At 70.2% G+C, this 57671-nt stretch carries 45 protein-coding genes (2 of these 45 only partly in view); 22 read left to right on the forward strand and 23 right to left on the reverse strand.

Features of this window, described 5'->3' with window-relative positions:
* Positions 1 to 54, reverse strand: partial view of a sialate O-acetylesterase gene (locus RG19_RS17915; RefSeq protein WP_425599732.1) — the beginning only. It extends 1956 nt beyond the left edge of the window; the window shows 54 of its 2010 coding nt (coding positions 1-54); its start codon is at positions 52 to 54; its stop codon lies off the left edge, out of view.
* A 38-nt stretch (positions 55 to 92) separates the two neighbouring features.
* Positions 93 to 2264: an alpha-glucuronidase family glycosyl hydrolase gene (locus RG19_RS17920; RefSeq protein ID WP_058835921.1), complete on the reverse strand. Its 2172-nt coding sequence runs from the start codon at positions 2262 to 2264 to the stop codon at positions 93 to 95.
* A 348-nt stretch (positions 2265 to 2612) separates the two neighbouring features.
* On the opposite strand from RG19_RS17920, the gene RG19_RS14675 reads away from it, so the two are divergent.
* The gene (locus RG19_RS14675) at positions 2613 to 3713 is read left to right on the forward strand and encodes a LacI family DNA-binding transcriptional regulator (RefSeq protein WP_058835922.1); all 1101 of its coding nucleotides are present in this window, start codon (positions 2613 to 2615) and stop codon (positions 3711 to 3713) included.
* A 150-nt stretch (positions 3714 to 3863) separates the two neighbouring features.
* Here the strand turns inward: RG19_RS14675 and xylA are convergent, their stop codons facing one another.
* The 3 genes from xylA to RG19_RS14690 all read right to left on the reverse strand — a co-directional run bounded on the left by xylA (position 3864) and on the right by RG19_RS14690 (position 8594).
* The gene (gene xylA / locus RG19_RS14680; protein WP_058835923.1) at positions 3864 to 5201 is read right to left on the reverse strand and encodes a xylose isomerase; all 1338 of its coding nucleotides are present in this window, start codon (positions 5199 to 5201) and stop codon (positions 3864 to 3866) included.
* A 47-nt stretch (positions 5202 to 5248) separates the two neighbouring features.
* Entirely contained in the window at positions 5249 to 6742 is a 1494-nt protein-coding gene (gene xylB / locus RG19_RS14685) for a xylulokinase (protein WP_058835924.1), read from the reverse strand.
* 265 nt (positions 6743 to 7007) lie between these two features.
* On the reverse strand, positions 7008 to 8594 hold the full coding sequence (locus RG19_RS14690) for an ATP-binding cassette domain-containing protein (RefSeq protein ID WP_058835925.1): 1587 nt from the start codon (positions 8592 to 8594) through the stop codon (positions 7008 to 7010).
* A gap of 227 nt (positions 8595 to 8821) precedes the next feature.
* On the opposite strand from RG19_RS14690, the gene ttcA reads away from it, so the two are divergent.
* From ttcA to RG19_RS14705, 3 genes are all read left to right on the forward strand, one after another.
* Positions 8822 to 9754, forward strand: coding sequence for a tRNA 2-thiocytidine(32) synthetase TtcA (gene ttcA / locus RG19_RS14695; protein WP_058835926.1), 933 nt, complete (start codon positions 8822 to 8824; stop codon positions 9752 to 9754).
* Positions 9755 to 9895: 141 nt separating this feature from the next.
* Complete coding sequence (locus tag RG19_RS14700) at positions 9896 to 10801, forward strand: recombination-associated protein RdgC (protein ID WP_058835927.1); 906 nt, start codon at positions 9896 to 9898, stop codon at positions 10799 to 10801.
* A 43-nt stretch (positions 10802 to 10844) separates the two neighbouring features.
* The gene (locus RG19_RS14705; protein ID WP_058835928.1) at positions 10845 to 11639 is read left to right on the forward strand and encodes a M48 family metallopeptidase; all 795 of its coding nucleotides are present in this window, start codon (positions 10845 to 10847) and stop codon (positions 11637 to 11639) included.
* A 39-nt stretch (positions 11640 to 11678) separates the two neighbouring features.
* Here the strand turns inward: RG19_RS14705 and RG19_RS14710 are convergent, their stop codons facing one another.
* Both RG19_RS14710 and hemH read right to left on the reverse strand, forming a co-directional pair.
* Positions 11679 to 12521: an alpha/beta fold hydrolase gene (locus tag RG19_RS14710; RefSeq protein WP_058835929.1), complete on the reverse strand. Its 843-nt coding sequence runs from the start codon at positions 12519 to 12521 to the stop codon at positions 11679 to 11681.
* Complete coding sequence (gene hemH, locus RG19_RS14715; protein WP_058835930.1) at positions 12521 to 13531, reverse strand: ferrochelatase; 1011 nt, start codon at positions 13529 to 13531, stop codon at positions 12521 to 12523. The genes RG19_RS14710 and hemH overlap by 1 nt, the downstream gene beginning before the upstream one ends.
* A 265-nt stretch (positions 13532 to 13796) precedes the next feature.
* Between hemH and RG19_RS14720 the strand changes: the two genes are divergently transcribed.
* From RG19_RS14720 to tatC, 4 genes are all read left to right on the forward strand, one after another.
* Positions 13797 to 14708, forward strand: coding sequence for a lipid-binding SYLF domain-containing protein (locus RG19_RS14720; RefSeq protein ID WP_058835931.1), 912 nt, complete (start codon positions 13797 to 13799; stop codon positions 14706 to 14708).
* 123 nt (positions 14709 to 14831) lie between these two features.
* Positions 14832 to 15065 carry a Sec-independent protein translocase subunit TatA gene (gene tatA / locus RG19_RS14725; protein WP_058835932.1) on the forward strand — a complete coding sequence of 78 codons (234 nt, stop codon included), beginning with the start codon at positions 14832 to 14834 and terminating at the stop codon, positions 15063 to 15065.
* Positions 15066 to 15083: 18 nt separating this feature from the next.
* On the forward strand, positions 15084 to 15635 hold the full coding sequence (gene tatB / locus RG19_RS18440; RefSeq protein ID WP_058835933.1) for a Sec-independent protein translocase protein TatB: 552 nt from the start codon (positions 15084 to 15086) through the stop codon (positions 15633 to 15635).
* Positions 15619 to 16377: a twin-arginine translocase subunit TatC gene (tatC, locus tag RG19_RS14735; protein ID WP_058835934.1), complete on the forward strand. Its 759-nt coding sequence runs from the start codon at positions 15619 to 15621 to the stop codon at positions 16375 to 16377. The genes tatB and tatC overlap by 17 nt, the downstream gene beginning before the upstream one ends.
* A 48-nt stretch (positions 16378 to 16425) precedes the next feature.
* Here tatC and RG19_RS14740 read toward each other — a convergent pair whose 3' ends face one another.
* The 3 genes from RG19_RS14740 to RG19_RS14750 all read right to left on the reverse strand — a co-directional run bounded on the left by RG19_RS14740 (position 16426) and on the right by RG19_RS14750 (position 19036).
* On the reverse strand, positions 16426 to 17289 hold the full coding sequence (locus tag RG19_RS14740; protein ID WP_058835935.1) for a BPSS1780 family membrane protein: 864 nt from the start codon (positions 17287 to 17289) through the stop codon (positions 16426 to 16428).
* Positions 17286 to 18050, reverse strand: a complete 765-nt coding sequence (locus RG19_RS14745) for a glutamine amidotransferase (RefSeq protein WP_058835936.1) — start codon at positions 18048 to 18050, stop codon at positions 17286 to 17288. Before RG19_RS14745 ends, RG19_RS14740 begins: the two co-directional genes overlap by 4 nt.
* 71 nt (positions 18051 to 18121) lie before the next feature.
* A complete protein-coding gene (locus RG19_RS14750) occupies positions 18122 to 19036 on the reverse strand; it encodes an alpha/beta hydrolase (protein WP_202905348.1) in 915 nt (304 codons plus the stop codon).
* 177 nt (positions 19037 to 19213) lie between these two features.
* Here RG19_RS14750 and RG19_RS14755 point away from each other — a divergent pair, with 177 nt between their 5' ends.
* A complete protein-coding gene (locus tag RG19_RS14755) occupies positions 19214 to 19624 on the forward strand; it encodes a MarR family winged helix-turn-helix transcriptional regulator (protein WP_058836650.1) in 411 nt (136 codons plus the stop codon).
* A 165-nt stretch (positions 19625 to 19789) separates the two neighbouring features.
* Here RG19_RS14755 and RG19_RS14760 read toward each other — a convergent pair whose 3' ends face one another.
* Together RG19_RS14760 and RG19_RS14765 are read right to left on the reverse strand one after the other, a co-directional pair.
* Positions 19790 to 20923 carry a PhzF family phenazine biosynthesis protein gene (locus RG19_RS14760; RefSeq protein ID WP_202905349.1) on the reverse strand — a complete coding sequence of 378 codons (1134 nt, stop codon included), beginning with the start codon at positions 20921 to 20923 and terminating at the stop codon, positions 19790 to 19792.
* Positions 20924 to 21291: 368 nt separating this feature from the next.
* Positions 21292 to 23094: a GspE/PulE family protein gene (locus RG19_RS14765; RefSeq protein ID WP_058835937.1), complete on the reverse strand. Its 1803-nt coding sequence runs from the start codon at positions 23092 to 23094 to the stop codon at positions 21292 to 21294.
* A 79-nt stretch (positions 23095 to 23173) separates the two neighbouring features.
* Between RG19_RS14765 and glyQ the strand changes: the two genes are divergently transcribed.
* The 4 genes from glyQ to RG19_RS14785 all read left to right on the forward strand — a co-directional run bounded on the left by glyQ (position 23174) and on the right by RG19_RS14785 (position 32244).
* Positions 23174 to 24082 carry a glycine--tRNA ligase subunit alpha gene (glyQ, locus tag RG19_RS14770; protein WP_058835938.1) on the forward strand — a complete coding sequence of 303 codons (909 nt, stop codon included), beginning with the start codon at positions 23174 to 23176 and terminating at the stop codon, positions 24080 to 24082.
* Between the two features lie 165 nt (positions 24083 to 24247).
* Positions 24248 to 26410: a glycine--tRNA ligase subunit beta gene (gene glyS, locus RG19_RS14775; protein WP_058835939.1), complete on the forward strand. Its 2163-nt coding sequence runs from the start codon at positions 24248 to 24250 to the stop codon at positions 26408 to 26410.
* Between the two features lie 81 nt (positions 26411 to 26491).
* On the forward strand, positions 26492 to 28285 hold the full coding sequence (locus tag RG19_RS14780) for an autotransporter assembly complex protein TamA (protein WP_058836652.1): 1794 nt from the start codon (positions 26492 to 26494) through the stop codon (positions 28283 to 28285).
* Positions 28285 to 32244, forward strand: a complete 3960-nt coding sequence (locus RG19_RS14785; protein ID WP_058835940.1) for a translocation/assembly module TamB domain-containing protein — start codon at positions 28285 to 28287, stop codon at positions 32242 to 32244. Before RG19_RS14780 ends, RG19_RS14785 begins: the two co-directional genes overlap by 1 nt.
* Positions 32245 to 32631: 387 nt before the next feature.
* Here the strand turns inward: RG19_RS14785 and RG19_RS14790 are convergent, their stop codons facing one another.
* The 4 genes from RG19_RS14790 to polA form a co-directional block, all read right to left on the reverse strand.
* Positions 32632 to 33771, reverse strand: a complete 1140-nt coding sequence (locus tag RG19_RS14790; RefSeq protein ID WP_058835941.1) for a serine hydrolase — start codon at positions 33769 to 33771, stop codon at positions 32632 to 32634.
* Positions 33768 to 34868 (reverse strand): serine hydrolase, encoded by a 1101-nt coding sequence (locus RG19_RS14795; protein WP_058836653.1) that lies wholly within the window; start codon positions 34866 to 34868, stop codon positions 33768 to 33770. Before RG19_RS14795 ends, RG19_RS14790 begins: the two co-directional genes overlap by 4 nt.
* 18 nt (positions 34869 to 34886) lie before the next feature.
* Positions 34887 to 36068, reverse strand: a complete 1182-nt coding sequence (locus RG19_RS14800) for an acyltransferase family protein (RefSeq protein WP_082672703.1) — start codon at positions 36066 to 36068, stop codon at positions 34887 to 34889.
* 1354 nt (positions 36069 to 37422) lie between these two features.
* Positions 37423 to 40197 (reverse strand): DNA polymerase I, encoded by a 2775-nt coding sequence (polA, locus tag RG19_RS14805; protein ID WP_058835942.1) that lies wholly within the window; start codon positions 40195 to 40197, stop codon positions 37423 to 37425.
* 164 nt (positions 40198 to 40361) lie between these two features.
* Between polA and RG19_RS14810 the strand changes: the two genes are divergently transcribed.
* The gene (locus RG19_RS14810) at positions 40362 to 40676 is read left to right on the forward strand and encodes a DUF2782 domain-containing protein (protein WP_058835943.1); all 315 of its coding nucleotides are present in this window, start codon (positions 40362 to 40364) and stop codon (positions 40674 to 40676) included.
* Between the two features lie 118 nt (positions 40677 to 40794).
* Positions 40795 to 41850 (forward strand): oxidoreductase, encoded by a 1056-nt coding sequence (locus RG19_RS14815; protein ID WP_058835944.1) that lies wholly within the window; start codon positions 40795 to 40797, stop codon positions 41848 to 41850.
* A gap of 1 nt (position 41851) precedes the next feature.
* On the opposite strand, the gene RG19_RS14820 is transcribed toward RG19_RS14815, so the two are convergent.
* The 3 genes from RG19_RS14820 to RG19_RS14825 all read right to left on the reverse strand — a co-directional run bounded on the left by RG19_RS14820 (position 41852) and on the right by RG19_RS14825 (position 44892).
* Complete coding sequence (locus RG19_RS14820; RefSeq protein ID WP_058835945.1) at positions 41852 to 43033, reverse strand: M29 family metallopeptidase; 1182 nt, start codon at positions 43031 to 43033, stop codon at positions 41852 to 41854.
* An 89-nt stretch (positions 43034 to 43122) separates the two neighbouring features.
* The gene (locus tag RG19_RS17710) at positions 43123 to 43284 is read right to left on the reverse strand and encodes a hypothetical protein (protein WP_157515285.1); all 162 of its coding nucleotides are present in this window, start codon (positions 43282 to 43284) and stop codon (positions 43123 to 43125) included.
* Positions 43285 to 43566: 282 nt separating this feature from the next.
* A complete protein-coding gene (locus tag RG19_RS14825; protein WP_058835946.1) occupies positions 43567 to 44892 on the reverse strand; it encodes a sialidase family protein in 1326 nt (441 codons plus the stop codon).
* 45 nt (positions 44893 to 44937) lie between these two features.
* Here RG19_RS14825 and RG19_RS14830 point away from each other — a divergent pair, with 45 nt between their 5' ends.
* The 5 genes from RG19_RS14830 (at position 44938) to RG19_RS14850 (ending at position 49907) form a co-directional block, all read left to right on the forward strand.
* Positions 44938 to 45372: a putative signal transducing protein gene (locus tag RG19_RS14830; RefSeq protein WP_157515286.1), complete on the forward strand. Its 435-nt coding sequence runs from the start codon at positions 44938 to 44940 to the stop codon at positions 45370 to 45372.
* A 118-nt stretch (positions 45373 to 45490) separates the two neighbouring features.
* On the forward strand, positions 45491 to 47851 hold the full coding sequence (locus RG19_RS14835; RefSeq protein ID WP_058835948.1) for a Tex family protein: 2361 nt from the start codon (positions 45491 to 45493) through the stop codon (positions 47849 to 47851).
* Between the two features lie 127 nt (positions 47852 to 47978).
* Entirely contained in the window at positions 47979 to 48380 is a 402-nt protein-coding gene (locus RG19_RS14840; RefSeq protein ID WP_058836655.1) for a hypothetical protein, read from the forward strand.
* Positions 48381 to 48488: 108 nt separating this feature from the next.
* Positions 48489 to 49331, forward strand: coding sequence for a hypothetical protein (locus RG19_RS14845; protein WP_058835949.1), 843 nt, complete (start codon positions 48489 to 48491; stop codon positions 49329 to 49331).
* Between the two features lie 69 nt (positions 49332 to 49400).
* Positions 49401 to 49907 carry a hypothetical protein gene (locus tag RG19_RS14850; RefSeq protein ID WP_157515287.1) on the forward strand — a complete coding sequence of 169 codons (507 nt, stop codon included), beginning with the start codon at positions 49401 to 49403 and terminating at the stop codon, positions 49905 to 49907.
* A 73-nt stretch (positions 49908 to 49980) separates the two neighbouring features.
* Here RG19_RS14850 and RG19_RS14855 read toward each other — a convergent pair whose 3' ends face one another.
* On the reverse strand, positions 49981 to 50859 hold the full coding sequence (locus RG19_RS14855) for a LytTR family DNA-binding domain-containing protein (RefSeq protein WP_058835951.1): 879 nt from the start codon (positions 50857 to 50859) through the stop codon (positions 49981 to 49983).
* 147 nt (positions 50860 to 51006) lie between these two features.
* Here RG19_RS14855 and RG19_RS14860 point away from each other — a divergent pair, with 147 nt between their 5' ends.
* Positions 51007 to 52245, forward strand: coding sequence for an acyltransferase family protein (locus tag RG19_RS14860; RefSeq protein ID WP_058835952.1), 1239 nt, complete (start codon positions 51007 to 51009; stop codon positions 52243 to 52245).
* A 106-nt stretch (positions 52246 to 52351) separates the two neighbouring features.
* Here the strand turns inward: RG19_RS14860 and RG19_RS14865 are convergent, their stop codons facing one another.
* Positions 52352 to 53314: a cation diffusion facilitator family transporter gene (locus tag RG19_RS14865; RefSeq protein ID WP_058835953.1), complete on the reverse strand. Its 963-nt coding sequence runs from the start codon at positions 53312 to 53314 to the stop codon at positions 52352 to 52354.
* Between the two features lie 479 nt (positions 53315 to 53793).
* Between RG19_RS14865 and RG19_RS14870 the strand changes: the two genes are divergently transcribed.
* Positions 53794 to 55101 carry an MFS transporter gene (locus RG19_RS14870; protein ID WP_058835954.1) on the forward strand — a complete coding sequence of 436 codons (1308 nt, stop codon included), beginning with the start codon at positions 53794 to 53796 and terminating at the stop codon, positions 55099 to 55101.
* Between the two features lie 63 nt (positions 55102 to 55164).
* On the opposite strand, the gene mnmG is transcribed toward RG19_RS14870, so the two are convergent.
* Both mnmG and RG19_RS14880 read right to left on the reverse strand, forming a co-directional pair.
* The gene (gene mnmG / locus RG19_RS14875) at positions 55165 to 57084 is read right to left on the reverse strand and encodes a tRNA uridine-5-carboxymethylaminomethyl(34) synthesis enzyme MnmG (protein ID WP_058835955.1); all 1920 of its coding nucleotides are present in this window, start codon (positions 57082 to 57084) and stop codon (positions 55165 to 55167) included.
* A 489-nt stretch (positions 57085 to 57573) separates the two neighbouring features.
* Positions 57574 to 57671, reverse strand: the final stretch of a protein-coding gene (locus RG19_RS14880; protein WP_058835956.1) for a hypothetical protein. 541 nt of this gene lie beyond the right edge of the window; 98 of the gene's 639 nt are visible here — the last part of the coding sequence; its start codon lies beyond the right edge, outside the window; the stop codon is at positions 57574 to 57576.

The following is a 57671-nucleotide window of genomic DNA, read 5'->3' on the forward strand; positions in this document are numbered from 1 at the left end:
CAGCAGCAGGGCGAAGACCAGAGCCACCGTACGCCCGGTCCTGCGCCCCGGCACCGATGCCTGCACGCGCGACGGTGCGACGCGCGTCGCGCTCACTGGGTGTCCCCCGGTGCGTAGGGAAACGCCAGCGAGCGGTAGTACGACAGCGGCTGCGGTGGGGGTTCGACGCCCGCAGCCAGCGGCCGCTGCGAGATCGACTGGAAGTAGGCGATACTGGCATCGCGCCACCACTGCGCTTCCTGCTCCTGGATCGCGAGGAAGGCGGCCACCTGGGCATGACGCGCCGGATCGACGCGCTCCGCCAGGCCCTCCCACGTCGCGCGCATGCCGCGCACCGTGGCGACGCCGCGGTCGTACCGATGCACCAGCTCGTCCCACACCGTGCGCCCGGATGCGGTCGGGCGATCCCAGGAGACGTGGTGGAACCACAGCAGGAACGCTTCGGGCGTGCGTTCGACATCGTCGAACAGGTCCGCCACCGGCGGCGCGTATTGCGAGACCGCGTCGCTGCCGCCGCGGGTCCGGTCGAATCCGATGCCTTCGGCGGTGGCCCGATGGAAATACACCGAGGTCCAGTCCGCACGCGGGCCGCCGTCCACCCAGGGGCCAGGACCGTAGTGGTGGCCACGCCCCATCAGGTGATGCAGTCCCAGCGCGCCGGTGTAATCCACCACCGCCTCGCGCGAGACCATCATCATGTCGACCACCGGCGTCACCAGCCCGGCGTCGTTGCCGAAGGTCATCCGTGTCCACTCCTCGGCGATGTCGCGCGAGGACAGGTCGGGATTCCACGCCAGCCGGCCATAGGCGTACCAGTTCGCCTGGTCGAAGTGCGAGCCGCTCCAGTTGCGGTCGGTGCCGATGTTGGCGACGCCGGCGATACCGGTGAGCCGGCGTCCGCCGGATTCGTCGTCGTACAACGAGCCGTCGAGCACCCGCGCGACGGTCGAGCCCTCGCCCCGGACCTGCGTATCGGCGCGCAGCACCTCCTCGTACAGCGGTCCCTTGAAAGCCAGATGGGTGGCGAAGCCCAGATATTCCTTGGTGATCTGGAATTCCATCATCAGCGGCGTGCCCGGCATCGCACCGAACAGCGGATGGAACGGCTCGCGCGGCTGGAAGTCGATGGCGCCGTTCTTCACCTGCACCAGCACGTTGTCGCGGAACTGTCCGTCGTGCGGTACGAACTCGTTGTAGGCCTGCTTGGCGCGGTCGACCGGCTCCTCGTCGGAGTACACGAACGCACGCCACATCACGATGCCGTCGTGCGGGGCCAGCGCGTCGGCGAGCATGTTGGCGCCGTCGGCATGCGAGCGACCGTAGTCCTGGGGTCCGGGCTGACCTTCGGAATTGGCCTTGACCAGGAACCCGCCGAAATCCGGAATGCGCGCGTAGATCTCGTCCGCCTTGCCGCGCCACCACGCCTGTACGGCGGCGTCGAGCGGATCGGCCGTCGGCAGGCCGCCGATCTCCATTGGTGCACTGAAGCGCGCGCTCAGATAGACGCGGATGCCCCAGGGACGGAAGGTGTCGGCCAGCACCCGCACCTTGTCCAGGTACATGGGCGTGAGGATCTGCGCGTTGGCATTGACGTTGTTGAGTACGGTGCCGTTGATGCCGATCGAGGCATTGGCGCGCGCGTAGTCGGTGTAGCGTGGATCCACCCAGCCCGGCAACCGGTGCCAGTCCCAGATCGACTGGCCGGCGTAGCCGCGCTCCACGTGACGGTCGAGATCGTCCCAGTGATTGAGCACGCGGCGCTGCAGCCGCGGCGCCTCGCGCAGGTTCAGCGCATCGAGCGGCTGCCCGGTCCGCAGCAGACGCAGGAAGGCGAAGGTGCCGTAGAGCGTGCCCACGTCGTGCGCGGCGGCGATCACCGTGACCGGTCGGCCTGCGACGGTGACGCTGCGGATCAGATAACCCTCGTCGCCGAGACCGTCGAGATCGAGCCCGAGTGCGGCGATGTCCGGCGACGAGGCCGGCGTGCCGACCAGCAGCGCGCCATCGCCAGCGTCCGGCACGGCGGATGGCGCATCCGGCCCAGACGCGCCGACGAGGCCGCGGATCAACTCGTCGCGTGCGGCGCGCTGGGTCGGCGTGGCGACCGGTGCCGACACCCTGCCGGCGCGTACGGCGGCGATGTCCGGTGCTGGCGTATCGCCCTGGCGCAGCCAGAGGTCGTAGCCGTCGTCGGCGCGCGCCGGTGCGCCGGACAGCATCGCGACGACCACGAGCGAGGACGCCACCCAGGCCAGCCACCGCATCGGAACATCCCTCAAGGACCGGTGTCCGCGCATCCGCGCGGACGGTTCGCATGCTCCCGTCACGCTCTCCCTCCCCAGGTATCGATCTCGTGTTGTCGAGCACCGAACGTATGTCGGCGCCGTGGTACGCACCTGTTGCCGGCGCTTGTGGTAACGGTAACATCGCGGATCCGAGGCCGTCCACACGCCTTGGAAGCCACGATGCATGACCCCATTGCAACCCGATACGGCAAAGACCCGGCACGGCACGGATCCGGGATGCGATATCGACACGATCCAGCCACCACGACGCGCTTCAAAGGGCGGCGCGCGTTCTAATATGGTCCGTCGCCGGCCCGGTGCCGGTCGATGTCAGGCAACCACAGGACGAACGTGTTGAACGACAAGAAATCGGTCAGGCGCAGGGGACGTGCCGCCACCATCCACGAGGTGGCGCGACACGCGGGTGTGTCGCCGATGACGGTATCCCGTGTGGTCAACGGCAACAGCAACGTGCGCCCGGCCACCCGCGAACTGGTGATGCAGGCCGTGCGCGAGCTGGACTACACCCCCAACCCCGCCGCGCGCCAGCTCGCCGCCGCGCCCGGCATGCGCATCGCCTTGATCTTCACCAACCCCAGCAGCGCCTATCTGAGCGAGCTGGTCGTCGGCGCGCTGCGCGGCGCGTCCAAATCCGCGGTGCAGCTGGTGATCGAGGCCTGGGATCCAGCGGATGTCGAGGCCGAACGTGTGGCGGCACGGGCGCTCGCCCGCAGCGTATCCGGCGTCATCCTTCCGCCCCCGCTGTGCGAGTCCGAAGCGGTGGTCTCGGAGCTGACCGAAGCCGGTACGCCCACCGTGGCGATCGCCTCCGGACGGTCCCACGAGGACGTCTCCTGCGTGCGCATCGACGATCACCAGGCCAGCCGCGAAATGACCGCTCACCTGATCGCGCTCGGTCACCGGCAGATCGGCTACATCCAGGGCGCGCCGAACCAGACCGCCAGCGAGCGCCGCTACGAGGGTTTCCGTGCGGCGCTGGAGGAAGCCGGCATCGCGCTGGATGCCAAGCTGGTCGAACCCGGACGCTTCACCTATCGCTCCGGCCTGGACGCGGCGGAACGCCTGCTCGCGCGCAAGCAACGACCGACCGCGATCTTCGCCAGCAACGACGACATGGCCGCGGCGGTCGTTTCCGTGGCCCATCGGCGCGGTCTCGACGTACCGCGCGACCTCTCGGTCGTGGGCTTCGACGACACGTCAGCCGCCACCACGGTCTGGCCGGAACTGACCACGATCCGACAGCCGATCGCGGCGATGGCGGAATCCGCGGTCGACATCCTGGTGCGCGGCATCCGCCGGCGCGAGCGCGATTCCAAGCTGCTCATCGTCGATCACGTGGTGGCGCACCAGCTGGTCCGGCGCGACTCGGTGGCGACGCGAAAGGCGGTCTCTCCGAAGCGGAAGTGATGCCGGCGCCGGGAGGCCGCCAAGTCGACGCCGGCCGACACCTCCTCACCCTCTCCGAGAGAGGATGAGGGCATCACGCGCGGCCGCTGCCCGCTGCGCCCTCAACCGCCCGGCGGGCACCTTCTCCCGCTCACGGGAGAAGGACGGCCGTCACCGCTGCAGGTACTGGTTGACCAGGTTCTCGTACTGCTCCTGCCGGCCACTGCGTTGCGTCGGCTCGCCGGCCTTTTCGGCCAGATCGCGCAGTGCGGCCAGATCCAGCGCGCCATCCGCGAAGGCCTTGCCCTCGCCGGCATCGAAGCTGGCATAGCGCTCGCGACGCCAGCCTTCCCACGGCGAATCCGCCAGCAACGCATGGGCGACCTCCAGGCCGCGGGCGAACGCGTCCATGCCGCCGATATGGGCCATGAACAGATCGGCGGGATCGGTCGATTCGCGCCGCACCTTGGCATCGAAGTTCAGTCCACCCGGGGCCAGCCCACCTTGTCGCAGCACCACCATCATCGCGCCGACGGTGTCGTAGAGATCGGAGGGGAACTGGTCGGTGTCCCAGCCGTTCTGCGGATTGCCGCGGTTGGCGTCGATGCTGCCGAGCAGGCCGGCATCGGCGGCGACCTGCAGGTCGTGCTCGAAGCTGTGGCCCGACAGCGTGGCGTGGTTGGCCTCGATGTTGAGCTTGAAGTCGCCGTCCAGGCCGTGCTCGCGCAGGAAGCCGGTGCAGGTTGCGCTGTCGAAGTCGTACTGGTGCTTCATCGGCTCCATCGGCTTGGGCTCGATGAGGAAGTTGCCCTCGAAGCCGATGCTGCGGCCGTAGTCGCGCGCCATGGTCAGGAAGCGCGCCATGTGCGCCAGCTCGCGCTTCATGTCGGTGTTGTGCAGGCTGGCGTAACCCTCCCGGCCGCCCCAGAACACGTAGTTCGCGCCGCCGAGCTCGACCGTGGCGTCGAGTGCGTTCTTGACCTGCACCGCCGCGCGCGCGACCACGGCGAAGTCCGGATTGGTCGAGGCGCCGTTCATGTAGCGCGGGTGCGAGAACAGGTTGGCGGTGCCCCACAGCAGCTTCATGCCGGTGGCTTCCTGGCGCGCCTTGGCCAGACCCACCATGTGCTTGAGGTTGCGCTCGTAGGTGGCGATATCGTCGGCATCCGGCGCCAGGTCGATATCGTGGAAGCACCAGTACGGCACGCCGAGCTTGGTGAAGAACTCGAACGCCGCGTCGAGCTTGGCTTCGGCGCCGGCCAGTCCACCGCCGACCGCGTCCCACGGATACGCACGGGTGCCCGGCCCGAACGGATCGCTGCCGTTGCCGCAGAAGCTGTGCCAGTAGCAGACCGCGAAACGCAGGTGCTCGGCCATGGTGCGGTCGCCGATGCGCTTGCCGGCGTCGTACACCTTGAAGGCCAGCGGGTTGTCGGAGCCGCGGCCCTCGAACGGGATCGCGTCGATGCCGGGGAAGTAGGCCTGGTTGCCGATGAAAGGTGTGCTCATGGAGAAGATGTCCGTGTCGGAAGGAGGAGGGCGGATCGCGGATGCGATCAGGACGCGTAGAGCGGCCGGATCGCGTCGAGATGGGCGAGAAAGCGCCGGTAATGCGCCTGGTAGGTGTCGTGCGCATCGGCGCGCGGGCGTGCGGACAGGCGGGGATCCAGACGCACGTGCGCGGCGACCAGCGCGGGCAGATCGGCCTGCGGATCGGTCGCGCGCTGACTGGCCCAGAGCGCCTGCAGGGCCGCACCGAATGCCGCCCCTTCGGCCTGCTCGGGCACGTCCACCGGCAGGCCGAACAGGTCGGCGGCCATCTGCCGCCACGCCGCGCTGCGGCTGCCGCCGCCGGTCAGGCGGATCGCATCGAAGTCCATGCCGGCACCGGCGAACGCGTCGTAACCGGCGTGCAGGCTGTAGAGCGCACCTTCCATTGCGGCGCGGTAGAGGTTGGCCGCGGTGAGGTTGGTGGAGGTGATGCCGAACAGGCTGCCACGGCCGTTGGGCAGATCCGGGGTGCGCTCGCCGTTGAGGAACGGCAGCATCAGCAGGCCGTCCGCGCCGGGCCGCGAATCCTGCATGCGGGCATCACCGTCGCGGCTGGCGAAGCCGCACAGGCCGGCCACCGTCTCGGTGGCGACGGTGCAGTTCATGGTGCAGATCAACGGCAACCATCCACCGGTCGAATCGCAGAACGCCGCCCAGCGGGCGTCGGCGTCGACCATCGGGCGATCCGCGTACGCGAACAGCGTGCCTGAGGTGCCGAGACTCATGCTGAGCACGCCGGCGGTCACGTTGCCGGTGCCGATCGCGGCCATCATGTTGTCCCCGCCACCGGCCGAGACCCGCACGTTGCGCGGCAACCCGAGCGTCTGCGCGGTCTCCGCGCGCAACGGAAACGTCGCGTGGGCCTCGACCAGCGGCGGCAGGCAGGCCAGGAGATCGCGATCGGGATCGGTCGCGGCCAGCATCTCGGGCGACCAGTCGCGGCGGCGCACGTCCAGCCAGCCGGTGCCCGACGCGTCGCCGCATTCCATCCACGCCTCGCCGGTCAGCCAGTGGTTGACGTAGTCGTGCGGCAGCAGGATCGTCGCCAGCCGCGCATAGGCCTGCGGCCGGTGCTCGCGCGTCCACGGCAGCTTGGAGGCGGTATAGCCGACCAGGATCGGATTCCCGGCCCGCTCCACCGCACGACCCATGCCGCCGGCGGCGGCCATGATCCGCGCCGCCTCGACCGTGGTGCTGGTGTCGCACCACAACTTCGCCGGTGCCAGCACGCGACCGGACGCATCCAGCGGCACGAAGCCGTGCTGCTGGCCCGAGACGCCGATCGCCTCGACCCGCGCTCGCTGCTCGGGCGTCAATGCGGCGAAGCAGGTGCGCACCGCGTCGATCCACCACTCCGCGCGCTGCTCGCGGCTGCCGTCCTCGCCCGCAGCCAGGTCCAGCGGCTGGCCGTGCGTTGCGACCACCTGCTGCGTGGCCGGGTCGTAGGCCAGCAGCTTGACGCTCTGCGTGCCGATGTCCAGCCCGACATAGAGGCTCATGCGGACCCTCCCCGCTGCACGCGGGCCCCAGATGGCCGCAATGTCCGTCCGACGACCCGATGACGCGCTCTGCCCATGACACCCTCCAAGACGTCCTCGAATGATAGCGCTACCATTCATCGGCGTAAGAAAGCCGTCTCGTCGAGCCGGTTGCCCGGCTCCAAAGGACGGCGCCAATGGCCGCAATCTACCGCGTTTTTCGTTGAACGCCTTGCTGCGCTGCGATAAAGAACGCCCTGCCGGCATGCCGCCTGATGATGAGCGCTCACATCAGCCGCAACCCGTCGGACGCGAGCCGGAGCCGGTGACTGGGCGCGAGCGCATCGACGAAGGCCGCGTCGTGGCTCACCACCACCAGCGCACCGGGCCAACCGCGCAGCAGGGCCGCGAGCGCATCGGTGCTGTCGGCATCGAGATGACTGGCCGGCTCGTCAAGCAGCAGCAACGGCGCCGCGGGCCGGGCCCAGGCAGCGGCGGCGAGTGCCACCCGCATGCGCTCACCCCCGGACAGCGACGCCATCGGCCGACCGACGCACGCACCCCGCAGGCCCAGCAATGCGAGCCGCGTGCTCACCGCAGTCGCATCCAGACCGGTGCACGCCTGCAACCAGCTCGATGCATCCGCCGCAGGCGGCAGGACGGGATACAGCGCATCCAGCGACTGCACCGGCACATGCGCCAGCGCACGCCCCGCGGCGAGGCCGGTCTCACCGCGCAGCGCGCGCAGCAAGGTCGTCTTCCCGCTGCCGTTGTGCCCCTGCAGGGCGACCCGCACCGGGCCGGACGCGTGCCAGTCGAGCGGTGCCGCCGGCGTGGGGTTGCACGGGTGCGCGCGTTCGAACGACAGCACGCGCCGCCCGGGCGGCAACGCGACCTCGGCATCGAGGAAGACCGGTGCGTCCGCGGCCTGCACGGCAGCATGGGCGGTGCCGACGGCCTGCACCCCGGCCGCCAATCGTGCCTGCAACGCGTGCCGCTGCCGGCCGGCGCTGCGCTCGCTGCGTCCAAGGGCATGATCGAGCAACAGGGGCGATTGATTGACATCGCGACGTATGCGCCGGCCCTGTGCGCAGCGACGATCGATCCGCTCGCGCTCGCGCGCGGCCTCGCGATGCAGCCGGTCGCGTTCGCTGCGCGCGGCCGCCAGCGCGGCGTGCGCCTGTGCATCGCGCGCGGCGCGCATCGCCTGCCAGGCGGCGAGTCCGCCATCGACGTCCAGCAGGCCGTCGCCCCCCAGTTCCAGCAGGCGCGGCATCGGCGCCAGCCAGGCCGGGTCGTGACCGGCCACCAGCACCGCCCCCGGTCGTTCGCGCAGGCGCGCGCACCAGGCGGCGGAGGCGTCCGCGTCAAGCCATGTCCCCGGCTCGTCGAGCAGCAACACCTCGGCGTCCGACAGCCAGAGGCCGAGCAGGTGCAACTGCTGGCGTTGCCCCGCGGACAACCGGGCACCATCGCGTGTCATCGGCCAGCACGGGAGATCGACATCGGCCAGCGCCCGCTCCAGGCGTGCGACGAGATCCCAGTCGTCGGCCACGCGGCATACATCGTCGGGCGTCCCCTGCCCGGCCGACAAGCGCTGCAGGGCGTCGTAGCGCTCGCCCAAACCGAGCAGGTCCACGACGCGACCGCACCTGGCCGCCGCATCCTGCGGCAGCCACCCCACGCCACCCGGCACGGTGATGCCGCCCCCGCCAGCGGCGAGCAGACGCAGCAGGGTGCTCTTGCCCTGCCCGTTGCGGCCCACCAGCGCGCACGGCCCGGGCATCAGCGCGAGATCGAGGTCGGAAAACAGGATGCGGCCATCGGGAAGGATGGCGGACAGGCCTCTGGCCTGCAGAAGCGGAGACGGCATGCGGGCACTCCCGGCGCGACAAGTCGGTCCCGGCGGTGCGGGACGGCGAACGGTGTCGGGCTCAGTGGCGCATGCGGGCGAAACTCCGGTGGACGCAGGATGCGTGGCCGTCATGATACCCAGAGGCGCCCGGGCCGGGCTGAACGTCTGGACGCATGCGGTGCGTGGCATGCGACGTACCGCGCGACACCGGATGCCGCGCGATGTGCCGCTACACTATCCGCGTCATGAGTCCCGTCCTGCCCCTGCCCGAACCGGTCCTCCGCCATCGCGGACGCGATGCGCGCCCGGCCGGCGTCGAAATCGACAAGCTCGCCACGCGTCTGCGCCACCAGGTCGGCCGCGCGATCGCCGACTTCGGCATGATCGAAGACGGCGACAAGGTCATGGTGTGCCTGTCCGGCGGCAAGGACAGCTACACCATGCTCGACGTGCTGCTGCAACTGCAGAAGAAGGCGCCGGTGTCGTTCTCGATCACCGCGGTCAACCTGGACCAGAAGCAGCCGGATTTTCCCGAGCACGTGCTGCCGGACTACCTGCGTTCGATCGGGGTGGACCACCACATCATCGAGCAGGACACCTATTCGGTGGTCAGCCGCGTGGTCCCCGAGGGCAAGACGATGTGCTCGCTGTGTTCGCGATTGCGACGCGGTGCGCTGTACACGTATGCCGAGACGCACGGGTTCACCAAGATCGCGCTGGGCCATCATCGCGACGACCTCGTCGCCACGTTCTTCCTCAATCTGTTCTTCCACGCCAAGCTCAGCGGCATGCCGCCGAAGCTGCTGTCCGACGACGGCCGCCATGTGGTGATCCGGCCGCTGGCCTACGTGCGCGAGGACGACATCGCCGCCTACGCGCAGGCGAAGGATTTTCCGATCATTCCCTGCAACCTGTGCGGCTCGCAGGAGAACCTGCAACGCAAGCAGGTGCAGCGGATGATGGCGCAGTGGGAACGCGACACGCCCGGCCGGATCGAGACCATCGCCCGTGCGCTGGGCGACATCCGTCCGTCGCAGTTGTCCGACCCGAAACTGTTCGACTTCCTGTCCCTCGGACAGCCCCAGGACGCCGGCGCAGGACGCGCCACGCCGCCCCACGCGCCCGCGTGGCGGGCGGACACAGGCCGCGCGGATGGCGCGGCCGCCGAAGGCGCCTGATCCCGATGCGCGCGCCGATCGTGGCCGCATCTGTGCCGGCCGGGCCGATGCCGTGCCCGCGCGCACGGACGCCTCGCCCCGCCGCCCTCCCGGGACGGCACCGCTTCATCCCCTCTTCCCGAATCCGGTAATCCTCCCCCGATGTTCTTTCGCAATCTCACGCTGTTCCGCTTTCCGACCTCGCTCGACATCGACGCGCTCGACGCCGGTCTCTCGGAGGCCGCACTCAAGCCCGTCGGCCCGCTGGAGCTGTCCACCCGCGGCTTCGTCTCGCCGTTCGGCCGCCATGCGGACACCCTGTCGCACCGCATCGACGATGCGCTGTGGCTGACCGTCGGCGGCGAGGATCGCCTGCTGCCCGGCGCGGTGGTCAACGACATGCTGGCGCAGAAGATCGAGGAGATCGAAGCACGCGAAGGGCGCCGCCCCGGCGGCCGTCGCCGCAAGCAGATCAAGGACGACCTCGTGCACGAGCTGCTGCCGCGCGCGTTCGTGAAACCGTCGCGCACCGATGCCCTGGTCGACCTCAGGCTCGGCGTGTGCGCGGTCGATACCTCCAGCCGCAAGACCGGCGAGAACGTGGTCTCGGAGATCCGCCGCGCGCTGGGCAGCTTCCCGGCGCTGCCGCTCAACGCCGAGGTCGCCCCGCGTTCGGTGCTGACCGGCTGGATCGCCGGCGAGACGTTGCCCGAGGGCCTGTCGCTGGGCGAGGAATGCGAGATGAAGGATCCGGTCGACAACGGCGCGATCGTGAAGTGCCAGCGCCAGGATCTGACTTCCGACGAGATCGCCCGTCACCTGGAGTCGGGCAAGCAGGTCAGCAAGCTCGCCCTGGTGCTCGACGACCACGTGTCCTTCGTGCTCGGCGACGACCTGGTGATCCGCAAGTTCAAGCTGCTCGACGGTGCGGTCGACCAGCTCGAACAGACCGATGCCGACGACATCGCCGCCGAGCTCGATGCGCGGTTCGCGTTGATGAGCGGCGAGTTCCGCCGCCTGTTCGCCGTGCTCGAGCCCGCCCTGAAGTTCAGCAGCGCCGAAGCCTGACCCCGGTCGGCGGCGCCGCCGCCGGCCTTTCCGGAAGTCCCGAATGCCCACGTCCCTGCGCCGCCTGCTCGGACCCCGCCCGCCGCGCCCCGGCGTGCTGCGCGACACCGTCGCGCTCGCACTCGACGACGGTCGCGTGCTCGACGTCATGCGCGTGCGCGACCCGCGCGCCAAGCGCATGCGCCTGTCGGTGGCCGAACGCGGTGCGCGCCTGACCCTGCCACCCTCGGCCAGCCTGCTGGCCGGCGAGCGCTTCCTGCACGAACATCGCGACTGGCTGGTCGCCCAGCTCGACGCCCAGCAGGGCGAGGGCGTCGCGCCATTGCAGCCGCACGGCACCACCCACCTGCCGCTGCGTGGCCGGATGCTGCCGCTGCGCTGGTGCGAGGCACGCTACTCCCGTCTCGTCGCCGAAGACGACGGCGACGGCCTGCGCTTCGACCTGCCCGCGCGCGCGGGCGCACCCGCCCTGCGACGCGCGCTGCGCGACTTCTACGAAGCCGAGGCGCGCGCCGATGTCGGCCGCTGGCTGCCGCGCTACCTGCCCGGGCTGCCGGTCGCGCCATCGCGCATCCGCATCCGGCCGATGTCGTCGCAGTGGGGATCGCTGGCGCCCAACGGCACCCTGGCGCTCGACCTCTCGCTGGTGCTCGGCCAGCCGGCGGCGTTCGAGTACGTGCTGGTGCACGAACTCTGCCACCTGATCCATGCCGATCATTCGCGCGCGTTCTGGCGCGAAGTCGAAGCCCGCTGCCCGGACTGGCGCCTGCAGCGCGATTTCTTCCACACCGAGGGCCGGCGGCTGAAGAGCGCGCTGCACGTGCTGCTTTCGGAATAGCCGCGCCGTTTCCGTGGATGCCCGCGGGCCGGCCCGCCGCTAGGCTGCGTGGAAGAACCCGCCGATCGCCTGCGCCACTGCGTCCGGGGTTTCCATGTGCAGATGGTGGCCGCCCGGCAGCACGACCAGATCGCCGTCGGGCAACAGGCGCGCACGACGCGTCCGGTCGGGCTCGGGCAGATACGGCTGCGGCGGATCGGCGTAGATCACCCGGGTCGGACAGGTGATCCCGGCAATGAGGTCGTCGACCTGTTCGCCCGTCATGCGCACCATCGTAGGGACGGTCAGCCGCGGATCGCTGCTCCAGGCCTGGCCGCCATCCACCGCCGCCAGGCCGCGCTCCACCAGCAGCCGGGCCACCGGCTCCGACAGCCCGTTGGCCTGCATGCGCGCACGGATGGCCGGGGCGGGATCGACGAACACGCGCAGGCGCTTGTCGCGCAGCGCACGATTGGCGACGACCGCCTCGCGCAGGCGCGTGGCCGTGCGATCGGCGGCCTCGGGCAGCGCGCCCAACGCCTCGATCGCCACCAGCCGTTCGATCCGCTCCGGACAGCCGGCGGCCACCAGGCTGGCGATGCCTGCGCCCATCGAGTGTCCCAGCAGGGCGAAACGTTCCCAGCCCAGCGCATCGGCGATATCGAGCACGTTGTGGAGTGCGCCGGCGAAGGTGTACTCGGTGCCGCGCGGAAGATGGTCGCTGCGGCCGTGGCCCGGCAGATCCGGGCACACCAGGTCGAGATCGCCCAGGCGCGGCGCCAGCGGCACGAAGCTGGCGGCATTGTCGAGCCATCCGTGCAACGCCAGCACCTTCGGCCCGGCGCCGCCGCTGCGCAGTCCGCGGATGCGGCCGGCCGGAATCTCCAGCTCGAAATCGTGCATCAGCCGCCCGCCCCGTCCCAGCCATCGAGCGTGCGCCGCGCCAGGGCCGCCAATGCGTCGGCATGCGCGGGCTGCGCATTGAGGCAGGGCACGTAACGCAGGGCCTCGCCGCCGTGTTCGCGGAACAGCTCGGCGTTCTGCAGTGCGATTTCCTCCAGCGTCTCCAGGCAATCGACGGCGAAACCGGGACAGACCACGTCGACCCGCTTCACGCCTTCGGTGGCGAGCGCGCGCAGGGTGGCGTCGGTATAGGGCTGCAGCCAGCGTTCGCGGCCGAAGCGCGACTGGAAGGTCACCACGATCTCGTCGACCGGGATGTCCAGCGCCTGCGCGATCGCCCTCGTACTGGCGTAGCACTGCTGCTGGTAGGGATCGCCGGCATCGACCAGCCGCTGCGGAATGCCGTGAAAGGAGAACATCAGGCGTTCGCCGCGACCCTCCTGCGCCCATGCGGCGCGGATCGACGCCGCGACCGCCGCGGCCCAGGCGGGATCGACGTGATAGTCCTCGATCACCCGGGTCGCGACCGGCGCGCGACCGGCGACATCGTCCACCGAAGCCGTCGTGGTCGTGGAGTACTGCGGGTACAGCGGCAGGACCAGCACCCGCCGCGCGCCGGCGTCGCGCAGGGCGTCGAGCTCGCGCGCCATCGACGGCTGCCCGTAGCGCATCGCGTGCACGACCCGCGCCCCCGGCAGGCGCTCGGCGACCGCCCGGGCCAGATCGCGCGTGTGCACAAGCAACGGCGAGCCGCCGTCCATCCAGATCCCGGCGTACAGCCCGGCCACGCGCTTGGCGCGCAGCGGCAGCACCGCCAGGCGCAGGATCGGCTGCCACAACAGCGCCGGCAGTTGCACGACGCGGCGATCGGACAGGAACTCCAGCAGGTAACGGCTCACGCCCTCGGCGGTGGGCGCCTCGGGCGTGCCGAGGTTGACCAGCAGGACGGCGTCGAAGGTGGATGCGCCTGCCGTCGGCGTCGGAGCGTGCGGATGAACGGGTTGTGGCATGACGTTAGGATGTGACCGGGCAGGAAAGCGGGCATGACGCCGACACGACGGTCGGCGGGGCTGGCAGGGAGCCGGCGCCGCGGCGATGCCCTCGCGCGTGCGGCCGGATCCGTTCGTCGGGGGAGGACTCGTCGGGCAGGACATTGTGCGAGACGAGCCGTCAGACCCGATTCATTCCTGCGATCCTAGCCTGAACACGCTTTCTTCCGCGTGTGCCCATGTCCGCCGACACCCGCCCGATCCCGTTCACCGGAGTCCATCCACGATGATCCAGTCCACCCGTTTCGCCCGCCAGTTGCTCGCCGCTGCGCTCGCGCTGTCGCTCGCCGCCGGCGCCGCCCATGCCGGACCGCGCGAGGACGAGCGCGCACAGAACGCGGTACGGGTGCTGACCGAGGTGCAGGAGATTCCGGAGAACGCGATTCCCGACAAGCTGCTCGACGAGGCCCATGCGGTGGTGATCGTGCCCGACACGATCAAGGCCGGCCTGGTCATCGGCGGCCGTCGCGGGCGTGGCGTGATGGCGGTGAAGTCGCCCGACGGCACCTGGTCGCAGCCCGCGTTCGTCAGCCTGACCGGCGGCAGCATCGGCTTCCAGGCCGGCGTGCAATCGGCCGACGTGGTGCTGGTGTTCCGCAACCAGCGCAGTCTGGACAGCATCGTCAACGGCAAGATCACCCTGGGTGCCGACGCCGGCGTCGCCGCCGGCCCGATGGGGCGCAATGCCGCCACCGCGACCGACGGTCAGTTGCGCGCGGAGATCTGGTCGTGGTCTCGCGCGCGCGGTCTGTTCGCGGGCATCGCCCTCGACGGTGCGGTGCTGTCGATCGACGACGCCGCCAACCAGGCGGTCTACGGCGCAGGCACCACGCCGCGGATGATCTTCGAGCGCCGCACCACCGGCCAGCCCTCGAGCGCGGTGGTCGACTTCCGCGACCGCCTCGAAGAGGCGACCGCGATCGCGCGTGCCAACCGCGGCACCGACGGCCGCCAGGTGGCCGGGGCCGCCCGGTCCGGACCGGCGCTCCCGCCGCCGTTGCCCGAGCAGGGCGCGCCGAACGAGGGCGGTGCGCAATCGCAGGGGCTCGGACAGCCGCGCAACGAGCCGATCCCGTCCAGCTTCGAGCCGGTCGACGACGGCGAGATCCGCGCCGAGCCCCTCGGCGACCCGCGCTGAGCCTGCCGGCGCCGGATCGGAAGACTGAACCGGGAGCGCGCCGCCGATGCGGCCTCCCGGACAGGCAGGTGTCACCCGGCTGCGCTATGCTGAGCCTCTTCTTCCGAAGCGATCGAGCAGGTCATGGGTAGTTTCAGCATCTGGCACTGGATCGTCGTTGCGATCGTGGTGCTGCTGGTCTTCGGCACCAAGAAGCTGCGCGGCGCCGGAAAGGACCTGGGTGAGGCCATCAAGGGCTTCAAGCAGGGCATCCGCGAGGACGACAAGCCGACCGGCCACATCGAGCAGCAGCGTCAGGCCGAGACCACCGCGCAGGACGAACGCGAGCGCAGCCGTACGGACGACGCTTCGCGCTGACGCGGTGCGCGCACCGCCATGTTCGATCTCAGTTTCGCGGAACTCCTGGTCATCGGCGTCGTCGCCCTGGTGGTGCTCGGCCCCGAGCGTCTGCCCAAGGCGGCCCGCTTCGCCGGTGTCTGGGTTCGCCGTGCGCGCGGCCAGTGGCAATCGGTGAAGTCCGAACTCGAACGCGAACTCGCCGCCGAGGAACTCAAGCGCGATCTCGACCACGCCCGCAGCGCGGTGCGCGACGCCGAGGACCGGATGCGCGCGACCGATACCCAGGCGCGTCGCGAAGCCAACGACCTGCGCGACGACCTGCAGGCCACGGCACGCGCCGCCACCGGGCGCGCCACGCCGACGTCCGCATCCGTAACCACGAACGCCAGCGGCGATGCCTCCGACGCGGCGGCCGCCGCCTCGTCGCCCGGCTCGGCCGCCGTGACCCCGACCGATGCCCATCCGCTGGACCACGCGCCATCGGAACCAGGAACGTCCCCGTCGCCGACACCACCGTCGCCACCGGGCACCACCGCCCCGGAACCCGCATCCGCACCGCAGGCCGAGACCGATGAGCCAAGACGCTGAGTCCGCGCTCGACAGCAGCCTGCTCGAGCACCTGATCGAGCTGCGCTCGCGCCTGCTGCGCGCGATCGCCGGGTTGATGCTGGTCTTCGTGTGCCTGCTGCCGTTCGCCAACCGGCTGTACGCGTGGCTGGCGCAGCCGTTGCTGGACAAGCTGCCCGAAGGCGCGAACCTGATCGCGATCGAGGTGGCCTCGCCGTTCTTCGCACCGCTGAAGCTCGCGTTCTTCGTCGCCCTGGTGGGCACGATGCCGTGGCTGCTCTATCAACTGTGGGCGTTCGTGGCGCCCGGCCTGTACCGTCGCGAACGCAAGCTGGCGGTGCCGCTGTTGCTGTCGTCGCTGGTGCTGTTCTACGCCGGCTGCGCGTTCGCGTTCTTCCTGGTGCTGCCGGTGGTCTTCGGCTTCCTCACCGCGATCACGCCCGAAGGCGTGGCGATGATGACCGACATCCACGCCTACCTGAATTTCGTGCTGGTCATCTTCCTCGCCTTCGGATTGAGCTTCGAGCTGCCGGTGGCGATGGCGATCCTGGTCCTGATGGGCTGGGTGACGCCGGCGCAACTGCGCGAGTCGCGCGGCTACGCCATCGTCGGCATGTTCGTGCTCGCCGCGGTCATCACCCCGCCCGACGTGGTGTCGCAGTTGATGCTCGCGATCCCGCTGTGCCTGCTCTACGAGGCCGGCCTGATCGCCTCGCGCATGCTCGCGCCGGCAGAAGAGCGCGCCTCCGCCGAGGAATCCTGAGCCCGCTACGAATTCGTCGCGCGGGCCACGCGCGCGGATTTCGCGGGGTTACAGCTCGATACCGGAGCTCGGCACGGGCGCCTGGTCATCCCGGGCGTCGTCGGCCGGAGCCGCCATCTGCCGCCAGGCGGTGTAGATCGCACCGACCACCACCGGCATCAGCGCGGCCATCAGCACGACCTGACCCACCACCATGCCCGCGGTGAGCCCGAGCGCGGCGCCGACCAGCGCCGTCACCAGCTGCGAGGCGATGCTCATCAGCACCGCGACCAGCACCAGCAGCACGAAGAACACCAGCATCGCCGGCACGTTGCGCAGGCAGGCGCGGAAGCTGCGGCCCATCGCCTGGAACGCCGGCCGGCCTTCGAACATGATCTGCGGCGAGGCGATGAAGGTGTAGAAGTACACCGCGATCACCAGCAGGAACACGATCAGCATCCACAGCAGCAGACGGCCGGCAGGCATGTCCGGGAACGTGGGCTCGGAAGAGCCGCCCGACTGTTCCATCGCCACCGACAGTGCCTGCAGCTGATCCACGCCGATCATCAGCATCAACAGCACCACCGCGGCGATGCCGAACACGAACTGCGGCACGATCTGCGCCATCAACGGAAACGTGCGCCCGTTGCGGAAACCCTCGAACAGGTGCGCGGGCGACGTGGCACGATCCTGATCGACCTCGCGCACCGCGTACACGAACCCGCCCAGAAGCACCGGGGTGATCAACAGGGTCAGGACCTGCAGGCCGAAGAACGCGCCGGTCGCCCCCATCAGCATCAACGGCAGCGCACTGATCAGGCCGAACACGGCACCGATCCCGGCCAGTCCGCCGGGCGCCTTGCGCAGCAGGCCGAAACCGCCGAGCAGCCACTCAGCGCCCGCACCCGCCGTGACCTTGCGAACATCCGTCATGCCTGCTGCTCCTGGAAAGCCTGATCCCGCGCCCCGTCGGCGCCGCGCACAGTGTACGCGTGCCGGACGAAACGGCGCAGCACGCGACGCGCCTGTGGCGCGGCGCGGACGGCCGCGGCGAGCGCTTTCGGATCGGTGTCTTCGGCGCGCAGGACATCGGCCCGGGCGCGGATGTACCCGCGCATGTGGCCGACCGAGAACTCCGGGTGGAACTGCACGCCCCAGGCATGCGCCCCCCAGCGGAAGGCATGGTGCGGATCGTGCCCGGCGGTGCCCAGCCGCACCGCGTCAGGCGGCAGGCGCCGCACGCTCTGCACGTGAGTGATCTGCGCCGCGAACCGCTCGGGCGCGGCGGCGAACAGGGGATCGTCGGCGGCGGCATCCGTCCGTTCGACCTCGGCCGTGCCCATGCCGCGCCCGACCGGGTTGTCGCCCACGTCACCACCGAGCGCATGCGCGAGCAACTGGTGCCCGTAGCAGATGCCGAACACCGGCAACCCCGCACGGGCGGCTTCGCCCAGCCAGGCCGCCGCCCGCTCGCTCCACGCCTCGCGATGGCTGACCATGGCACCCGAACCGGTCACCAGGATCCCGAGGCTGCCCGCAGGCGCCGGCAGCGCATCCGCCTGCGCGTCGAGCGTGGTCACGACCGAGGCCGGCAGGCCCGCTGCGACCCGGATCCAGTGGTCGAAATTGCCGTAGCGACGCATCGGCGGCACCGGCCGGCCGGTCTCGAGGATCAGGAAGCGGGCGGTGGGCATGCGGGACACGGCATCGGGAGGATGACCCGGAATCATGCCTCCTGACCCGCCGCCGGACAAAGGCGTCGCGCCTATGGGCCGAGGTGCTTCGAGTAGAACGCGGCCAGCCGATCGACGGCCCGATCCACGTATTCGGGACGGTGATACATGTCGTAGTGGCCCGCGCCCTCGACGACGAAGAAATCCTTCTCCCGGTTCGGCGCGAGATCGAACAGGGTCTCGCCGGCTTCGTACTGGCCGGTGCTGCCGCGCCGCCCGCCGACGATCACCTGGAGCGGCTGGACCAGCAGCTCGGGCACCAGATGGAAGCCGTGGAATGCCAGCAGGTGGCCGTAACTGCGCAGCAGCAGCCGGTTGGTGGCGTTCGGGTGCCGATGCGGGGACTCGCGATAGAAGGCAACCGCGTCGAGCGCCTCGGGGTCCTCGATGCCCGCCTCCCGTGCCGCCTGCACGCTGTCGGGAATCCATGGCGTTCGCTGCTCCACACCACCGCGCGCCTCGGCGGTGCGCTGCCTGCCGACCTCGTCCAGGGTCTGCTCGACATCCGGCAGCATGTGGCGGAACGCCGCACCGATATCGTTCGCGACCACCGTGCCGAGCGCCTTGACGCGACGCTCGGTCAGCGCGGCGTTCACCGCGTAGCCGCCGCCGGCGCAGATGCCGAGCAACCCCACCCGCGCCTCGTCAACGAACGGCAGCGTCATCAGGTGATCGACCGCGCACCGGAGGTCCTCGACACGCACGGCCGGGTCCTCGAGATCGCGCGGAACGCCGCCGCTCTCGCCCTGGTAGGACGGATCGAAGGTCAGCGCGACGAAGCCGCGCGCCGCCAGCCGGGTCGCGTAGATCGCGCCGATCTGCTCCTTGACGCTGCTGCCGGGCGTGGCCAGCACGATCGCGGCGTACGTGCCGCCGGCATCGAAATCCGGGGGCAGGTGCAACAGTCCCGCCAGATCGATGGTCCTGTTGCTGAACGTCGTGCGCATCATCCGGGTGTCCTCCTTCGCATCGACGGCCGCTGTCACCCGCAGGAGGGAGCGGCGGCGTCTGTGGAAATCACGGGATTGGGGCCTACCATGGCGAACGCATCCCGAAAGGTGCGATCGTCCGGTCGCCTGCGAAAATAGTTCAATTATGAAACATATTCAACATCGGAACGTATGATGGCGAAGAACGATGCCGCTCGGATCTGGCGCCTCAACTTCCAGCTGTCGACCGATGTCCTCATCGAAGCGACGCCTGCGTTCGCGATGCTGGATCTGGAAGCGAAGGAGTTCTTCGTCCTCGATGGCATCGAGGATCGCCCCTACCCCGCCGCGCTGGCGCAGCATCTGTCGATGCCCAAGCCGACGATGACGCTCTATCTGAAGACCTTGCAGAAGAAGGGGTTCATCGCGCGCGGCATCGATCCGGACGACTTGCGTCGCCACCGCCTGGAACTCACACCCTCGGGACGGCGAACGGTCGAACGCGCACGCACCGCGCTGTCCACGCGCTACGGCGAACGGCTCGCCCGGCTGGGACGCGGCGAGCAGGCCGAATTCGCCAGGCTGCTGGAGAAACTCACCGGCTGAACCGGCTGAACGTCCGGCGTCGGATCGCTGCCAGCGCACGCCCCACATCGCGTGGACGCTGGTGATCGGCATCACCGCGTCGACAGGAGCGGGACGACCGCACGACTCCGGGTATCGCCGGACCGCCACCTCGGCCGGACGGCCGAGCGCGTCAACGCCGGCACCTCAGATCCGGATGACGCCCCGCATGTACAGCACCGCGCTACCCGAAATCAGCACGCGGTCACCGGCCATTTCGCACTGCAATTGCCCACGCCGCCGCCCGCCTTGTCGCGCCGACAGGGTCGTCTTGCCCAGGCGCTGCGCCCAGTAGGGCGCGAGCGTCGTGTGCGCGGAACCGGTCGCCGCATCCTCGTCCACACCCACGTTCGGACCGAACCAGCGCGACACGAAATCGAACCTCGTTCCCGGCGCGGTCACTGCGACCCCCCTGTTCGGCAAGCCCTTCAGGCGGCCGAAGTCCGGCGTCAGTCCGGCGACGATGTCCTCGTGCGCCACCACGACCAGATAATCCTCGGCCTCCAGCACCTCCGCGGCGTCGAGTCCGAGACCGGCGAGCAGACCCTCCGGCGCGACGCAGGGTCGCGGCGGGCGGCTGGGGAAATCCATTTCGAGGACGTCGCCACGGCGGCGGACATGGAGCATCCCGCTGCGCGACGCGAAATGCACCGCGTCATCGGCATGGCCGAGCGCGTGCATCAGCACCCAGGCACTGGCCAGCGTCGCGTGGCCACACAGATCGACCTCGACCGCCGGCGTGAACCAGCGGATCCGATAGCCCGCCGCCTCGGCGACGAAGAACGCGGTTTCCGGAAGATTGTTCTCGGCGGCGATCTTCTGCATCACGCTGTCGTCCGGCCACGACTCGAGCGGACAGACCGCCGCCGGGTTGCCCTCGAACACGCGTGAGGCGAAGGCGTCGAGTTGATAGATGTCCAGTTCCACGGTGTCCTCGAAAAGATTGCGGCGATACGTCGTCCGCACATCTTCCTGCATCCAGGCCTGGGCGCGATCTCTGGCCGGCGGCGGCGGCCTTGATGTCATGCAACGACCTGCGACCCAGACGTGAATCGGCTCGCGGAGCGTACGGGCCGCCGCCGTCGTCGGCTCGCTCCCCTGCGCGCGTCTTGAACGAGCGTGCACCTCTCGGGCCGAAGGTGGACACATCCGGCAACCATGGCCAACCGGCGCGCCTGAACACCGATGGCCGGAGTCGTCATTCAACCTCTCCCGCGTCTTGGAAAATCCCGAGAAGCGCCGAAGGCAGGGCGCGTCGGCGACGACACACACGATCCGCATGTCGAGCCCCGTCGGGACCGGCGGCCTTCTCGGCGAAATCAAGTGAGGAGGTCGCCGCCGCATGGCGGCGGCCGGGGGACATTCGCACGAGGAGGCTGCCGGTTCCGGCGGGGCCCGTCAGGTCGCTACGTTGCGAAGCGAAGCCAGGCACCTCACGACCTCGGCCGTTGCCGCCCCCCTCCCTCGGGAACGAACCCGAAAGAATCGGCAGGCGACCCGAACCGTTCGACGCGCCCAGGCCAGACCGGCCGGAGCGACGGTGGCGACCCGGTGTCAACCGGCACCGACCGCTTCGCGAAGACCGGTTTACGGAACCACCTGCAGGGACGCGTACCGCCGTCGACACGGCCGCGTCCCGATGCGCCCGCTCACTCCCGCGGCGGCAGTACCGTCAGCACTTCCTCCACGGTGGTCAGCCCCTGCGCGACCTTCTCCGCGCCGGCACGCCGAAGCGTGCGCAATCCACCGGCCACCGCGGCGCGGGACAACGCGGTCAGTTCCATCGCCGGGCCGATCAGCGCCCGCAGCGCGGGCGTGACCGGCATGAGTTCGTACAGGCCCACGCGCCCGAGATAGCCGGTGTTGCGGCATTCCAGACAGCCCACCGGCGCATGCGTGCGGCCCGGCGGGATCGCCTCGCCCGGATCGAGCAGTGCCGTCCAGGCCCCCGCCTCCAGCTCGGCCGGGCGCTTGCAATGCGGGCACAGCGTGCGCACCAGACGCTGGGCGAGCACGCCGTTGAGCGTGGAGGCGATGAGGTAGTGCGGCAGGCCGATGTCGAGCAGGCGGGTGACCGCCGACGGGGCGTCGTTGGTGTGCAGCGTGGACAGCACCAGGTGACCGGTCAGCGAGGCCTGCACCGCCATCTGCGCGGTGTCGAGGTCGCGGATCTCGCCGATCATGATGATGTCCGGATCCTGCCGCAACAGCGTGCGCACGCCCTGGGCGAAGCCGAAATCGATCGCCGTATGCACCTGGCTCTGGTTGAGATCGGGCGAGACCATCTCGATCGGATCCTCGACCGTACACACGTTGACGTCCGGCGTGGCCAGGGTCTTGAGCGTGGAGTACAGCGTGGTGGTCTTGCCCGAGCCCGTGGGGCCGGTGACCAGCACGATCCCGTGCGGACGCTGCACCAGCTCGTTCCAGATCTCCGCTTCGGCATCGTCGAAGCCCAGCTGCGCGATCGGCTTGAACGCGGTGTCCGGGTCGAAGATGCGCATCACCACCTTCTCGCCGAAGGCGGTGGGCATGGTCGACAGGCGCATCTCCACCTCGCGCCCGCCCGGCGAGCGGGTCTTGATGCGACCGTCCTGCGGACGTCGACGCTCGGCCAGGTCCATGCGCCCGAGCACCTTGATCCGCGCCACCACCGCGGTCATCACCGGCGGCGGCATCTCGAACACCTTGTGCAGCACGCCGTCGATGCGGAAGCGCACCCGGCCCAGGTCGCGGCGCGGTTCCAGGTGGATGTCGGAGGCGCGCTGCTCGTAGGCGTACTGCAGCAGCCAGTCGACGATGTGGACGATGTGGTGGTCGTCGGCGTTGACGTCGCCGGACTTGCCCAGCTCCACCAGTTGCTCGAAGGTCGGCGCGGCGGCGCTGTCGTCGCGCTGGTCCTTGGCGCCACGGATGGAGCGGGTGACGCCGAAGAACTCCATGGTGAAGCGATTGAGGTCGAGCGGACTGGCGACTTCCAGCACCACCTCGCGCCGCAGCAGGCGCTGCAGGTCGGGCAGCCAGTCCAGCGCCAGCGGCTCGCTGGTGGCGATCAGCGCGCGGTCCGGGGTCACCGCCAGCGGCAGGATCCGGTGCCGGCGCGCGTAGGCGTGCGAGACCAGGTCGGTGATGTTGGCCAAGTCGAGCTTGGTCGGGTCGATGCGGCGGTAGCGCAGGCCGGTGCGCTCGGCCAGCCACTCGGTCAGCGTCTCCAGGCCCAGTTCGGTGCCCGGCGTCCGCACCGACGCCAGTTTGAGGTTGGCCAGCAGCACCAGCGGATGCACCGCATCGCCGCCACGCAGGTTGCGGGCGCCGGTGCGGGCACGTTCGGCATCGTCGGCGGCGATCAGACCGTCGGCGGCGAGCGCATCGATCAACGGCGCGAGCGCCAGGCGTCCCGGCGGCAGGGCGCCGTCGGGACGGGGAACGTGAGCGGTGCGGAGATCGTTCAAGGCGCGGCGCCGGGCTCGGGGAAGTTGAAAAAAGGGGGCCGCCGCTATACTAGCGCGCCCTCCAGAGAGCCCGCCGACGATGTCCGGACCGACCTTCCAGGCGATGATCCAGCGCCTCAACGCCTTCTGGGCGGACCAGGGCTGCGTGCTGATCCAGCCGCTGGACCTCGAGGTCGGCGCCGGCACCTTCCACCCGGCCACGTTTTTGCGTTCGATCGGCCCGGAGCCGTGGAACGCCGCTTACGTGCAACCCTGCCGCCGCCCCACCGACGGCCGCTACGGCGAGAACCCGAACCGTCTGCAGCGCTACTACCAGTATCAGGTCGCGCTCAAGCCCAGCCCCGACAACATCGTCGAACTGTATTTCGATTCGCTCAAAGCGCTGGGTCTCGACCCGCAGGTGCACGACCTGCGCCTGGTCGAGGACAACTGGGAGTCGCCCACGCTCGGCGCCTGGGGCCTGGGCTGGGAGGTCTGGCTCAACGGCATGGAAGTGACCCAGTTCACCTACTTCCAGCAGGCCGGCGGCCTGGAATGCAAACCGGTGCTGGGCGAGATCACCTATGGCCTCGAGCGGCTGTGCATGTACTTGCAGAACGTGGACAACGTGTACGACCTGGTGTGGACGGTCGGCCCGGACGGCACCCCGGTGACCTACGGCGACGTCTACCACCAGAACGAGGTCGAGCAGAGCGCCTACAACTTCGAGATCGCCGACGTACCGGAGCTGTTCCACCGCTTCGACGCCTGCGAGGCCGAAGCACTCAAGCTCGTCGGCCTGGGTCTGCCGCTGCCGGCCTACGAGCAGGTGTGCAAGGCCAGCCACAGCTTCAACCTGCTCGACGCGCGCCGCGCGATCAGCGTCACCGAGCGCCAGCGCTACATCCTGCGCGTGCGCAAGCTGGCCCAGTCGGTCGCGCAGGCGTATCACGAGCAACGCGAGAAGCTGGGCTTCCCCGGCCTGAAAGCACCCAGGCAAGCCGCCTGACCCGAACCATCTGACCTTTCTCCCGCACGCGGGAGCGCCAGGCAGGCATCGGGCGGCGGCCGAACCCACCGCGTCGCCACGCGTGCCGAAAGACACACCATCGCCGACACCACGCAGGCCTTCCCGACGTACGGGACCACTGCCGGACTATCGAGACGGACTCCCATGACCGACACCCGACCCCTGCTCATCGAACTCGGCACCGAAGAACTGCCGGTCAAGGCCCTGCCCGGCCTGGCGCAAGCGTTCTTTGACGGCGTGCTGGCCGCGCTGGACCGACGCGGCATCGCGGTCGCGCGCGGCGACGCGCGCCCGTTGTATACGCCGCGGCGCCTGGCCGTGCTGTTGCCGGGCGTGGCGACCACCCAGCCCGAGCAGCGTTCGGAGGTGCCGGGGCCGTACGTCAACATCGCACTCGATGGCGACGGCCGACCGACCCGCGCGCTGCAGGGATTCGCGCAGAAGGCCGGCGTCGAGTGGACCGCGCTCGAACGCACCCGCGACCAGAAGGGCGAGCGCTTCGTGCACCGCGCGGTGTCGCCGGGCGCACCCACCGTCGCGCTGTTGCCGGAGATCGTGAACGAGGCGATCGCCGCGATCCCGGTACCCAAGGGCATGCGTTGGGGCGCGCATGCCTGGACGTTCGCGCGGCCGGTGCACTGGCTGGTGGTCCTGCTGGGCGATGAGGTGGTGCCGGCGACGGCGTTCGGCCTGCAGGCCGGGCGCGACAGCCGCGGGCATCGCTTCGCCCACGACGGCGCGGTGACCATCGCGCGGCCGCAGGACTACGTGGCGGCGCTGGACGCCGCGCAGGTGCTGGTCGATCCGGTCGCGCGGCGCCAGCGCATCGTCGATCAGGTGCAGGCCGCCGCGCGCGCAGTCGGCGGCGAGGCGCGCATCGACGACGGCAACCTCGCCGAGGTCGCCTGCCTGGTCGAGTGGCCGCATGCGGTCACCTGCGCCTTCGAACCGGAGTTCCTGGCAGTGCCGCAGGAGGCGTTGATCGCCACCATGGAGGCGAACCAGAAATTCTTCCCGGTGCTGGTGGGCGGCCGCCTGTCCGAGCACTTCATCGGCGTCGCCAACATCGTCTCGCGCGACGAGGCCGAGGTGCGCAAGGGCTACGAGCGGGTGATCCGCCCGCGCTTCGCCGATGCGCAGTTCTTCTTCGTCGAGGACATCAAACAGGGCCTCGCGTCGATGGATGCCGGCCTGAAGACGGTCACCTACCAGGCGAAGCTGGGCACGCTGGCCGACAAGGTCGCGCGCGTGGCGACGCTGGCCGAGACCATCGCGCCGCAGGTCGACGTGGCGCCGGCGCTGGCCCGGCGTACCGCGGAACTGTCGAAGGCCGATCTGCAATCGCGGCTGGTCAACGAGTTTCCGGAGCTGCAGGGCATCGCCGGACGCTATTACGCGCTGCAGGATCCGTCGCTCGACGACCTGCCCCACGACGATCGCACCGCGCTGGCCAACGCCCTGGACGAAGCCTGGCAGCCGCGCTTCGCCGGCGACGACATCGCACTGTCGCCGCTGGGCAAGGTGCTGGCGATCGCCGAACGCCTCGACACGTTGGCCGGCGGTTTCGCCGCGGGGCTCAAGCCGACCGGCAACAAGGATCCGTTCGCGCTGCGGCGCAATGCGCTGGGGCTGGCGCGCTCGATCATCGAGTCGGGGTTCGATCTCGATGCGCGGGCGCTGATCGCGCACGCGGCCGCCCTGGCCGTCGACGCGGTCGTCTCGCGATCCGCCGCCGATGCCGGCGACAAGAAGCCCCGAGGCGATATCGCGAGTCCTCCCGACGCGCAGACCCTCGCGCACGAGCTCTACGACTTCGTCCTCGACCGCCTGCGCGGCTACTACGACGATCGCAACGTACCGCCCCAGCACTTCGCTGCGGTGGCCGCGCTGAAGCCGGCCTCGCTGTACGACTTCGACCGCCGCATCGACGCGATCGGCAGCTTCGCCCAGTTGCCCGAGGCCGACGCGCTGGCCGCGGCCGACAAGCGCATCCGCAATATCCTGCGCAAGGCCGACATCGACATTCCGGGCCAGGTGGACCCCGCCTTGCTGGCCGAGCCGGCCGAGCGCGCGCTCGCCGAGGCGGTGGAAGCGGTCTACGCCGAGACCGGACACGCGCTGGCGCAGGGCGACTACGTCGACGCGCTGGCGCATCTCGCACGCCTGCGTCCGCAGGTCGATGCGTTCTTCGATGCGGTGATGGTCAATGCCGACGAGGTCGCGGTGCGCGCCAACCGGCTCGCCCTGCTCAAGCGCCTCGGCGACCGGCTGGGCAGCGTCGCCGCGATCGAACAACTGTCGGGCTGAGGGCCGGAATCCCGGGGTTTCTCACACTTTCGCCGAAAAGGGTTAAGCGCTTCTTGACGCATCTTGGGTATGCTGCCCGGCATGCGTGCCCCTGAACGCCTGACCCGATTCGCCGCCCTGTCGCTTCTGCTCCTGCTCCCCGCCCTGGCCCAGGCCATCGAGGTGGGCGAGGTGCGGATCGAAGGGCTGGACGAGGAAATGACCGCCAACGTGCGCGTCTCGCTGTCGCTGGAGCAGGCGCAGGGACGCGACGTCTCGTTCCGCCGGCTGGCCTACATGCTGCGCGTGGCCGAGGACGAAACCCGCGAGGCGCTCGAGCCGTTCGGCTTCTATTCCCCCGAGATCACCGTGACCCGCGACGAGCGCGAGGATCGCGGGACGCCGGTGACGGTGACGATCCGGGTGACGCCCGGCGAACCGGTGCGCGTGCGCAACTCGAACATCGCGATCCTCGGCGAAGGCGGCCAGGACCGTTACCTGCGCCGCGAGCTCGATGCCTTCGCGCCGGCGACCGGCGCGGTCTTCGACCATCCCGCGTACGAGACCAGCAAGAACCGGATCAGCCGCCGTCTGGCCCAGCGCGGTTACTTCGACGCCGATTTCGCCTCGCGGCGCGTGGAGGTCACCCGCGCGCAGGAGGCCGCGGACATCGAACTGGTCTGGACCAGCGGCGAGCGCTACGACATGGGCGCGACCACCTTCGAGCAGACCCCGAACGAAGTCGTCGACAACAGCCTGCTCGAGCGCCTGATCTACTGGGAAGAAGGCCAGTACTACCACCAGGGCCGTCTCGACCGGCTGCGCACCTCGCTGCAGCGGCTGGACTACTTCAGCAGCATCAGCATCGACCCGCAGCCCGAGAATGCCGTCGACCGTCGCGTGCCGGTGGAGGTGACCCTCACGCCCGCGCCGCGCAAGGTGCAGACGGCGGGCATCTCCTACGGCACCGACAGCGGCGCCGGCTTCCGGCTCGGCGAGGAGCGCCGTTACGTCAACCGTCGCGGCCACAAGGCGCAGGCGCAGCTGGACTGGGCGCAACGGCGCAAGACCGCGACCCTGCAGTACCGCATCCCCGCCTTCGCCTGGCTCGACGGCTGGTACACAGTGAGCCTGCAGGGCGCCGACGAGCAGACCCGCTACATCGACAGCCGCCGGCTGGAACTGGTCGGCAGCCGCAGCGGCCAGTACAACGACAACCTCAACCTGATCGCCTCGGCGCACGTCCTGCGCGAGCGCTGGGGCTACGTCGAGGACGACGGCGACGACGGCACCGACGACGTGGTCCGCGAGTACCGCTACGCGACCTTCCTGTATCCGTCGCTGCGTGCCGAGTACATCGATGTCGACGACCGTCTGTTTCCGCGCGAAGGCATCGGCGGCACCCTGATGCTGCGCGGCGGCCTGGAAGGCGCCGGTTCCGACGCGAGCTTCACCCAGATCCATGCCCGCGCCACCTGGTACCGCGGCATCGGCGAGCGCAACCGGCTGATCGTGCGCGGCGAAGTGGGCGCGACCAACACCAGCGCACTGGTCGACATGCCGCCCAGCCTGCGCTTCTACGCCGGCGGCGACCGCAGCATTCGCGGCTACGACTGGCGCGAGGTCGGTCCCCGGTTGGGCGATTTCGCCCTCGGCGCCAAGCACGTCACCACCGGCAGCGTGGAGTTCGAGCACTACTTCGAGAACGGCTTCGGCTTCGCGGTGTTCGCCGACAGCGGCAGCGCCTACGACGACCGGCCCGATTGGCGCACCGGCGTCGGCGTCGGCTTCCGCTGGGCGTCGCCGGTCGGTCCGCTGCGTTTCGATGTCGCCCGCGGCCTCGACGACCCCGATTCGCCGTTCACCCTGCATCTCGATATCGGGACGTCGTTCTGATGGCGATCTTTCGCGCCCGTCGCGGCATCGACCCGAACCTGAGCCCCGAAGAGCGCGAGGCGCGCATCGCCGAACTGCGTGCGCGCAGGCGCAAGCGCGCACGCGTGCTGGCGCTGCGTTCGGGCATCGTCGTGGGCGTGCTCGGCCTGCTCGCCGTGGGCCTGGTGTACTGGCTGCTGATGACCCTGGGCGGGCGCGACTTCCTGCTCGCGCAGATCAGTGCGCGGCTGCCGCCGGGCACGACGTTCGAATGGCGTGCCGCGGAAGGCCCGGCCACCGGCCCGCTGACCCTCTACGACGTGCGCTTCGTCTACCAGGCCTGCCCCGATCGCGACGAGGAGCCGGTGCCGTTCGGCGACTGCGATGAGCCGCTGACGCTGTCGTTCGAGGCCGGCCGGGTGATGCTCGACCCCGACATCCGGCCGCTGTTCGGCCGCCTGCTGCGCCTCGACGCGCTGGAGATCGACGACGCCCGCCTGACCCTGCCGCCGAGCGCGGACGACGAGCCCTTCGAACTGCCGACCTGGCCCGACGTGCTGCCGCAGATCGGCCCGCTGCCGCTGGCGATGCAGGCCGATGCGATCCGCATCCAGCGCTTCGAGGTGGTCGGTGCGGACGGCCCGATCATCGATGTGCGCAGCGCCACCGGCGCGCTCGACGCGCGCGACGGCCAGTTGCGCGTGGACAACCTGGTGGTCGACAGCGATCTCGGCCGCTTCGCGGTGAACGGCGAGTACCTGCCCGACGACGATTACCGCATGGACCTGGTCGCCAGCGCCGTGCTGCCGGCCCCGCCCGGCCGCACCCGGCCGCGCTTCGGCCTGGTCGCGCGCGGCGACGTCACCGAACTGGCGGTCGCGATCCGCGGCAACGCGCCGGCCCCGGTCCGCGCCGACCTGACCTTGCGGGGCCGCGATCGCCCGGGCTGGCGCCTGGCCGCCGAGGCCCAGGCCCTCGACCTGGCGCTGCTGACCGGCAACGGCGAGGTCGGCGGCGACCCCCTGCGGCTGGCGCTGACCGCCGATGGCCAGGGCGGCGAAGCCAGACTGGAAGGCTGGGTCGAACAGGGCGAGCTGCGGGCCGACATCCGGCCGTCCGTGGTCCGGCTGGAGGACCAGGTCATCGAGTTCAAACCGTTGCGCGTGGACGTGCTGGACGGCCGCATCAGCCTGCGCGGACACGCCGATTTCACCGATCCCGAGCAGCCGCGCGGCAAGCTCGCCTTGGCCGCGCGCGACGTGCAGTGGCGCGGCAGTCCGGACGAAGCCACAGGCGAACTCCCGGTGCCGATCACCGCCGATGCCGACCTGGGCCTGGCCGGCAATCTCGCGGCCTGGGCGGTCATCGGCAAAGCATCGGTGACGCGCGAGACGCAGACGGCCCAGATCGAGCTGGACGGCCGCGGCGACGACGCGCGCATGGTTTTGCGCACGCTGCGCGCGAGCATGCCCGAAGGCCAACTGGACGGCCGCGGCGAGGTGAGTTGGGCGCCGTCGCTGGCCTGGACGTTCGACGCCGAACTGGCCGGCTTCGACCCCGGCTATTTCGTCCCCGATTGGCCCGGCCGGATCGAAGGCACCCTGGCCAGTACCGGCAGCACCCGCGAAGCGGACGGCGGCCTGGACATCACCGTGGATGCGCCGCGCCTGGCCGGCACCCTGCGCGGCCGTCGGCTGGATGGGCGCGCGCAGGCGGAGATTCGCGGACCGGCTGCGGACGCGGCCCCGGAGACCCCGTCGGACATCGAAGGCGAGGTCGATCTGCGGCTGGGCCAGAGCCGGGTCGAAGCGCGCGGCCAGCTGACCGACCGCATCGCCCTGGATGCCAACCTGCAACCGCTGCAGCTCGACGATTTCGTGCCTGGCGCGCAGGGCCGCCTGCAGGGCCGGGTGCAGCTGTCGGGCACCCGCGACGCGCCCGACATCGAGGCCGACCTGAGCGGCAATGGCCTGCGCTGGGGCGACTACGGCGCCGAGCGCATCGCGCTGCAGGGCCGACTGCCCTGGGGCCGCAGCGATGGCGGCCGTCTGACCCTCACCGCCGAGGCAGTGGAGGCGGGCATGGCACTGGACAGCGTCAACGTGACCGCCAGCGGCGCGATCGAATCGCTGCAGGCCACCGCCAGCGTGCGCGGCGACATCGGCGCGCTGGATCTGGAGGCGCGCCTGCAACAGGCGGCACAGGGCTGGCGCGGCGCACTGTCGTCGCTGCAGTTGGCCCCTGCACGGGGTGCGGCCTGGTCCCTGCAGTCGCCCGCGACGTTCGCCCAGAACGGCGACAACTGGCGGGTGGACGAATCCTGTTTCGCCAGCAGCGACGGCGGTTCGCTCTGCGTGGCCGCCGACTGGCCGCGGGGCGGCGTCACCGCACGCGGCACCCAGCTGCCGCTGGCGCTGGCCGAACCCTATCTGCCGGAACGCGAGGACGGCACGCCGTGGGCGCTGCGCGGCGAGATCGCCCTGGACGCCCAGGTGCGACCGGTCGGCAACGGCTATGCCGGTAATGTCGACGTGCGTTCGAGCGAAGGCGGCCTGCGCTTCAGCCCACGTGCGCCGCGCGACGTAATCTCGTACTCCGATCTCGCGCTGCAGGCCGAGTTCGACGGCAACAGCCTGCAGGGCACGCTGTCGACCGGGGTCGACGACACCGGCCGGATCCGCGCCGAGGTCCGCACCGGCTGGGACGACTACGCCCCGCTGGCCGGCAGCCTCGACGCCGACATCGACAACCTCACCTGGCTGGAGCTGTTCTCGCCCGACATCGTCGAGCCCGAGGGCACGCTGGTCGCCCGCCTGACCCTGGGCGGGACCCGCGCCGAGCCCCAGATCGGCGGGCAGGCGAACCTGACCGGCTTCCGCACCGAAATCCCGTCGCTGGCGATCGTGCTGACCGACGGCAACCTGCGGCTCGACGCCGCACCCGACGGCAGCGCGCGCCTCGACGGCAGCCTGCGCTCGGGCGAAGGCACGCTGGACATCGACGGCACGCTGGGCTGGAGCGGCGAGCAGGTGCCGATCGTGATCAACGTGCGCGGCGAGGACGTGCTGGTCTCCGATACCCGCGACCTGCACGCCGTGGCCAACCCCGAGTTGACCGTGCGCATCGCCCCGGCCCAGCCCATCGACGTCAGCGGCACGGTCACGATCCCGACCGCGCGGCTGGATCTGGAGCGGCTGAGCGAAGGCGTCTCCGCATCGCCCGACGTGGTGGTGCTGGATCCGGTCGACCCCGAGCAGGGCCCGCCGACCGGGCTGCGGCTGGACGTGACCGCCGTGCTCGGCGAAGACGTCGACCTCAACGGCTTCGGTCTGACCGGCAAGCTCGGCGGCCGGCTGCGCGTGCGCCAGGTGCCGGGCCGCGAAATCATGGGCCAGGGCATGTTGACCGCCGGCGGCCGCTACAGCGCGTACGGCCAGGAGTTGCGGATCACCCGTGGCGAGTTCACCTGGAGCAACGACCCGATCGCCGATCCGGTCATCAACCTGCGCGCCGAGCGTCGGATCGAGGCCGAGGAACTGACGGCCGGCATCGACGTGACCGGCCGCGTGTCGTCGCCCTCGGTGAACGTCTGGACCGACCCCAGCCGCGACCAGTCCGAGGCGCTCGCCTACCTCGCCCTGGGCCGTTCGCTGTCCACGGTGACCGGTGCGGAGGGCGACCAGCTCGACGCCGCCGGCGCCGCGTTGTCGGCCGGCGGCGGCATGCTGGCCTCGCAGTTGGGCTCCCGCATGGGCCTGGACAACGCCGGCATCGGCGAGTCGCGCGCACTCGGCGGCAGCGTGCTGGGCGTGGGCAAGCAGCTTTCGCCGCGGTTGTACGTCGGATTCGGCGTCTCGCTGCTCGGCACCGGCCAGGTGCTGACGCTGAAGTACCTGCTCACCCGCGGCTTCGATGTCGAAATCGAATCCAGCACGCTGGAGAATCGCGGTTCGCTCAACTGGCGCCGCGAGCGCGACTGACCGCACGCACGGGCGATCGCCTTTTTCGGTTCTTCGCCGATTGACGTGGTTCGCAGCGCGTAGCGTTTACGTGGGCTCCGTCGGCACGCCGCGCCCAGGCGGCCGGGAGTCGCTCTTTCCTCGGTCGGGGCCGCTGCGCGGTCCGGCCCGGCGCGGCACGCGCCGGGGTTCGCATGGACGCGCGGCAATGCCACGCAAGCCGTCCACGCTCACCCTGCCCCGGCTCGGGCGCGCGCCAGCCATGGCGCGCTCGACGCGACACCCGGCCGACCGAGCCCGCCATCGGCTGGCCGCCTGACACCGCGTCGAAACGGCCGGCTGGGGACGACGCGCCCGCATGGCATGAATGAACCGCCGGACGCGTGCGGCCGCGCGACGGACCGCCGCTCAGGAAGACGCGTCACCGCCCACCAGTCCGGCCTCGTCCAGCGCACGACCCAGGGCCTCGAAGGCCTGCTCGGCCTCGGCGATGTCGTCGTAATCTTCCGCACATGCGGCGACGATCACGGCGCCGTCCGCGCCGCGATCCGCATCGATCACGCCCACATTGCATGCGCGCGCGAACTGGGTACCGGTCTTCTGGGCGAAATCCGCGCCACGCGGCAGGCCGGCCTGGATGCGCCGGTCGCCGGTGGAGATCGACCGCATGTGCCCGAGCACGATCGCCGTGCTCTCCGGCGACAGCAGGTCTCCCGTCACCAGCCGCTCGAGCAGCACGGCGAACGCTTCCAGGGTGGCCGCGTTGCGGCCGGTGTCGTAGTAGCGGGCGAAGACCTCGTCGAGGTTGTCCGCGTCCAGGTCCGTGCGCGAGACGCCCAGGCGTTCGGCCAGGGCCACCAGCCGCGGTTCGCCGACGTCGGCATTGCGCAGCGCGAGGATGTCGCGATTGGACAGATCGGCCACACCGGCATGGGCGGTGCCGTAGGCGTCGTATCGGACCTGCAGGATCGTGGTCATCGGCCCGAAGCCGGTGCCCGCCCACGCGCGGACCCGCGCATTGAGATGATCTTCGCCGACCAGGCGGATCAACATGTCGGTGGCGGTGCTGTCGCTGTCGACCAGCGATTTCTCCAGCAGTTCGGCCACGGTGAACCGGTCGCCGGGATCGTGCTGGAGCATGTCGCCGGCGCCGTCGACGAAGTCGGTTTCGGCGAGCGTGAGCGACTGCTCCAGCGACAGCCGCCCGGCATCCACCTCTTCCAGGACCGCGATCGCCACCGGCACCTTGATCGTCGACGACAGGTACCACGCCCGATCGTCGCCGCGATCGAGGCTGCCTGCCCCGTCGACCGGCGGACCGGCGCCGAGGCGACGCACGTAGACGCCGAAGTCGCCGGGCATCGCATCGTCGATCGCACGGGCGGCCGCATCCAGTGTCGCCACCCAGCCGGGCGCGCCCGGATCCTCCGGTGCGTGCACCTCGGCCGCGGGGCCGGTGTCGGGTACCGAAGGTCGGCAGGCGGCGAGCATCAGGCAGGCGAGCGCCAGGGGCAGGGCCTTCGCGGCCAACGTCACGCGCGTGGTCATGGCGAACTCCGGTCGGGTGTGGATGCCTTCAAGACGCCCGACGCGGCCACGGCGGCACCGACGTCGCGCAGCGCGCGCTCGCCGGCGGCCGTGGGCGCCCCGCGCGCGCACGCCGCGACCACGACCTGCTCGTTCGCGCCGGCCACGCGCACGGTGACGATGCCGAGGTCGCACACACGGCGGTACTGGGTGCCGGTCTTGTGCGCGAAGCGGGCGCCGGCCGGCAACGCGGCCTTGATGCGGCGGTCGCCCGTGCGGACGCGGGTCATGACATCGAGCAGGTAGCGGGTCTGCTCGGTACCCAGCGCGCGCCCTTCGGCCAGCGCCTCCAGCATGCGCGCGTAGTCGCGCAGCGATGCCGCGTTGACGTTGGTGGCGTAGTACGCCTCGAAGGCGCTGTCGAGATCGTGCAGCAGCAGATTCTCGGGCGCGAGGTGCAGCAGTTCGGCCAGGCGCCGCACGCGCTGCGGCCCCGCCGGCGCGCGTTGCAGCGCCAGCAGATCCTGCGAGGTGAGGTCCGCCGCGTGCGGGTGGAAACCGGCGTAGGCCAGCCGTCGCACGTCGGCGAGCGTGGTGATGGTCAGGCCCGCATCGTGCAGCAGCGCGCGCGCCAGAACATTGACCTCGTCCTCGCCGACGGTGCGGATGAGCACGTCGGTGGCGGTGTTGTCGCTGTAGACGATCATCTGTTCGAGCAGATACGACACCCGCAGGCGCGTCCCGGCCGGCCAGCTGTTGGTCTGCCCCGCCCCGTCGACGAAATCGGTCTCGCGCAGACGCACCCGGGTCTCGAGACTCAGATCGCCCGCCTCGACCCGCTGCAGCACGGCGATCGCCACCACGACCTTGATGCCGGAGGCCAGGTACCACGGTTCGTCGGCATGGAACGAGAACGCTTCACCGCTGCCCAGGTGCTGCACGAACACGCCGATGTCGCCGGCGAAGCGCCGATCCGCGGCCTCCAGCCGCTCGCGCAGCGGCGCCGCCCACGACGGCTCTCCGGCGGGTGCCGGCGGCGGTTGCGGCGGCAGTGCAGCAGCGGCGGCGCCCACGCCGGTCACGACCAGCAGCAGGCTCGACAGCAGGGAACGCAACATCCGATTCATCGGGTCAGCCTAGGACGGACGCGCCATCGCGCGCTGAATCCGCTGCAACAGCCACACCCAGGCGGCAGTGGCGAGGATCAGCACGGCGGTCAGCCCGAGCGCGTATTGGTACGACACCGACAGGTGGTAATCGAGCACGTCGCGGAACAGCACGAAGATCACCACGATGTGGAACACGAACGCCATCAGCGCATTGCTGCCGATCACGGTCACCGGTCGCAGCGCCCGCGCGATGGCCTCGCCACCGGCGATGGCCAGGCCCAGCAGGACCAGCGCACCGCCGACGCTGTAGAGCATGAACGGCAGATCCGGCGGGTGCTTGCCGATGTTGCGCGCGATCTCACGCACCTGTTCGCCCAGTCCGTCGCCGGTCAACACGGCCAGACACGCGAGCGCGGCCAGTCCGACGCCCACCAGCGCGGCCGCGAGCCCGAAGCGCGTCGCGGGCCGGTGATACGCACGCAACAGCAGGCCGCCGATCAACAGCCCGAGGAGCACCAGCGGGCCGCGGGCCAGTTGGCCCCAGGTGTAGTAGTCCTCGTGCTCGACGACCAGCGCCTGCAGCTGCGGGATGCCCCAGAAGTCGAAGTTCAGCAGCAGCCACCACGACGCCAGCCCCATCAGCACCGGGCTGGCCCAGCGCAACAGCATCGGCATGCGCGCCCACAGCGGCAGGAAGAACGGCACCCACAGCAGGGCGATGGCATAGAAGCCGAGGATCTCGACGAACGAGGGGAAATCCCGGTAAAGCAGCGTGTCGACGATGTCCTGGCGCTCGTTGAGCTGGTACATCTCGACGACGGTGAGCACCTTGTACCAGAACAGCACCCACAGCCCGCGCAGCAGCATCTTGTTGCGTCGCTGCGGCCAGTCGTCCTGGCCGGTCTTGGGCACGAAGGCCACCGCCAGCGCCACGCCGAACACGATCACGAACAGCGACGACGAGAACTTGGTCAACGCGTGGACCGGAACCTGGCCCCAGTCCGGGAAATCCGAGAACGGCATCAGCGCATTGACGCCGTGGCTGAGGATCATCAACGTCACCGCCAGACCGCGGGCGAAATCGATCGCTTCGATGCGTCCGCCGCTCGCGGGCACGGCGGCGGACGCGGACGCGGCAGCCGTGCGGTGTCGAGTGGCGGCGTCGTCAGCCGGACGCGCGCCGGCTTGGAGGTCGGTGGAGGCGTTCATGGGCAGAGGTTGTTCGCGGAGGCGTGCAGCGCGATGGCCTGCGTGCTCCGCAGCGGCGTGGCGGCGGCAGTCCAGTGTTGCGATGCCGCGAAGAAAATGGCGTGAATCCGCAAAGGCGCGGTCATTCCATCCATGTACGAGAGGCCTGTTCCAGACGCCCATGACGCGAGGGGACGCCAGCGGTGAGTCCCCGTCGATTCGAGGCGGGCTCACGCAGGAATGGTCGACGTTCGCGAGAAAACACGGCAGCGGAATCTGCGCCACGTCGACGTGATCGGAAATTCTGATCGCGGCCGGGTCTGCGGACACAGCGAAGGATGGTGAGGCGAACCCAGTCGCAACGAACAAAGGGTGAGTGAAGGCTCATGCGAAGCCACCGGCGGCAGCGACGCACGTTGACGGATGTAGCGCTTCGTTTCCTGTCATCGCGACCTGACAGACCCCGCCGTGGCCGGCAGTCCCTTGCCGCGAATGTCCCCCGGACGCCGCCATGCGGCGGCGCCCTCCTCCTTGATTTGGCGCAACGGCCAGCCGGCCACGACGGGGATCGGCTTACGGTTCGTGCGCGCCGTCGTCTTCGCGTCGCTCGTTGCATGCGTTACGAACGACGGTGGATCTCGCCGACTCGAGGCAGACACGCCCGATCACCACGTCAGACCGACATCGACCGGCGTCTTACGTTCCACGGCGCCGGACTGCGTCTGCACATTGCTTGCTCGATCGGCCGCCCCATATCGGCCGCCCCATCCTGCATCCCACGAAGTAAAAGGTCGCAGATCGAAAACGCGGATGGGATCGCAGTTGTGGGTGCAGGCGCTAGCGCGGCCAGGGCTGCAGCCCACACCTTCCGCAAGCCGAGCCCCACCGGGACCGGCGGCCTTCTCGGCGAAATCAAGGAGGAGGGCGCCGCCGCATGGCGGCGTCCGGGGGACATTCGCGCGAGGAGGCCGCCGGTTCCGGCGGGGCCCACCAGGTCGCCGCGTTACGAAGCCTGCCAGATCGCTGCGTTGCAAAGCGAAGGGTGACGCCATGATCCCTTCGCAGCCGATAGCCCGCGCTGGCAGCAGAGCCAATAAAAAGCCCCGCAGGCAGGGGGGGCCGGCGGGGCTCGGGTGGAACGCGGGCTCGGGGAGAAGCCATATGCGTTCCGGGGATCACTCCAGGGGAAGGGAGAGATCGACGACGGACGTTGCATCCGTCGGGGCCTATATGACCACTGGGCACATTGATGGTTCGTGAAGATTCCAATGCGCACGCCGGCTGGATTCAGCCTGTGTTTACCACGGTTGAAAACGATTTCCGGGCAAGGTCTGGAATGGTGATTCCAGGAGGACGGAGCATCCCATCACGGTTCTCAATGCGCCTCGTCCCAGTTGCCGCCGATGCCGGCATCGACCACCAGCGGCACCGCCAGATCGGCCGCCCCGGTCATGCGCTCGCGCACCCCGGCCAGCAGCCCGTCGACATCGGCCGCGGCGACCTCGAACACGAGCTCGTCGTGCACCTGCAGGATCATCTTGGCCTCGGGCAGCGCCTCCGCCAGCCACGCATCGATGGCGATCATCGCGCGCTTGATGATGTCCGCCGCGGTGCCCTGCATCGGCGCGTTGATCGCCGCGCGCTCGGCGCCGGCGCGCAAACCCGCGTTGCGGGCGCTGATGTTGTCCAGATACAACCGCCGACCGAACACCGTTTCCACGTAGCCCTGCTCGCGCGCCTGCTCGCGGGTGCGCTCCATGTAGTCGCGCACGCCCGGATAGCGCGAGAAATACAGCGCGATGTAGTCCTGCGCTTCGCCGCGTGCGATGCCGAGGTTGCGCGCCAGGCCGAACGCGCCCATGCCGTACATCAGGCCGAAGTTGATCGCCTTGGCCGCACGGCGTTCGTTGGCGGTGACCGCGTCGAGCGCGCGGCCGAACACCTCGGCGGCGGTGGCGCGGTGGATGTCGGCGCCCGACGCGAACGCCTCGAGCAGCCCCTTGTCCTGCGACAGGTGGGCCATGATCCGCAATTCGATCTGCGAATAGTCGCAGGCCACCAGCTTGCGACCGGCAGGCGCCACGAAGGCGCGGCGGATGCGGCGACCGTCGTCGGTGCGGATCGGGATGTTCTGCAGGTTGGGGTCGCTCGAGGCCAGCCGCCCGGTGGCGGCACCGGCCTGGTGGTAGCTGGTGTGCACCCGGCCCGTCTCCGGGTTGATCATCTCCGGCAGCTTGTCGGTATAGGTGCTGCGCAGCTTGGCCAGCCCGCGGTACTCCAGGATCACCCGCGGCAATTCGTGCTGATCGGCGATGGCTTCCAGCGCCTCTTCGTTCGTCGACGGCTGGCCCTTGGGCGTCTTCACCAGGGCGGGCAGGCCGAGCTCGTCGAACAACAGCGCCTGCAGTTGCTTCGGCGAATCCAGGTTGAAGGTCCGTCCAGCGAGCTCGGTGGCCTTCTGCTGCGCCGCCAGCATGCGCCGCGACAGGTCGGCGCTCTGCCGGCGCAGTTCGTCGGCGTCGATCATCACGCCGTTGGCTTCCACCCGTGCCAGCACAGGCACCAGCGGAATCTCGATGTCGCGGTAGACACGTTCGAGCACTGGCTCCGCCGCCAGCTGCGCGCCGAGCACGCGGTGCAGGCGAAGGGTGATGTCGGCGTCCTCGGCGGCATAGCGGGTCGCGTCGTCGAGCGCCACGTGCGAGAACCGGATGCGCTTGGCGCCCTTGCCGGTGACGTCGTCGTACTTCACCGTCTCCATGCCCAGATAGCGCCTGGCCAGCGAATCCATGTCGTGGCGGCTGGCGGTGGCGTTGTACACGAAGCTTTCAAGCATGGTGTCGTCGGCGTAACCGGCCACGTCCACCCCGTGCCGGCGCAACACGTGCAGGTCGTACTTGCCGTGCTGGCCCAGCTTGCGACGCGCCGGATCGGTCAGCGCAGGGCGCAGCGCGTCGAGCACCGCAGCCATCTCCAACTGCGCGGGCGCGCCCGGGTAATCGTGGGCCAGCGGGATGTAGCAGGCCTTGCCGGGCTCGACGCTGAGGCTGATGCCGACCAGCCGTGCCTGCAGCGCATCGAGCGAGTCGGTCTCGACATCGAACGCGAACTCGTCGGCCGCCGTCAGCGCCTCCGCCCACGCCGCCAGCCGCTCGGGCGTGACGACCGTTTCGTACTCACCGGCCTCCGACAATGCGGGATCCGCCGGTGCCGCCGCAGGCGTGCCGTTGCCGCTGCGTGCGAACCCGGCTTCGGTCGCACGCAGGCTGAGCGGGCCATCCTCGGCCACCGCGGGCGCGGCGCTACCGCCCTCCAGCTCGCGCAGGGCCTGGGTGAAGCCGTAGCGGGTGTAGAGATCGCGCAGGCCATCGGTATCGCGCGCGCGCAGCGGCAGATCGCGCGGGCCGCGTTCCATCGGGACGTCGGTGCGGATGGTGACCAGCGTCCGGTTGAGCGGCAGGCGATCGAGCGCGGCCCGCAGGTTGTCGCCGATCTTGCCCTTGATGTTGACGGCGTTGGCGATCACGCCGTCCAGCGATTCGTACTCGCCCAGCCATTTGGCGGCGGTCTTCGGGCCGCACTTCTCGACGCCCGGCACGTTGTCCACGGTGTCGCCCATCAACGCCAGCAGGTCGACGATCTGGTCCGGCCGCACGCCGAACTTCTCGCGCACCGCATCCTCGCTGTCGAGGCGACTGCCGCTCATGGTGTTGACCAGGGCGATGCGCGGTTGCACCAGCTGGGCGAAATCCTTGTCGCTGGTGGAAATGGTGACGTCCACGCCGTCGCTGGCTGCAGCGATGGCGAGGGTGCCGATCACGTCGTCGGCCTCCACCCCGTCGATGCGCAGGATCGGCATACCCAGCGCCTCGACGATGTCGCACATCGGGTGCAGTTGCGCGCGCAGCTCGTCGGGCATCGGCGGGCGGTTGGCCTTGTAGTCCGGATAAAGGTCGTCGCGGAAGGTTTTGCCCGGCGCGTCGACCACGAAAGCGACGTACTCCGGCTGCTCCTTGAGCGTGGCGCGCAGCATGTTGACCACCCCGAACAGCGCGCCGGTGGGCTCGCCGGCGGGATTGGTGAGCGGGGGCAGCGCGTGGAACGCGCGATAGAGGTACGACGAACCGTCGATGAGGACTAGGCGTGGCATGGCGGGAGTCTACCGGAGCCTCCCGGAACGGCGGGGGCGGTCGGTCGCACAGCCGCTCCGCGGCGTACGCCCTTCCCGGCTGACGTTGCGCGGCCGGGCCGCACTCACGGCACCGTCCTGTCCCGGACGCGCATAATGACCGCCATTCCGCCGTGGAGTCCGCGATGAACGCCCGCCTGCCCACCGCTCCCCTGTTGCTGTCGCTCGCGCTCTCCGTCCTGCTGGCCGCCTGCGCCACCGGCGGCGGCACCGGGCACGACGAGGCCTTCCTCTCCGGTGCGGAGGAAACCACGCGTACCGAACGCAACGGCGACGTGATCACCGAGTTCCGCATCGCCGGCCAGTTGCGCGCGGTGCGCGTGCAGCCTTCTCGCGGTCCGGTCTACTACCTTTACGACCGCGATGGCGACGGCAACATCGACGCCCGCGGCCAGGACAACGCCCCGCAGACCTATTTCCGGCTCTTCGAGTGGGAATGAGTCGCCCGGCGCCCTCCGCTGCCACCCCTTCTCCCGCCCGCGGGAGAAGGTGCCCCGAAGGGGCGGATGAGGGGTTCTCCGGCTCTCCACATCCTCGGCCATCGTCTCGCACCGATCCATGACAGCACTCAACATCGCGCTCGTCGGCTACGGCTTCGTCGGCCGTGTCTTCCACGCGCCGCTGATCCGCCACACACCCGGCCTGCACCTGTACACCGTGGTGTCGTCGGATGCCGCCAAGGTGCACGCGGATTTCCCCGATGCGCGCGTACTCGCCGATCCCACCCGGGCCTTCGCCGATCCCGCGATCGACCTGGTCGTGCTGGCGACGCCCAACGACACCCACGCCCCGCTCGCCATCGCCGCCCTGCGCGCGGGTCGTCACGTGGTGGTCGACAAGCCCTTCGCCCCCACGCTGGCCGAGGCGGAGGGCATCGTGGCCGCCGCCCGCGCGGCGGGACGCCTGGTCAGCGTGTTCCACAACCGGCGCTGGGACACCGAATTCCTCACCCTGCGCAAGGCGATCGACGACGGGGCGCTCGGCGATGTCGTCGAGTTGCAATCGTGTTTCGACCGCTTCCGCCCGCAGGTGCCGGACCGCTGGCGCGAACGGCCCGGCGCCGGCAGCGGCCTGTGGCTCGACCTCGGTCCGCACCTGGTGGACCAGGCGCTGCAGCTGTTCGGCATGCCCGACACGGTGCAGGCCGACATCGCCGTGTTCCGCGACGGCGCGCAGGTCGACGACTGGTTCCAGGTAAGCCTGCAATGGCCGCGCAGGCGCGTGCTGCTGCACGCATCCACCCTCGCCGCCGATCACCGGCTGCGCTTTCTCGCCCATGGCACCCGGGCCAGCTTCGTCAAGCACGGCCTCGACCCGCAGGAAGATCGTCTGCGCGCCGGCATGGTGCCCGGCGCGCCGGGCTGGCACCACGATCCGCGCCCCGGCAGCCTGGTGCACGCCGACAGCGATGGTGTGCACCACACCCCGATCGCCAGCGTGGCCGGCGATTACCGTACCTACTACGCCGGGGTGCGCGACGCGATCCTGGGCCGGGGGCCGCTGCCGGTCACGCCGGAGGAGGCGCTCGACGTGATGCGGGTGCTGGAGGCGGCCCGCGACAGCACGCGGCTGGGCCGGAGTCGGTCCGTCGACGGGGCCGCGCGTACCATCTGACTCAGAGCCGCTCAGCGACCCGCGCGACTTCCTGCTCGTTGCCGGCCAGGATCAGCCCGTCGCACCCAAGCACACCGCAACAGTCGGCTTCCTCGATCGACTCGTCCTGGTCCACGCCGCCCTCGGGGGTGAACGCGTCCTCGTCGCGCGGGCTCGTCGGATGCGGGTTGGCGGATCCTACAACGCGCTCGAGATCGACCGGGTGCGCGTCGTCGTCGAACCACACCTCGCCGCCGCGCGCGATGAGGTCCAGATGCAGGTGGCAGCTGTAGCCGGCGACGGCCGGATCCTGGTTGTGTTGCCCGAAGCCCAGATGCACGCCCGGGCGGCGTTCGTTGATGTGCGAGTTGAGCGCGATGCCCTCATCGACACCGATATTCGTGCCGAAACCCAGTTCGCCCACGTAACAGACGCAGTGCTTCCGGAAGCACTCGTCCAGGAAGGTCCGGATCTCCGGATCCTCGCAAGCCCAGCGCACCGCACGCCCGTTCTCGATCCAGACCGTCACCGCACGGTCGTGCAGGCGCGCGTCGCGCCGGGTGATCAGGTTCACGTTGAAGGCGAAATCCGCGACCAGGACGCCGTCGATCGCGGCAGGGAACGTCGCGATCTCGCCGGCGGGCAGCACGACGACCCCGCCCTCGCGCGCGCTGCCGCGGTTGCTGACCCAGCGGTACTTGCGACTGTCGAGCCGGACCCGGAGGTCGGTCCCGCCGCGCGTGGTGATCCGCAGGCGCTCGGCACCGAAGCAGCGTTCGAGCAGGGCGGTATTGAGAGAGGCGAGATGGGCCGGGGCCACCTGCAGGGCCTTGGAGAACAGCTCTGCACTGGCATTGATCGCCCGGAAGATGCGCCGTCGCTCGGCAGGGAACGACGCGAGCGCCGCGGTGACCGCGCTATGGTGCGACAGGGTGTCGCGCTCCAGGGAGATCACCACGATGTCACCGGCGATCTCGTCCGGCGCCGGCACCGCCGCCTGCAGGCGGTCGGGGAAACCCTCGTCGTGCAGCGGGTTCAGCCACACCCGCCGGTGCGCTACCGCGCGCAGTTCCAGCGCAGTGGACACCCATGCCACGGGCTCGGCGCTGTCGGTCGCATAGAGCAACACCACGAAATCGTCCGGCCCGACCTGTGCGTACTCGTCCAACAGCAGTTGGACTCCTGTCCACGTCTTCGCGTCCATTGCTTGCTCCGCTACGGAGTGATCCGGGGGCGTGTCGCCCGACGTTCGCCAAGGAGCCCGGCCGCAACGGCCGGGCTCCGATCCCTGGGCTACTTGGCGGCGGTGTCCCAGGTGATCCTCCAGGGCGCGGCGCTGCCGACGTCCCCTTCCACCATGACCGGCGACGCGGCGTGATGGCTCTGCGCTTCCTGAACGACCTGCTGGGTGTTGCGTTCCAGCAACTGCTGCACGGCTTCTGACAACTCGAGCATGATCTCTCTCCTTAGAGAATTGACTTCGGTTGTTGCCTGCGGGCGCCTCGCAGACATTTGCATCAACCTTGAACGAAGGGGGCCTGTCAACGTCTTTCGTACGCAATCTGAAGCACGGTCACATAAAAGGCCCGAAGCCCCTGCGGGCCGACGTCAGCCCCAAGTAGGCCTCCGGCAGGAATCAGCCGCGCGACACCGTGCGGCGGTCTGGAAAACCTCCGACCGTGCGCCGCCCCGGCGCCGGATGCGGACGGTTCCGGCAAGTCTTGGGGCGGGCGCCGGTCAGTCGCCCGCCCCAAGCCTCGCACCGCGCAGCTGCGGCCGTCCGTCGACGACATCGGTCCACACCACGTGGGCGATGCCGGCGCTGACCACCATCTTCGGGAAGCCGGTGCCGCGGCCGGTGCCCTGCAGGGTGGCGATCTCGGTGCGTTCGAGTTCGCGCGACAGGTCCGCGGTGTAGCGCGCCAGCATCAGGGTCTGCTCGCCGTCGGCCTCGCGCAGCCAGATCACCCGGGCCTGTTGCGCATCGAGCGCGACCGCGACGCGGCCCTGCACCTCGGCCCCTCGATCCAATACCACCGGTTCGCCGAACCGGTCGCCGCTGTCGTCGCTGCGCGCCAGGCGCACCTGGGGCGTGCCGTCGGGCGCGGTGTACCAGGCCACCACGACGCCCTCGCCATCGGCCGCGATCGACGGGCCGTTGACCGGGCAGGCCGGCATCACCCAGTCGTCGGCATGCACCCGCCGCGGCGCGGTCCAGACGTTGCCGTCCAGACGGGCGACCAGGATGTCGCGCACCTCGTCCATGCTGCGACCGCGGTACACCACCAGCGGGCCCTTGGCGGTGATCGCCACATCGGTCTGGCAGCAGTCGCACACGCGGGTATCGAGAGTGGATTCGAGCACCGGCTGCAGGCCGCCGTCGATCAACGCCGCGCGCAACGACATCGCACCGGCCGGCGGCGCGCCCGCGCCGTGGCCGGCGTCGTGGCCGGCATGGTCGCCGCGTGCAGCGGGATCGCCATCGCCGGCGGTGGCGCGTCCGTCCAGCCAGGCGATGCCGAGCAGGTTGTCGGTCTGCGGCCACATGGCGACGAAGCCGTGTTCGGTCTGGGTGCCGTCGTCATGGACGACGACCGGTGCGGTCCAGTTGGCGCCACCGTCGCGCGAACGCGCCAGGGCGACGTCGTAGGCGTAGGGCGCGTTGCCATTGCGCTGCAGCCAGTGCGCCCAGACCGCACCGTCCGGCATGGCGAGGATGTGCGGCGTGTCGGCCCAGTTCACGAACATCCGGTTGCCCAGGGCGATGGTTTTCGGCGCCACGTCCCAGCGTGCGTCGCCGGGCCACCAGTTGGAGAATCGGAACTGGTGGCGGCGACCGGGCTGCGAATCGATCCACGACAGCATCACCCGGCCATCCGGCCCGAGCGCGAGATCGGGCGACTGCGTGCCCTCGGCGGCCGGCAGCAGCCAGGGCTCGATTCGCGTGGGCGCTTCGAGCGCCGCGGCGTCGACGGGCTGCAGGTCCGGCGCACCGCGGCTGCAGGCCGCGAGCAGCGCCAGGGTCATCAGCGCCGCGGCGGCGGGAAGGGAGCGTGCACGCATGACGGGGTCCGGATGCCAGGAACACCGCAGTGTAGCCATCGCCCCGTGCAGGCGCCCGCCACGGGCGGTGTCGTAGGCTGCGTCCGATTGCCGCACCGGAGGCCGGCCCTGGACGTCATCGTCGCGAGTTTCACCGATCCACTGGAAGCGCAGATCGCGCTGGGCCGGCTGCAGGCCGAGGGCATCCGGGCGCATCTGGACGACGGCCACACCACCATCGCCAACTGGGAGTGGCGGCTGGCGATCGGCGGAGCCAAGCTGCGGGTGCCCGCCGCGCAGGCGGACGAGGCGCGATCAGTGCTCGCGGCGCTGGATGCCGGCGAATACGCGCTCGACGCGGACGAGGATCACCCAACACGCCCACCTCACCGCGAAAGCCTGTCCAGCCGGATCGCCTGGGCCGCGCTGATGCTCTTCAACCTGCCGCTGCCCTGGCGGCGGAAAGCCCGCGACGACGCCGATCGGGCCGGCGACCCCTGAGCCCTGCCCGGGTGGCGTGTGCTGCGCGCGCCCTGTCAACGGGTTCCGCCGGCCGGGTCCGGTTGCCACAATCCGTCTCCCCGGGCGATGTCCGTCCGTTCCGAGATGCTTCCAGCCGATGTCGTCCGCCGCTTCCGCGCTCGCCCGCAAGATCGCCCAGACCATCGCCGACGAGATCGGCGCCCAGTCCGCCCAGGTGCAGTCCGCCGTCGGCCTGCTCGACGAGGGCGCGACGGTGCCGTTCATCGCGCGCTACCGCAAGGAGGTCACCGGCGGGCTCGACGACACCCAACTGCGCACGCTGGAGGTGCGCCTGACCTATCTGCGCGAACTGGAAGACCGCCGCGCCGTGATCCTGGCCAGCATCGACGAGCAGGGCAAGCTGACCGACGACCTGCGCGGCGAGATCGAGGGCGCCGACAGCAAGGCACGGCTGGAGGACCTCTACCTGCCCTACAAGCAGAAGCGCCGCACCCGCGCGCAGATCGCGCGCGAGGCCGGCCTGGAGCCGCTGGCCGACGGGCTGCTGGCCGATCCGACGCAGGTGCCCGAGGACGCCGCCGGCGCCTACGTCGATGCCGACAAGGGCGTGGCCGACGCCAAGGCCGCGCTGGAAGGCGCCCGCGCGATCCTGATGGAACGCTGGAGCGAGGACGCCGCCCTGCTCGGCGAACTCCGCGAGTGGCTGGCGCGCGAGGGCACGATCCGGGCGAAGGTGGTCGAGGGCAAGGAGGCCGCCGGCGAGAAGTTCCGCGACTACTTCGATCACGCCGAGCCGCTGGCGCAGATCCCATCGCACCGCCTGCTGGCGCTGTTCCGCGGCCGCCGCGAGGAGTTCCTGCAGCTCGATCTCGACCCCGGCACCGATGCCGAAGCCGGCCACGTGCTCGGCGAGCAGAAGATCGCCCTGCACGCCGGCATCCGCGACCAGGGCCGCCCCGCCGACGCGTGGCTGCGCAACGCCTGCCGACTGGCCTGGCGCGCCAAGCTGCACCTGCACCTGCTGATCGACCTGTTCAACCAGGCGCGCGAGAAGGCGGAGGCCGAGGCGATCGCGGTGTTCGGCGACAATCTCAAGGATCTGCTGCTGGCCGCGCCCGCCGGGCCGAAGGCGGTGCTCGGTCTCGATCCCGGCCTGCGCACAGGCGTCAAGGTGGCCGTGGTCGACGCCACCGGCAAGCTCGTGGCCACCGACACCATCTACCCGCACGAGCCGCGTCGGCAATGGGACGCGTCGCTGGCCTCGCTGAAGAAGCTGTGCGTCGCACACGGCGTGCAGCTGATCGCCATCGGCAACGGCACCGCCAGCCGCGAGACCGACAAGCTCGCCGGCGACCTGCTCAAGCAGTTGCCGGACGCGAGGATGCAGAAGATCGTGGTCAGCGAGGCCGGTGCGTCGGTGTACTCGGCGTCGGAGCTGGCGGCCAAGGAGTTTCCCGGCCTGGACGTGTCGATCCGCGGCGCGGTGTCGATCGCGCGCCGGTTGCAGGACCCGCTGGCCGAGCTGGTCAAGATCGAGCCCAAGGCGATCGGCGTGGGCCAGTACCAGCACGATGTCGACCAGTTCAAGCTCGCGCGCGCCCTCGACGCGCGGGTGGAGGACTGCGTGAACGCGGTCGGCGTGCACGTCAACACCGCCTCCAGCGCGCTGCTGGCGCGGGTGGCCGGCGTATCGAGCGGCGTGGCCGAGAACATCGTCGCCCACCGCGACGCCAACGGCCCGTTCAAGCGTCGCAAGGACCTGCTGAAGGTGCCGCGGCTGGGCGAGAAGACCTTCGAGCAGTGCGCGGGCTTTTTGCGCATCGCCGATGGCGACGAGCCGCTGGACGGCTCGGCCGTGCATCCGGAAGCCTATCCGGTGGTCGAGCGCATCCTCGCCGCCACCGGCCGGCCGATCCACGCGCTGGTCGCGGACGGCGCCTTCGTGCGCGGATTGAAGCCCGCGCAGTTCACCGACGAGCGCTTCGGCGAGCCCACCGTGCGCGACATCCTCAAGGAACTGGAGAAGCCCGGCCGCGACCCGCGCCCGGAGTTCAAGGCCGCGCAGTTCGCCGACGGCGTGGAGGACATCAAGGACCTGCGGCCGGGCATGGTGCTCGAGGGCGTGGTCAGCAACGTGGCCGCGTTCGGCGCATTCGTCGACATCGGCGTGCACCAGGACGGTCTGGTCCACATTTCCGCGCTGGCCGACCGCTTCGTCAAGGACCCGCGCGACGTGGTCAAGGCCGGCGACATCGTCAAGGTCAAGGTCCTGGAAGTCGACGTGGCGCGCAAGCGCATCGCCCTGACCCGGCGCCTGGAAGACACGCCCCCGTCCGAGGCCCGCGACGGCCGCAGCGACGATCGCGGCGGGCGCCGCGATGCGGGCCGGGGGCCGTCCCGCGACAGCCGCAGCCGCCCGGGTGCCGCCCCGCGCCAGAACGCGCCGCCGGCCAACAACGCACTGGCCGACGCCTTCGCCCGCGCCAAGCAGAAGTAAGTCGCCTGTCCGCCGCCGGTGCCGCGTCACGTGCGCGCGGCCGGCAGCGCCTGGATCGGAACACGGGCAGAATCCGTGGCCGATCCGATCCACCGCCATGCGTCGCCCGCGCCTTCCGGAATCCGCCATGCCCACCCTGAGCACCCTGCACCACCATGTCCGCGGCCTCGCCGTCCTGGCGATCCTGATCGCCGTGGCGACCTGGGTGCTGGATCTGTCCGGCGCGGTCTACACCTGCCCCTTCTGTCGCGTGCAGCGCTCGGCGATCGGCCTGCTGGGCCTGCTGATGCTGCTGCCCGACCTGCGCCATTGGCTGGTGCGCTGGCTGTCCGCAGTCATCGGCGTGTTCGGCGTGGTCGTCGCCTGCATGCAGCACTTCAACCACTGGCGGCGGATCAGCGCGGGCGAGTTCCAGCTGGCCGAGGCTTGGTACGTCGATCCCTTCCTGCTGTCGGGTGCGGCGATCTTCATCCTGACCGGGTTGGTGCTGCTGATCTTCTCCGTGCCGGCGCGGACGACGTCCCACTGACGGCGGCCGCTGCCCCGCTAGGGTCGGCCCTACCTTGGCACCGCGCCCGACGCGCCTAGACTCCGTGTTCCGGCCGTCCAGCGCGGACAGTCGTCCAAGGATCACGCGATGAACATCGGATCGATCGCCTCGGCGGGTATCGGAGCCTATCTGAGCCAGGTTCAGGCCCTCCAGACGCCGGCCTCGTCGGGCGGCAACGCCTGTACCGCGCCGGCCGGCTGTACGCCCGAGACCAATCCTGGGTTCCCGGACAAGCCGCGGACCGACGACGGCGCCGGCGTCCACGGCAGCCAGCCCTGGTACCGGCGCGGCGACGACGTGATCTTCGAGGGCCTGGTGCGCGATGCCGCCAACGGTGCGGACATGCTCGGCTTCAACAATGCCGCGCGGCACCTGCACCACTACCTCGACAACTCCGGAGAGGATCTGACCGTGGATCCGGCACGCATCGCCCGCGACGTGCCGGACTTCCAGTCGGCGGTGCAGCAACAACTGGATGCCGAGGTCAACCGCGTCATCGAACAGGCGGTGGCCGACGGCTGCTACGGCGAGCCGATCGCCTTCGACAGCGGCTGGCAGGGGTTCTACATCGGCCGCGAGATGAGCACCGACTGGTTCCTCGCCATGGGTGGCATCCAGCACGCGGTCACCGGCACGGTCACCGTACAGCCCGGCGACCCGCCGACCGCCCAGGTCGATTACCAGTCGCACGTCTTCGACCGCTACAACTGGGACGAGGGCAAGGAGACACAATTCGGCCCGATCACCATTTCCGACAAGCGCATGGGCGACCTGCACACCGCCGGGCTGGCGCAGGAATACGACATCGTGGGCTCGTCGGAACAGGCCCGCTACACGGCCACCTACAATCCCACTGGCGGCGATACCGGGAATCCCGGCCTGCCCGAGGCCGACGATCGCGATGGCACCCGGACCGACCCCGGCCGCTGATCGTCCCGGCGACCTGCCCGCCAGCGTGCGCATGCGATAGTCCAGGCACCCGCGCCACGCGAGCCGACCATGTCCCGCCTGTCTTCCCGCATCCTGTTCTGCGTGCTGGCCTGGAGCGCCCTTGCCGGCTGCCGCCAGCCACCGCAGGATGCGGGCGATGTCTCCCCGTCCTCCTCTCATCCGTCCGGATCGCCCGTGTCCATATCTCCGTCCACCCCGCTCGACGGCCTGACACGCGCCGAGATCGCGCGCACGGGCTTCGCCATCACCGCCGATACCGAGGTTCTGGGCGTGCACCGCGAATCGGGGATCGACAGCCAGCTCAGGTTCGCCGTGCGCATGCCCGCCGGGCGGGTCGAGGCGTTCCTGGAGAACGCAGGCTTCGCCGAGCCGCTGGTGGCGGGACGCCGCGTCTTCCAGACGCCGGTCGACGGCATCGATACCCGCGGTGCCGATCATGTGGCCTCGGCACAGGACCGCTACCGCGCCGACGGCGGTTCGCTGGTTCGTGACGTGATGCGTATCGATGCCGACGACGGCACCGCCATCGTCCACGTCTGGGCCTACAGCCTCTGACCCGAACGGACATCGCGCTCCGCCACCAGCGACAGCCGGCAGGAGTGACGCGAGCGCCTGCCGAAGCGTCCGCTCAGGCCAGGGCGACCCGCTCCCGCAGACTCTCGCGATAGCGCCGGCTGCACGGCACCACCGCGCCGTCGTGCAGGTGGATGCGCGCATCGCCGCTGTCGACCGGTTCGATCGAGGCGATCCGACCCAGGTTCACCACATGGCTGCGGTGCACCCGCAGGAAACGCGCCGGATCCAGCCGCGCTTCCAGCTCCGTCAACGTGCTGCGCAGCGGATAGATCTTGCCGCGCACGTGCAGGTTGGCGTAGTTGCCGGCCGCCTGCACCCATTCGATGTCGGCCGCGGGGACCAGGAACTCGCGGCCGAGCTTGCGCACCAGGAAGCGCTCCGGATGCTCCACCGGTTCCACCGGTGGCGCGTCGTCCGGCGCGGTCAGCAGCGAAGCCTCGCCCTGCAGGCGCCGCACCAGCAACCGGTAGATGTGCAGCAGCACGACGATGCCCAGGAACGTGCGGGCGTCCTTCATGTACTCGTAGCCGAACGCCCAGTCGAAGCTGTAGACCTGGCCGTGCCACAGGTAGACCAGCTTGCGCATGCCGACCATCAGCAGCACGTGCAGCAGCGACCAGCCCGCGCTGGCCGCGATGTAGAGCGGAATGCGGCGCGTCCAGTTGTCCAGATGCACCGGCCAGCGCGCGGTGAACCCGATCACCAGCGGGGCCAGCAGCAGGACCGACACCGCGCTGCTCACTTCCCAGCTGGCGACCTGCCAGGGCGCGAAGTCGAGGCCGGCACGGGCGACGTCGATCTGCGCGGTCGCGGTATTGCCGATCGCGGCCAGCACGCAGCTCACGACCCAGTAACCGACCTCGAACGGACGCCGGACGGCGAGGACGCGTTCGGCCGCTCCGGATGCAGTGGACTGGGACGTCGCGGACATGGCGCCATTGTAGGCGCGCGGCCGCGGGCGGCCGTCCCCGACACGCCACCGTTCGTCCCCGAGGCCCTGCGGGCCGTCCCACCGGCGCGGTACGACGCGGTTTCCCGGTCAGCATGCCTGCCGGATCTCCCGCACAACGACCCCGCCATGACCCGACGCCACGACCTCTACACGCTGCGCGTGCTCGCCTTCGCCCTGCTGATCCTCTACCACGCGGGCATGGTCTACGTGCCCGAGTGGAGCTTCCACATCAAGAGCCCGACCCTGCTGGCCTGGATCGAATGGCCGATGGTGATGCTCGGCCGCTGGCGCATGTCGTTGCTGTTCCTGTTGTCGGGGATCGCGCTCGGCCTGGTGCTGGCACGGCGGTCGGACGGGCGGCTCGCGGCCGAGCGCAGCGGACGCCTGCTGCTGCCGCTGGTCTTCGGCATCATCGCGGTGGTCCCGATCCAGGCCTATTGCGAGGCGCGGATGCTGGGCACCATCGAACCCGGCTTCGGCAGCTTCCTGCTGCGCTATCTGCAACTGCGCCCCTGGCCGCCCGGCACGTTCACCGGCGGCGAGTACGGCTTCACCTGGAACCACCTCTGGTACCTGCCGTATCTATGGGCGTACACGATGGCCGCACTCGCGGTGCGGCCGCTGGCACGCATGCTGGGCGGTGCGAAACTGGCCGACTGGTTGACCGGTCGCGGGCGCTGGCTGCTGTGGAGCGCTCCAGTGCTCGGTTACCTTGCCGCCTTGATGGTGCTGGCGCCGCGGTTCCCGTCCACCCATGCACTGGTCGGCGACTGGTTCAACCACGCCCGCTACTTCGGCGTGTTCGCCTTCGGACTGCTGATCGCCGGCAGCACGCCGATGTGGGACGCGCTGCGTGCGCGACGCTGGCCGCTGGCGATGCTGGCCCTGGCCGGGGCGGTGGTCTACGTGGGCCTGCGCGCGATCGGGCGCCTGATCGACCACGGCATGGTGTCGCCGGCTCCGTTCCTGGCGGTGATGCCCGAATCGGGCTGGGACCTGCTGTCGCTGGCCGCACAATCGCTGTACTGGTGGATGGCGCTGCTGGGCCTGCTGGCCTGGGGCGTGCACGCCTTGAATCGGCCGTGGCCCGGCCTGGCGTATGCCTCTCGGGCGGTGTACCCGTGGTACATCCTGCATCAGAGCATCACGATCCTGGCCGCGTATTGGCTGATCCCGCTGGCGCTGGGTCCCGTGTGGGAGCCGTTGCTGGTGATCGCGCTCACAGTGGTCGGGTGTGCGCTCGGCTACGAGGTGATCCGCCGCGTCGCCTGGCTGCGCCCGCTGTTCGGTGTGCCGATGCGGTCGCTCCCCCGGGCGCCATGCGCGGCCGTTCCCACCCCCGTCGGCATGGCACGCACGCCCTAGGTGCGCCGGCGCGCGACCGCTGCATGCCGGTTGCGGCGTCGTGACCCGTGACCCGTGACCCGTGACGAGGGTCGCGGCCGATCGGCAGCCCGCATGCCCAACGGTCTCAGTCGGCCCACTCCGGGTCGGCGGTAAACACGATGGTGAGCCAGCGGTCGGGAGTGTCGTCGCCGATCGCATCGCCGATCTCGTCGCGCAGGCGGTCCCAGTGCTCCACCGGCTGCGGCGCGCCGCCTGCCGGCACGATGAAGGCCAGTTCGATCTGCCGGCCGCGGCCCACGCGGGCCACGTAGGCGCGGTAGTCCACGAATCCGTAGCGCGCGACGATGTCCTGCGCGACCGTATCCACCTGCGCCTTCAGGTCCGGCGGCGTCACCAGCAGGATGTCGGCCAGCGCGCGGCGGATGGTGCCGATCGGCATCGGGATGATCACCAGACACACCAGCGCCAGCACGGTCGGATCGATGTAGGGCGAGATCCACGCCCATGACGTGCCCTGCACCGCCAGGCCGATGGCGAAGGCGACCAGCAGCGACGCGGTGATCGCACCCGACATGAACCACGCTTTCGCATCCAGCCCCACGAAGTCCGACCGCAGGCGTCGGTTCGCGCGCACGCCGAACACGCCCATCGCCAGGCAGATCGCCAGCGTCACCGCGGCGTAGACGATGGCCTGGTCGAAGTGGAGCGCGCGGCCGCCGGTGAGAAACGCATCGACCGCATTGATGAAGGCGTACACCGCCGCCCCGGTCAGCAACAGGCCGTTGACCCCCAGCACCATCGGTTCGAGATGCCAGAACCCCATCGTGAAGCGTTCCACCAGCCGGCGGCGGAGGCCGCCGGTCGCGGTGGACGTGGCGATCAGGTTCGCCACCAGCAGGGCGACCAGGGTCATGACGCCGTCCACCAGCGAATACACGCCGTCGAACACGATCGCGAACGAGCCCGACAGCAGGCCGAAGACGATGCCCAGCCCGGCGACAACGGCGGTGGCGGCGATCGACAGGCGCAGCACGCCGGCCTCGGTGTCGAGGCCGAAGCGCGCACGACGGGGCGGCGGGGTGGGCATGTGGCTCACGGGGCGATCATCCGGACGGGGCCATCAGTGTCCCATCCGGCACGTGCGGACGGCAGCCCGCCTGCGAGAGCGGATCGCCGGCAGACGCGGAACGGCAGCGCCAAGGGCCTGCGTGACCCGCGGGCCACGATCGCGACCGCCGTTGCCGGAACCTCATCCGGTGGACCGCGCTGCAGGCGGGACGAGGGCGCTTGAGGCATGGTCGATACACGCCGGTCCCCCCGCAGAAAGCCGTAAGAGGCCGCACACTTGGCAGTGCGGAGACCGCCGCCCATAATGCGAATGATTATCGCCACGTCTTTCAACCGCATGTCGCTCCGGCCTGCATCCTGCTGTCCACACCCGGTCATCGCATCCGGCCGCATCGGCGGTCGTGTGGGGGTTGGCGGGTCCGCGGACCCGGACGGGCAGCGGATCGCGTGGCCACCTGCTCGCTTCGCACCTGTGTCGTTCTGCGGTACACGCGGTTCATGAGCGCACGCGACGCCCAGGCCGGGGCGGTTCCCCTGCCCGAAGCCGACGACCGCGGCCTGGCATCGACGTGGCCGGGGCTGCTGACGGTCATGTTCCTGGGCGTCACCGCCGGCGTGCAGATGAGCGACCGCGGCCTGCAGGCCATCCTGTCGCCGGCCATCCGCGCGACCTTCCAAGTGGGCGACGCGGCCCTGGGCGCGCTGCACGGCGTGGCCGGCATCCTGATCGCCAGCGCGGTCGCCGTGCCGCTGGCCCGGCTCGCCGATGCGTATTCCCGCAAGCGGATCCTGCTGGCGCTGATCGGCACCTGGACCGCGCTCACCGCACTGGGCGCGCTGGCCCCCACCTTTCCGCTGTTCTTCCTTGGCCGTGCGGCGACGGGCATTACCGAGTTCGCGATGATCCCGGTGGTCTATTCGCTGATCCCGGATCTCGTCAGCGAACGCTTCCGGGTCGGCGCCAACCTGATGTTCGCCGCGCTGATGGCGATCGGCGCCTCGGCGGGGTTCTACTTCGGCGGCACCCTGCTGGAGTTCGTCCAGCGCCTCAACGACATCGCCTGGTTCGCGGCCCACGACCCCTGGCGCCGGGCGATGCTGTTGCTGGCGACGGCCGGTATCCCGTTGCTGCTGCTCGGCGCCCTGATCCGCAACCCGCCGCGGCGCGTCTCGGCCGACGTCGACGCCTCCGGCTCGCTCACCGCGTTCGTTGCCCGCCATCGGCGCGAAATCCTGTTGTTCGTGTGCGCGGCCGGCACACTCGCCGTGGCCGTGCAGGCGGTGATTCCGATGTTGGCCATGGCGCTCGATCGACGCTTCCCCGGCGATCTGCGCGATGTCGGCCACATGCTCGGCATGCTCATCCTGATCGGCAATCTGGTCAGTTTCCCGATCGCGTGGGGACTGGATCGCCGCCTGCGCGGACGGCTGGGCACGCGGGCGCGGCCGGCGGTCATGGCCGGCGCCGCCCTGCTGTCGGTTCCGGTGGCGGTGGCGCTCGGCCTGGTGACCACGCTGTCGGGGGCCTGGGTCGCGGTCGGCGTATTCCTGCTGACGACCTGCATCGCCAACGCACTGATTCCCACGATGCTGCAGGACCTGTTCCCGGCCACGCTGCGCGCGCGGGCGTTCGCCATCTACAGTTTCCTGATCGCGGCCTTCTGTGCGCTGGGGCCGGTGCTGTCGGGCGCCCTGTCGCAGTACCTGCTCGACGACAGGCTGCTCGTGGCGATCGCCCTGGCCGCCGCGCCGATGTTGCTCGTCGCGACCGCGTGCGCCGCACGCTGGGCCTGGCCGGCACGATGAGTGCGTCGGCGTCAGCCGACCGTGCCGCTCTCCCGGCCTTCGTCGCCGACGCCCGACGCCTGCCTACACGGCAGCCCGCGCAGCCTCGCGCCCAGGGGTGCCGGCGCGCCGGTGCCGCTCCAGGTGCACCAGCAGCAGCGAGATCGCCGCCGGGGTCATGCCGGGAATGCGCTGCGCCTGGCCGATCGTGAGCGGACGCACCGTCTCGAGTTTCTGCCGGACCTCCGCGGACAGGCCACGGACCTGTGCGTAGTCGAACCCGTCGGGGACCGCGGTGTTGCCGTGCCGCTGCTGGCGCTCGATCTCGGCCCGCTGGCGGTCCAGGTAACCGGCGTACTTGGTCTCGATCTCCACCTGTTCGGCGACCTCCGGCGGGACCGGCGTCTCCGCCGCCAGTGCGGGCACGGACGCCAGCGCCGCGTAGTCCAGCTCCGGCCGGCGCAGCAGGTCCAGTGCGCTGGCCTCGCGCTTGAGCTCGATGCCCAGCCGCGCCACCGCGTCCTGTCCGGCCGCATTGTGCGGAGAGGCCCAGAGGCCGCGCAGACGCGCGGTCTCGTGCTCGACCGCCTCGCGCTTGGTCTCGAAGCGCGCCCAGCGCGCGTCGTCCACCAGGCCGAGTTCGCGCCCGACCGGGGTCAGCCGACGGTCGGCGTTGTCCTCGCGCAACTGCAGCCGGTACTCGGCGCGGCTGGTGAACATGCGGTACGGCTCGACGGTACCGTGGGTGATCAGGTCGTCGATCAGCACGCCGACGTACGCCTCGTCACGACGCGGCGCCCAGCCGTCGAGCCCGCGCACCGCGCGTGCCGCATTGGCGCCGGCCACCAGGCCCTGCGCGGCCGCTTCCTCGTACCCCGTGGTGCCGTTGATCTGGCCGGCGAAGTACAACCCGGCCACCTGGCGCGTCTCCAGCGTGGGCTTGAGTCCGCGCGGATCGAAGTAGTCGTACTCGATCGCGTAACCGGGGCGGGTGATGTGCGCGCGCTCGAAACCGCGGATCGATCGCACCAGGTCCAGCTGTACGTCGAACGGCAACGAAGTCGAGATGCCGTTGGGGTAGATCTCGGCGACATCGAGGCCTTCGGGCTCGACGAAGATCTGGTGGCTGGGCTTCTCCGCGAAGCGCACCACCTTGTCCTCGATCGACGGGCAGTAACGCGGGCCGGTGCCCTCGATCTGCCCGGAATACATCGGCGAGCGGTGCAGCGCGGCACGAATGATGTCGTGGGTGCGTTCGGTGGTGTGGGTGATCCAGCAGGGCACCTGCCGCGGATGGTCGTCGCGGCTGCCCATGAAGGAGAACACCGGACGCGGATCGTCGCCCGGCTGCGCGGCCATGACGCCGGTGTCGAGGCTGCGCCCGTCGATGCGCGGCGGCGTCCCGGTCTTGAGCCGACCGACCGCGAACGGGCGCTCGCGCAGGCGCGCGGCCAGCGTGGTCGCAGGCGGATCGCCTGCGCGGCCGCCGGCGTACTGGGTTTCGCCGACATGGATGCGGCCGGCCAGGAAGGTGCCGGCCGTGAGCACCACCGCGGGCGCCTCGAAGCGCAGGCCGGTCTGGGTCGACACGCCACGCACCGCGTCCGCTTCGATCAGCAGATCATCGACGGCCGCCTGGAACACGCTCAGGTTCGGCTGCGCTTCCACCGCACGGCGGACGAAGGCGCGATAAAGATTGCGGTCGGCCTGGCAGCGCGTGGCGCGCACGGCGGGCCCCTTGGAGGCGTTGAGCCGGCGCCACTGGATGCCGGCCGCGTCCGCGGCCTTCGCCATGATCCCGCCCAGCGCGTCGATCTCGCGGACCAGGTGACCCTTGCCGATGCCGCCGATGGCCGGGTTGCAGCTCATCGCGCCCACGGTCTCGATGCTGTGGGTCAGCAGCAGCGTACGCGCACCCGCGCGCGCGGCCGCCAATGCGGCCTCGGTACCGGCATGGCCGCCGCCGATCACGATCACGTCATGGCGGTAGAAGGCGTCGCTCATGGCAGCGCAGGCGTCAACTCGGAATTGAAGAGGGCCGCGGGCAGTGCCGGCGCGGGGCGCCATTGTCGCACCCGGCGCAAGACTTGGCATGCTTCGTGCGAACGTCTTTCCCTGCACCCGGCGCGGCAACGCCAAGGGGGGCGTGGCTGGAGTGGAACAGGGCTGGCCAAGCGCAAACCGGGGAAGCGAAGGGGCCGGATGTCGGGGGACATCCGGCCCCGTTTTTTTGCCCGCGGCGCGGTGGCGCCACGTCGTGGCGGGACCGCTGGAGCGAATGGGCGCCGATTCCCGGCGGGAGCGGAACAGGGGGGATCCGGAAGTCCCCCACCGGGAATCGACTCAGAAAACGGTCACCGAAGGATCGCTGAGGGTCGCAATTCGACGCTCTCCGTCAGTTGCGTCTAGCTTGCGTCCAGAACGCCCGCCGCGCAACCCCCCAAACGACCGTTTGTCGTCGCTCGGGGGCGTCGCGATTCCACTCTGTGATGATCAGCGCTCTCGCTGCTGGACGTGACGCACTCGCTCGGGCGCCCGCTGCACAGCAGGCCGCGTCGGCGCCTGGGCCGGCCGGGCCTGAGCCGAAGGTC

The organism is Luteimonas abyssi, from assembly GCF_001482195.1.
Taxonomy (GTDB): Bacteria; Pseudomonadota; Gammaproteobacteria; order Xanthomonadales; family Xanthomonadaceae; genus Luteimonas; species Luteimonas abyssi.

What these genes read in the sequence shown, in the direction of transcription:
- RG19_RS14855 (WP_058835951.1), bottom strand. Translation starts at nt 50,859, where the DNA reads ATGTCCGCGACGTCCCAGTCCACTGCATCCGGAGCGGCCGAACGCGTC.
- RG19_RS14810 (WP_058835943.1), top strand. Translation starts at nt 40,362, where the DNA reads ATGAACGCCCGCCTGCCCACCGCTCCCCTGTTGCTGTCGCTCGCGCTC.
- RG19_RS17710 (WP_157515285.1), bottom strand. Translation starts at nt 43,284, where the DNA reads ATGCTCGAGTTGTCAGAAGCCGTGCAGCAGTTGCTGGAACGCAACACC.
- RG19_RS14740 (WP_058835935.1), bottom strand. Translation starts at nt 17,289, where the DNA reads ATGACGGATGTTCGCAAGGTCACGGCGGGTGCGGGCGCTGAGTGGCTG.
- RG19_RS14850 (WP_157515287.1), top strand. Translation starts at nt 49,401, where the DNA reads ATGTCCCGCCTGTCTTCCCGCATCCTGTTCTGCGTGCTGGCCTGGAGC.
- RG19_RS14705 (WP_058835928.1), top strand. Translation starts at nt 10,845, where the DNA reads ATGCCCACGTCCCTGCGCCGCCTGCTCGGACCCCGCCCGCCGCGCCCC.
- RG19_RS14840 (WP_058836655.1), top strand. Translation starts at nt 47,979, where the DNA reads ATGCCCACCCTGAGCACCCTGCACCACCATGTCCGCGGCCTCGCCGTC.
- RG19_RS14790 (WP_058835941.1), bottom strand. Translation starts at nt 33,771, where the DNA reads ATGACCACGCGCGTGACGTTGGCCGCGAAGGCCCTGCCCCTGGCGCTC.
- xylA (WP_058835923.1), bottom strand. Translation starts at nt 5,201, where the DNA reads ATGAGCACACCTTTCATCGGCAACCAGGCCTACTTCCCCGGCATCGAC.
- xylB (WP_058835924.1), bottom strand. Translation starts at nt 6,742, where the DNA reads ATGAGCCTCTATGTCGGGCTGGACATCGGCACGCAGAGCGTCAAGCTG.
- RG19_RS14825 (WP_058835946.1), bottom strand. Translation starts at nt 44,892, where the DNA reads ATGCGTGCACGCTCCCTTCCCGCCGCCGCGGCGCTGATGACCCTGGCG.
- RG19_RS17920 (WP_058835921.1), bottom strand. Translation starts at nt 2,264, where the DNA reads ATGCGGTGGCTGGCCTGGGTGGCGTCCTCGCTCGTGGTCGTCGCGATG.
- polA (WP_058835942.1), bottom strand. Translation starts at nt 40,197, where the DNA reads ATGCCACGCCTAGTCCTCATCGACGGTTCGTCGTACCTCTATCGCGCG.
- RG19_RS14745 (WP_058835936.1), bottom strand. Translation starts at nt 18,050, where the DNA reads ATGCCCACCGCCCGCTTCCTGATCCTCGAGACCGGCCGGCCGGTGCCG.
- RG19_RS14845 (WP_058835949.1), top strand. Translation starts at nt 48,489, where the DNA reads ATGAACATCGGATCGATCGCCTCGGCGGGTATCGGAGCCTATCTGAGC.
- RG19_RS14780 (WP_058836652.1), top strand. Translation starts at nt 26,492, where the DNA reads ATGCGTGCCCCTGAACGCCTGACCCGATTCGCCGCCCTGTCGCTTCTG.
- RG19_RS14820 (WP_058835945.1), bottom strand. Translation starts at nt 43,033, where the DNA reads ATGGACGCGAAGACGTGGACAGGAGTCCAACTGCTGTTGGACGAGTAC.
- RG19_RS14865 (WP_058835953.1), bottom strand. Translation starts at nt 53,314, where the DNA reads ATGCCCACCCCGCCGCCCCGTCGTGCGCGCTTCGGCCTCGACACCGAG.
- mnmG (WP_058835955.1), bottom strand. Translation starts at nt 57,084, where the DNA reads ATGAGCGACGCCTTCTACCGCCATGACGTGATCGTGATCGGCGGCGGC.
- tatA (WP_058835932.1), top strand. Translation starts at nt 14,832, where the DNA reads ATGGGTAGTTTCAGCATCTGGCACTGGATCGTCGTTGCGATCGTGGTG.
- RG19_RS14870 (WP_058835954.1), top strand. Translation starts at nt 53,794, where the DNA reads ATGAGCGCACGCGACGCCCAGGCCGGGGCGGTTCCCCTGCCCGAAGCC.
- RG19_RS14760 (WP_202905349.1), bottom strand. Translation starts at nt 20,923, where the DNA reads ATGCGGATCGTGTGTGTCGTCGCCGACGCGCCCTGCCTTCGGCGCTTC.
- RG19_RS14795 (WP_058836653.1), bottom strand. Translation starts at nt 34,868, where the DNA reads ATGTTGCGTTCCCTGCTGTCGAGCCTGCTGCTGGTCGTGACCGGCGTG.
- RG19_RS14785 (WP_058835940.1), top strand. Translation starts at nt 28,285, where the DNA reads ATGGCGATCTTTCGCGCCCGTCGCGGCATCGACCCGAACCTGAGCCCC.
- ttcA (WP_058835926.1), top strand. Translation starts at nt 8,822, where the DNA reads ATGAGTCCCGTCCTGCCCCTGCCCGAACCGGTCCTCCGCCATCGCGGA.
- RG19_RS14835 (WP_058835948.1), top strand. Translation starts at nt 45,491, where the DNA reads ATGTCGTCCGCCGCTTCCGCGCTCGCCCGCAAGATCGCCCAGACCATC.
- tatB (WP_058835933.1), top strand. Translation starts at nt 15,084, where the DNA reads ATGTTCGATCTCAGTTTCGCGGAACTCCTGGTCATCGGCGTCGTCGCC.
- RG19_RS14720 (WP_058835931.1), top strand. Translation starts at nt 13,797, where the DNA reads ATGATCCAGTCCACCCGTTTCGCCCGCCAGTTGCTCGCCGCTGCGCTC.
- glyS (WP_058835939.1), top strand. Translation starts at nt 24,248, where the DNA reads ATGACCGACACCCGACCCCTGCTCATCGAACTCGGCACCGAAGAACTG.
- RG19_RS14675 (WP_058835922.1), top strand. Translation starts at nt 2,613, where the DNA reads ATGTCAGGCAACCACAGGACGAACGTGTTGAACGACAAGAAATCGGTC.
- RG19_RS14800 (WP_082672703.1), bottom strand. Translation starts at nt 36,068, where the DNA reads ATGAACGCCTCCACCGACCTCCAAGCCGGCGCGCGTCCGGCTGACGAC.
- RG19_RS14690 (WP_058835925.1), bottom strand. Translation starts at nt 8,594, where the DNA reads ATGCCGTCTCCGCTTCTGCAGGCCAGAGGCCTGTCCGCCATCCTTCCC.
- RG19_RS14710 (WP_058835929.1), bottom strand. Translation starts at nt 12,521, where the DNA reads ATGCACGATTTCGAGCTGGAGATTCCGGCCGGCCGCATCCGCGGACTG.
- tatC (WP_058835934.1), top strand. Translation starts at nt 15,619, where the DNA reads ATGAGCCAAGACGCTGAGTCCGCGCTCGACAGCAGCCTGCTCGAGCAC.
- hemH (WP_058835930.1), bottom strand. Translation starts at nt 13,531, where the DNA reads ATGCCACAACCCGTTCATCCGCACGCTCCGACGCCGACGGCAGGCGCA.
- RG19_RS14860 (WP_058835952.1), top strand. Translation starts at nt 51,007, where the DNA reads ATGACCCGACGCCACGACCTCTACACGCTGCGCGTGCTCGCCTTCGCC.
- RG19_RS14755 (WP_058836650.1), top strand. Translation starts at nt 19,214, where the DNA reads ATGGCGAAGAACGATGCCGCTCGGATCTGGCGCCTCAACTTCCAGCTG.
- RG19_RS14815 (WP_058835944.1), top strand. Translation starts at nt 40,795, where the DNA reads ATGACAGCACTCAACATCGCGCTCGTCGGCTACGGCTTCGTCGGCCGT.
- glyQ (WP_058835938.1), top strand. Translation starts at nt 23,174, where the DNA reads ATGTCCGGACCGACCTTCCAGGCGATGATCCAGCGCCTCAACGCCTTC.
- RG19_RS14700 (WP_058835927.1), top strand. Translation starts at nt 9,896, where the DNA reads ATGTTCTTTCGCAATCTCACGCTGTTCCGCTTTCCGACCTCGCTCGAC.
- RG19_RS14750 (WP_202905348.1), bottom strand. Translation starts at nt 19,036, where the DNA reads ATGCGCACGACGTTCAGCAACAGGACCATCGATCTGGCGGGACTGTTG.